A 57,166-nucleotide genomic window follows, 5' to 3' on the forward strand; every position below is an offset into this window, starting at 1 on the left:
CCCGCCGAACCGGGTGTTCCAGGCATCGCCGTAGTTGTCCTGCGGAAAGCTGCGCAATGTGGTGCGCTCGCCGGGCCGCATGCGTACGACGATCTCGGCGCGCTCGCCCGGTGAGAGCTGCAGCCGCCGGGTCTGCGCGGGGCGTTCCAGGAGTCCGCCGTCGGTCGCTATCTGGGCGTAGCGCCGGTTGTCGTCGAAGCCGAAGGAGTACACCCGGGCCGTCGAGGCGTTGAGCAGCCGCAGTCGCACCAGTTCGTCACGGACCTCCCGGTACGGATCGAGGGTGCCGTTGACCATGGTGCGGTCGCCGAGGAACCCGACGTTCCGCATGAAGCCGTGCCCGTGGTCGAACCGGGCGCCGTCGAACGTCACGTCCTGGACGATGACGGGCAGGTCGTCGACGCCGTACGTCTTCGGCAGCGGCAGGGCGGAGGACCGCTGGTCGTCGAGGAGGAACATCCCGGCGAGGCCGCGCTGGACGTGTGTCTCGGTCTTCCCGTGCGGGTGCGGGTGGTACCAGAGGGTGGCGGCGGGCTGATCGATCGTCCAGTGCGGGGTCCACGTGGCGCCCGGCGGCACCATCTGGTGGGGGCCGCCGTCCATCCGCGCGGGCAGGTGCATGCCGTGCCAGTGCACGGTCGACGGCTCGTCAAGCGTGTTGCGCACCCTGACCTCCACCTTGTCACCGCGTTCGGCGCGCAGTGTCGGGCCGAGGTGGTCGCCGTTGAAGCCCCAGGTGGTGGTCTTCCGGCCCGGCCGGAACTCCTTCTCGCCGGCGCGCATCGCGAGGTCGAAGACCTTGGTGCCGTCGGCCTTGACCCGGGTCGGTTCGGCGAGTGGGGGGACGGCGAGTTCGTTGGTGAACGAGGTCTCGCCGACCGTGCTGGTGTCGGCGCCGGTCCACAGCCATGCGAACCCCGCGCCGAGCAGGACGAGCAGCACGGTCGCGACCGTGCCGAGGGTGATCAGGACTCGCCTGAGGGTGCGGCGCCCCTTCCTCCCGCCGCGCGGCCCGGCCGCCTCTCCCCCCTGCTTCCCCGTCTTGCCCGGTTCGCTCGCCGTCCCCGTTTTCGCCATGCCCCGACGATCTCGGTCCAGGGGTGCCGCCAGCATCCGGGAGCCGCCCTGAACCGCCCCTGGCACGTCCCCTACGGGGGCCGGTCCAGGACCCCGTACGTGTCGACGGGTCCCGGGTGACGCCCGGTCCGCGAAGGCCGGTGGCGTGGCATGCTTTCCGGTGCGGGTGCCGCTCCGGCCCGTCGGCCGAATGGCCGTGCGGTGTCCGCCGGTTGGTCATACTGATGCGCGGGACGGCGGCGGAGGGGCTTGCACGGGATGGGGTTCGGCTCGGACCTGCCAGAGCGTATCGGCGGGTATACCGTGGAACGGAAGCTGGGCACCGGGGGCATGGGGACGGTCTACCTGGCCCGCTCCCGCGGCGGCCGTGCGGTGGCCGTCAAAGTGGCACACGCCGATCTGGCCGGTGACCGGCATTTCCGCGAACGGTTCCGTGCCGAGGTCGAGGCGGCCCGCAAGGTGGGTGGCTTCCACACCGCCCCGGTCGTGGACGCGGACCCGGACGCGGAAGCACCGTGGCTGGCCACGGCGTACATCCCGGGTCCCACCCTGTCCGCTCTGCTCGCGGACCGGGGGCCGATGGACGAGGGCCGGCTGCGGCTGCTGGGCGCCGCCCTGGCGGAGGCCCTCAAGGCCATCCACGCCTGCGGGCTCGTCCACCGTGACCTGAAGCCAGGGAACATCATCATGGCCGAGGACGGCCCACGGGTCCTCGACTTCGGCATCGCACGAGCTGTGGAGTCCACCCGGCTCACGTCCACCGGCGCCGCCTTCGGCACCCCCGGGTACCTGGCCCCCGAACAGGCGCAGGGCCGTGAAGTCAGCGGCGCTGCCGATGTGTTCGCTCTCGGCGCGGTACTCGTCGCGGCGGCCGGCGGCAGTGCCTTCGGCGACGGCGCTCCCATGGGGCTGATGTACCGGTCGGTGCACGAACCCGCGGACCTGTCCGCGGTGCCGCCCGGCCTGCAGCCCCTGATCGCCGCCTGCCTGTCCAAGGACCCGGCGCAGCGCCCCACCCTGGACCAGATCCTGAATCTGCTGCTGCCGGTCCCGGCCCCCCACGAGCCCACCCTGGCCGTCCCCGGGGAGGCGGGCCCGACCATGGCGCTGGGTTCCCGGGCCACGGCCGCGCCGGACGGCGGTGCGGACGGGTTCAGCAACGCACCCACCGCCGGCCCCGGGCTCGGGGGCAGCCGGCAAGCACCGGAGCGGAACCGCGACGACGGGCGACGCGGGCGGGTGCTCGCCATGGTGCTCACGGCCGTGGCTGCCGCGGGTGCGCTCATCGGGGGCGCGGTGTACTTCACCCAGCAGGGCGCGGGTACCGACACCCCTTCCGCCTCCTCGTCGACGTCTCCGTCGGCTTCGTCGGCTTCGTCGGCTTCGTCGGCTTCGTCGGCTTCGTCGGCCGCTTCGGAGCCCGAGCCCGGCCCCACCGGCAGTGCGGTCGCCCCGGAGCCGGGGGAAGAGGGCAAGGTCAAGGTCCAGGTCAGCGGCACGGACCGGCGGAGCTGGGTCTCGGCCAAGAACTCCGCGGGCCGCCTGCTCTTCGACGGACTGCTCGGGCAGGGCGAGAGCAAGACCTTCACGGACGAGGAGTCGGTCACCTTGGTACTCGGCGATGCGAGCGCCGTACAGCTCGTCGTCAACGGCAAACGGATCGGGAACGAGTTCGCGCCCGGGCAGGTGGAGCGGCTGACGTACACGAAGGACTCCTGAGGCCTGGCGGGCCGCAATCACGCGCCCCGCCGGAGAGTCCCCGCACGTCTTGGGAGTCCGACTGGGACCATGGCCGTGTGGAAGGGATTCCGGCCTCCGGCGGGGCCGAGCCCATGGCGGCACTGCAGGTGGGACCGACGCCCCGCACGGCGGTGGCATGGCTGCCGCCGCGGGAGCTCTGGCCGGCGATTCAGGACATCCGCTGGGAGCACGATCCGCAGGTGCGTCGCTGGCCACCGCATGTGAACCTGCTGTTCGGCTTCGTGCCGGAGGAGGAGTTCACGCGGGCCGTGCCGCTGCTGTCCGCCGTCGCGGCCCGCACCGCGGTGTTCACGGCGCGCCTGGCCGGTGTGCGGTACTTCCGGCACCGCCACTACGCGACGGTCTGGCTCGATCCGGCCGCGGCAGACCCGGCGCCCTGGGCCCGTCTCCACCGGGAGCTGCAACTGCGGTTCCCGCTCTGCCAGGGGCGCGGCGGCCGCTTCACCCCGCATCTGTCCCTCGGCCGCACCCAGAACCCGAAGCGCCTGGCGACCGAGTGCGCCGCCCGGCTCGGCACGCTGTCGGCACGGGTGGAGGAGGTGGTCCTGCTCTCCCGTCACGGCGAGGAGCCCATGCGGCCCCGCGCCGTGATCACCCTGGGCACGGGCGAGATCCGCCGGCCGTAGCCGCGGTGGGCGTGGTGCCGGCCCAAGGGTGAGCGTGAGGCCGTTTCCGCTCACTGTGCTCGCGGCGGCCGGGGTGGTGCAGCCCCGCTCAGCGAGCAGGGGCCTCACCTCGCCGATGGTGCGGGTGATGGCGGAGCGGTCCGCGTCGTACCAGCAGGCGAGCACGTCGTGTGTGGTCCCGTGCCAAAGGTGCCACGAGGGTGTCGGGAGGCGGTCGATGAAGACCGGCCGGCGCATGCCGTGCCTGCGGCATGCGCCGGCCGCCCCGTCAGGTGGCCGTCCAGCCGCCGTCCACGGCCATGGCGGTGCCGGTGACGAAGGAGGCGCGCCTGCTGCACAGCCAGGCGGCGGCCTGGGCCACCTCGTCCGGGGCGGCGATGCGTTTCTGCACGGAGCGGGAGACGAAGCTGTCCTTGAGGGACGGTGCCTTGGCCAGGACGTCGTCGATCAGCTCGGTGCGGGTGCTGCCGACGACGAGCGCGTTGACGCGGATGCCTTGTTCGCCGTACTCGTCGGCGGCGGCGCGGGTGAGGCCGATGACGGCGTGCTTGGCGGCGATGTAGGGGGCGGTGGCGCCGGTGGCGCGCAGGCCGGCGACGCTGGCGGTGTTGACGATGGAGCCGCCGGTCGCGGAGGCGAGCATGGCCGGGATCTGTGCCTTCAGGCAGTTCCACACTCCGCGCAGGTTGACGTCGAGGACCTGGGTGAAGACGGAGTCGTCGGTTTCGTGCAGGGCCGTTCCGGCGGTGGCCCAGCCGGCGTTGTTGAAGGCCGCGTCGAGGCCGCCGTAGGTCTGCGCGGCTTGTTCGACGGCCCGGTTGACGTCGTCCGGGTCGGTGACGTCGCCGGGTACGGCCAGGGCGCTGCCGCCGGCCGCGGTGATGTCGTCGGCGAGGGCGCGCAGGCGGTCGGCGCGGCGGGCCATGAGAACGAGGGCCGCTCCTTCCGCGGCGAACAGCCGGGCGGCGGCCTCGCCGATGCCGCTGGACGCTCCGGTGATCATGACGGTCGCGCCGCTGAGCAGCGGTGTTCCGGTTCCGTTCTGAGCTGCCACTGGCTTCGCTCCCCCTCTGTGTCGGGCCAGCAGGTGCAGGGTCGTGTGGGGCGCCGTCGCGGGCGCGGGTGCCTCAGCGGAAGCGGGGTGCGTGCCGGGCGGCCCAGTCGGTGAACGGTGCGGGCTCCCGGCCGAGGAGCTGCCGGATTCCGTCGGTCACGTGTTCCTTGGCGCCGGCCTGCTGTCGTCGGGCGCTCTCGGCGATGGCACGGGCGATGGGTTCGGGGTAGCGCCTGCGCCACAGCTCCCACGCCTGGTCGCACGTCAGTTCCCGGAATCGCAGGGGCCGGTGCAGCCGGCGGGCGAGGAGGTCGGTCTGCTCGCGTGCGGACAGCGCCTGGGGTCCGGTCAGGGCGTAGCTGCGGCCCGCGTGGCCGGGGGTCGTCAGGACGCGGGCGGCTGCCGCGGCGATGTCGTCGGGGTCGATGCAGGAGTTGCGTGAGGTGCCGTACACGGCGCTGACGACGCCTTCGGTGCGGACGGACGGGATCCAGTCGAGGGCCTTCGACATGAACGCCCGGGGCCGCAGCAGGGTCCAGGGCAGGCCGCTGTCGCGGACGAGTGCCTCGCACCGGCGCTGCCATCGGGTGATCAGGTCCTGGGCGCCGGGGTCGGTGACGGCGAGGGCGGAGAGCTTGACGACGTGGCGTACGCCTTGTTCCCGTGCGGTCCTCAGCAGCGTCTCGTCGTGGTCGGGGCGCAGGGGGTCGCTGGTGATGAGCAGGAGCGCGTCGGCGCCGGCGAGAGCGGGGCGCAGGGCGCGCCGGTCGGTGAAGTCGGCGCGTATCTTCTCGCCCGCGACGCCGCGGCGTTCGGCGGCTTCGGGGTCGCGGGTGACGGCCCGTACGTGGTGGTGGGGCGCGAGGCGGGCCGCGACGCGGCTGCCGATGGTGCCGGTGGCGCCGGTGACGGCGATCGTCAGTCTCGGTAACGGCGTGGCCGGTTCGGTCCGGTGGGGGGTGTGCCGGGTCATCAGGCCGCGCCTCGCCGGGGGTCGAGGTCGAGGCGGGCGGCGACGTCCGGGGTGGTGAGCCCGGGCAGGAGCAGCTGCCACATGCGGACGACGCGGTCGCCGAGGGTGTTGATCTTGCCGGTGAGGCGGGCGTGGTGCTGCATGCCGGTCATGGCACCCACCATGAACTCGGCGACCGCTCCCGTGCTGGCTCCGGGGGCGAGTTCACCCTCGTCGCGGGCCTCTTCCAGCCACTTGCGGAAGAGGACTTCCCATTCCTGGAAGGAGGTGTCCTCCTCGATGCCGTGGGCCTGCTGCTCGACGGCGAGCCGGACCGCGGCGCGCATCACCGGGTTGGCGTTGATCTCGTGGGCCCACACCAGGGTGAGGTCCACCAGTCGCTGGATGCCGACGGACTGGAGCTTGGGGACCATGACGTCGGGCTGGGCGAGGATGACGGCGCGGGCGAGTTCCTGCTTGCCGGCGAAGTGGAAGTAGACCGCGCCCAGGGTGACGCCCGACCGGGCGGCGATCTCCCGCATGCTGGCGCCCTTGTAGCCGAAGTCCTCGAAGGCCAGGGCCGCTCCGCGGAGGATGTCGTCGCGCGTCTTCAGGGCGCGTTGCTGCTTGGGTTCCGCAGGCATACGCCCTGCTCCCTCCCAGAGGAAAAACGAACACTCGTTATGTTAAGCGCGTGCGGAAGTGATCGTCAACCGCCTTGAGAACGGCTTGAATTCGGGCCTCGACAAGAAAAGAGAACACTCGTTATGTTGTTGCGCGGTTTCACCGAGCCACGAAGTAGGGCTCAGCCTCGTCCGCGTTCACGATCACTGGGGGGATTCATGCCTGTCGTCGAACAACCCGCGCTCGCCTCGGTGGAATCGGCTGTTCCCGCGCGTTATGTGCACAAGCGCGACGCAGCCGAGGTTCTCCTCACGGGATGGTCCGGGCTGCGTCCGGACTCCTTCATCGTGTCCGCGCGCTGGCCGCGGACCCATCGCTTCTATGCCGGCCAGGCCGGTCTGCACGATCCGATGCTCTTCGCCGAGAGCGTGCGGCAGTGCTTTCCGCTGCTGTCGCACACCGGGTTCGACGTCCCGTTCGACCACCACCTCGTCTGGCAGTACCTGAGCTTCGAGGTCGTCCCCACGGCGATGGCCGTCCAGGACGGTCCCGCCGTGCTCGACCTGTTCGTCACCTGCTCCGACATACGCCGCAGCCGGGGCCGGGTGGCCGCGCTGACCTTCCATGTGGTCGGCCTGCGCGACGGCGTGCACCTGGGGACGGCGCAGGCGCGCTTCTCCGTCCACCCGCCCTCCGTCTACCGGCGGCTGCGCGGCCCCCACGCCGACGCGCACCGGGCCGCGGTCACCGCCGGCCGGCCGCCCGCCCCGGTCCCGGCGGCCCTGGTGGGGCGTGCCGACGCCCGCGACGTGGTGCTCTCGCCGTCCGGCCGGGCCGGGCGGTGGACCCTGCGCAACGACACGGCCCACCCCGTTCTCTTCGACCACCCGGTGGACCACTCGCCCGGGATGCTGCTGCTGGAGGCCGCCCGGCAGGCCGCACACGCGGCGTGCGGGCCGCGGGGCGTGTATCCCGTCAGGTTCGAGTCGACGTTCCTCCAGTTCGCCGAGTTCGACACGCCGTGCCATGTCACGGCGCAGCCGCTGCCCACCGGTGACGCCTCGCGGCACCGCGTCGAGGTGCTGGCCTCGCAGGGCGGCCGGAACGTGTTCTCCAGTGTGGTGACCGCGCTGGCCGTGTGAGCCGGTGGCGCCTCACCCCCCGGGCCCAGGGCCTCAGCCCTCCCGGTCCCAGGACCGCTCCAGGGCCCGGTCCACGAGCAGGCCGGCGGCGCCGGTGTAGCCGCGCGGGTCGAGCAGCGCCGGCAGCGCGGCGACGAGATCCGGCCGGCCGGCGAGTTCCGGCGCGGACGCCAGCACCTCGGCCAGCGGCCTGCCCGACCGGCCGGCCTCGTCGGCGGCGCCGGACAGCAGGTCCTTGGCCCGTGCCCGGCCCAGGTGGGGGGCGAGGGCGGCGGCGATCCGCTCGGACAGCATCAGCCCGCCGGTCAGCTCGGCGTTGCGCCGCATCCGCTCGGGGGCGACCCGCAGCCCCTCGGCGAGTGCCGCCGCGGTGTGGGCGGCCCCGCCCACCAGGCGCAGGCACTCGCGCAGGGGCTGCCACTCGGCGTGCCAGGCACCGGCCGAGCGTTCGTCCTCCGCGGTCAGGCACTGGAACAGGGTCGACGCCAGCGCCGGGACCTGGAGGGCGACGCTGCGGATCAGGGTCGACAGCACCGGGTTGCGTTTGTGCGGCATGGCCGAGGAGCTGCCGCGGCCCGGCGCGGACGGCTCGGCGGCCTCCGCCACCTCCGTACGGGCGAGGCCCTGCACGTCGACGGCGAACTTGCCCAGGGCGCCCGCCGTGAAGGCGAGCACCGCGGCGGTGTCGGCGACCGGTGTGCGCAGGCTGTGCCAGGGCAGCACGGGTGCGGCCAGGCCGGTCTCCTCGGCGAAGGCCGCCGTCAGCCGGGCCGGGTGGTCGGGCACGGCCGCGGCGCCCTGGGGCGCGGCCTGTTCCAGGTAGCCGGCCAGGGTGCCGGCGGCGCCGCCCAGGGAGACCGGCAGGCCGCCGTCCAGGAGGCGGTCGACGCGGTCGACGGCGTCCAGGACGAGGTGGCGCCAGCCCGCCGCCTTCAGGCCGAAGGTGGTGGGCACGGCGTGCAGGGCGAGGGTGCGTCCGGCGAGGACCGTGTCGCGGTGCGCACGGGCCAGCGCGGCCAGGGCCTCGGCGGTCCGCCGCAGGTCGCTGCGGATCAGGCGCAGGGCGCGGGCGGTCACCAGCATGGTGGCGGTGTCCAGGATGTCCTGGCTGGTGGAGCCGCGGTGCACGTACTCGGCGGCGGCCGGGTCCTCGGCCGCGACCACGCGGGTCAGCTCCCGCACCAGGCACACCACGGGGTTGGCGGTCTCCCGGGCGGCCAGGGCCAGGACGCGCGGGTCGATGCCGCAGCCGGCCGCCGCCGCGGTGATGGCCCGGGCGGCGGCGGGGGGTACGGTGCCGAGCCGGGCCTGTGCCCTGGCGAGCGCGGCCTCCGCCTGGAGCATCGCGGCCAGCCAGGCCCGGTCGTCGACGGCCGGCTCCACGGGGGTGCCCGCCCGCGCCGGGGCGAGCAGCCCCGTGTCCGGGGCGGGCCCGGTGGCCTGGGACAAGGGGATCACCTCTCAGTGGGCGGGGCGGTGGCCGTTCAGGGGGTGAGGGCGTGGGGGAAGCGGAAGAAGCCGTGCGGGTCGTAGTGGCGCTTGACCTCGGTCAGGCGCGGCAGGTTCTGCCCGTAGTAGGCGCTCGCCCAGTCCGTCAGCTTCGGGTCGGGGTAGTTGACGTAGCTGCGGCCGTTGGAGTGCGGGTCGGTCGCGGCGAAGCAGCCGTCGACCCAGTCCTGCGCGGCGCCCTCCTCCTCCGGGGTGGGCGTGGCGGTGGTGAGGTCGATGCCGAACACCGAGGTGAACACGGCGTCGCGGTGGACGTAGGCGGTGGCGTCGGGGGCGACCTGGTTGGCGTTCTTGCCGAGGGCCATCAGGCTGACGTAGCGGTTCTGCCCGCTGCGGCGCCGGGCGTCGAACGCGGTCAGCAGGTCGTCGATGCCGCTCGCGGGCAGGGGGCGGCTGAACATGCGGCCGCGGTTCTTGGTGTAGGCGGTGCGCGGCAGGGCGGCGCCGGCGCCCGCGGTGTGGCACTGCTGGGTGGTCAGGTCCGCGCAGCCGAAGCGCTGCATCATCGCCTTGTCGTAGGGCAGTTCGTCGACCTGGCGGGTGGCCGGGGCGCTGCCGACCAGGGCGGCCAGTTCGCGCAGGGACGTCTCCAGCGTCTCCTTGGGGCCCAGGTAGGCGCCGGTGACGAGGGCGACGGGGGCGTTTCCCGCGGTGGCGTCCGGCAGGGACAGCACGGCGTCCGGGGCGAGTTCGGGGGCGCCGGCCTGGGCCCACTGCTGGTAGCCGGCCAGCATCTGCGGTGCCTTGTCCCAGGGCCAGGTGACGGTGAACGTGGTGGCGACCGGCACCCGGGTGGGGGCGAGGTCGAAGGCGGTGACGACGCCGAAGTTGCCGCCGCCTCCGCCGCGCAGCGCCCACAGCAGGTCGCTGTTCTCCTGGGCGGAGGCGGTGACGACGCGGCCGTCGGCGAGGACGACCTGGGCGGAGACGAGGCGGTCGCTGGCGGGCCCGTACTTGCGGTGCTGCCAGCCGTGCCCGCCGCCGGTGACGAACCCGCCGGGGCAGACGGTGGGGCAGAACCCGCCGGGGACGGCCAGGCCGTGGGGGGCCAGCGCGGTGACGATGTCGACCATCTGGGCCGCGGGCCCGACCCGTACGGTGGTGCCGCACACGCGGGTGCCGTTCAGCCGGGTGAGGTTGATGACGAGGCCCTCGGTGGTGGACCAGCCGGTGAAGCTGTGCCCGCCGCTGCGTATCGCGGTGTGCAGGCCGTGGTCCTGGGCGAACCGGATGCAGGTGCTGACGTCCTGGGCGCTCTCGCAGTAGGCGACGGCCTGCGGGCGCAGGTGGTCCCACTGGGCGGAGGCCAGCTGCCGGGCCTGGTCGTAGCCCGCCTCGTGGGGGAGCACCAGGTCTCCCCGGAGCCCTGCGCGCAGCTGCTCCCACCGTGTGGTGGTGCGGCGCGGCCGGGCCCACGCCGGCGGGGCGCCGGTCAGTACGGTGGAGGCGGCCAGGGTGAGGCCGGTGCCGGCTCCCAGGACGGCCCTTCTGGTGACCATGGTGTTCCTTCCGTGATGTCCCTGCTGCGGTCGTCTCACGCGCGTCGTCTCACGCGCTGCGGAGGGCGAGATAGGGCATTTGGTCGGCGGGGTAGCGGTCTCCGCGTGCCGCGCCGGGCGGTACGGCCGCCTCGACGGCGGCCAGGTCCTCGGGCCCGAGGGTGAGGTCGAGGGCGCCGAGTGCCTCGTGCAGGCGGTCCCTGCGGCGGGCGCCGACGAGGGGGACGATGTCGCTGCCCTGGGCGAGCGCCCAGGCGATGGCGGCCTGGGCGACGGTGGCGCCCCGGGACCGGGCGACGGCGCGCAGCGCGTCGACGAGGCCGAGGTTGTGGTCGGCGTCGGCGCCGGTGTAGCGGGGGGTCTTGCCGCGGACGTCGCCGGGGGCGAAGGTGCGGCCGCGTGGCCAGCTGTCGCTGATCAGGCCGCGGGCGAGGACGCCGTAGGCGGTGACGGCTATGCCCAGTTCCCGGCACAGGGGCAGGATCTCGCGCTCGATGCCGCGGTCCAGCACCGAGTACTCGATCTGGAGGTCCGCGACGGGGGCGACGGCGGCGGCCCGGCGGATGGTGTCGGGGTCGGCTTCGGAGAGCCCGATGTGGCGGACGTGTCCCGCGGTGACGGCTTCGGCGATGGCGCCGACGGTCTCCTCGATCGGCACCTGCGGATCGGTGCGCGCGATGCGGTAGACGTCGATGTGGTCGGTGCCCAGGCGCTGCAGCGAGTACGCCAGTGAGGTGTGGACGGCGGCGGGGCGGCCGTCGTAGCCGAGGAAGGTCCCGTCGGGGCGGCGCAGGGCGCCGAACTTCACGCTGAGCACGACGTCGTCGCGGCGGCGGTGGCGCAGGGCCTCGCGGACGAGGAGTTCGTTGTGGCCCATGCCGTAGAAGTCGCCGGTGTCCAGCAGGGTGATGCCGGCGTCCAGCGCGGCGTGCAGCGTGGCGAGGGACTCCTTCTCGTCCGCGGGTCCGTAGAGGGCGGACATGCCCATGCAGCCGAGGCCCAGGGCCGACACCTGGGGTCCGGTGGCACCGAGAACGCGGTTGAGCACGATGGCCTCCTTCGGGCGCGGCGGGGGGTGCGCCACATCGTGGCGCGCCCGCGGGACGTACCGCAATGAAGCGGCATTTATTACGGCAAGTCACCCAAGTCGCTTGGGGGCAGGCGGGGTTGCCGCCCCTGGCCGGGCGGCGGTTCAGTAGCGGACGGAGCGCAGGCGCGGCCCGTAGGGGGCGCGGTCCAGCCACCGTCCGGCGCGGTCCCAGCCCGGGGCGAGCAGGGCCGCCGCCCGCTGGGCCGTGCGCCGCAGCGGTCCGTCGGCGCTGAGGTGGGCGAGGGCCTGCCCGGCGGCGTGTGCGTTGGCGAGGGCGGCGGCGCGCCGGGTGTGCGCGTAGGCGGCCACGGCGGCCCGGCTGTGCGCGGCGACGGCGTCCGCGGCGGCGACGGCGTCGGCGATCCCGGAGTTCATGCCCCGTGCCCCGAAGGGCGGCAGCAGGTGGGCCGCTTCGCCGGCGAGCAGGACGCGGTGGTGCGGGTCGCTGAAGGCGGCGGCGACGCGCTGGTGGAAGCGGTAGGCGGAGGACCAGGTGATCTGGGCGCCGGAGGTGCCCGGCAGCAGGGCGGGCAGCCACCGTTCGGCGGTCGCGGCCCACTGGCCGGGGTCGTCGGCGGGCCGGCACTGCACGTCCACGCGCCAGCCGCCGCGGAACGGCACGAGCAGGACGTTGCGTCCGCCGGCTCCGGGATGGCCGTAGTGGAAGATCCGCTCCGCCGCGTCGTCGCCGGGGCCGCCCGCCACGTCCACGACGGCGAAGCCGGTGCCGGCCGTCGTACCGTCCAGGGGGATGCCGAGGCCGGCGCGGACCTGGGAGCGGGCGCCGTCGGCGGCGATCACGCAGGGCGTGCGCCAGTGCCGCCCCGCCGCGGTGACGAGTTCGACGCCGCCGGGCCCGCTGCGGATCTCGCGCACCGCGTCGCCCCAGTGGATCTCGGCGCCCGCCCGGGCGCAGGCCCGGCGCAGCAGGGCCTCGACGACGGTCTGCGGCAGGCTGGTGAAGCGTGCGCGGGCGGCCGGGCCCGGGTAGGTGCGGGCGTAGACCTCGCGTCCCCGCCACAGCGTGCGGCGGGTGCGCCACACCAGTCCTGCGCCGGCCACCTCGCCGCCCAGGCCGGGGCTGATGCGCTCCAGCAGGTCGAGGGTGGTCCGGTGCACGAAGATGGCTCTGCTGCCGGGGCGGCCCCGGTGCTCGGCGCCGGCCTCCAGCACGGTGACGCGGGCGCCGTGGTGCCGGGCGGCGAGGGCCGCGGCCAGGCCGACGGGGCCGGCCCCGACGACGGTGACCTCGGTCATGGCGTCGCCCTCGTGGCGGCGGGGCCCGGTGCCGGTCCCGGGGCGGTGCGCAGGTGTGCGGGCGCGATGTCGGGGTGGAAGAACTCCTCGACGTACCAGGGTGATTCGCCCGGGACCGCGAGGACGTAGCCGCGCCAGGCGGCGGGCCGGGACCGCGGTGGCCACGGGGAGCGGCCGACGCGCAGCAGCCGGCGCTCCTGGGGCAGGCGCAGGCCGGCGAGGGCCCGGCCGAGCGGGACCGTGGCGCTGGTGAGGATGCCGGCCATCTCCGGGCGGCGCGGCAGGGGGCCCATCACCAGGTTGCGGGAGACCACCCGGGCGCTGTCGTCGTGGAGTTCGGTGCGCCGCACGAGCCACGGCACGTCGGTGTCCAGGCCGAGCAGGGGCAGCACGGTGGCGGCCACGGCGTGGGAGCTCTGCACGTTCTGGCTCACCAGGCGGAGCGTCAGGCGGGTGGCCAGGTGCTGTTCCAGCAGGGCGGTGGTGGAGCCCTGGTGGGTGAGGAGCCTGCGGGTGAAGGGGTGGGTGAACCGCTCGGCCCGCAGCACGGCCGGGCGGGCACAGGGGTGGTCGCCGCGGTTTTGGGGCGGGTCCGGGCTCGGCACGGGCACCGCCCGGCCCGCCCGGGGGTGGGGGCGGGGCCGGGCCGGTGCCGCGGGGTGGGGGCGGGTCATGCCTTGGGCGTGTAGTGGCCGGGCACCATGCGGGTGGAGATCGCGATCCGGTTGTAGGCGTTGATCACGGTGATGGCCCAGATCAGCTGGGCGACCTCGGCTTCGCCGAACTCCTTGAGCGCGGCCCGGTAGACGTCGTCGCCGACATGGCCGTCGTGGACGAGGGTCACGGCCTCGGTCAGGGCGAGGGCGGCGCGTTCGCGTGCGGAGAAGAACGGGGTCTCCTCCCAGGCGTTGAGGGCGTACAGGCGCTGCTCGGTCTCGCCCGCGGCACGCGCGTCCAGGGTGTGCATGTCGATGCAGAAGGCGCACCCGTTGATCTGCGAGGCACGGATCTTGACCAGTTCCAGGAGGGAGTGCTCGAGCCCCGCCTGGAGGGCCGCCTCCTCGGCGGTGGCGTGCAGGCGTCCCATGGCGGAGTAGACCTTCGGGGTCAGCTCGGACAGCTTCAGGCGGGGGAAGGACTCGGTGGTCGTCATGGCTCGACGGTAGGAACGGCCGCGGCACCCGGGGAAGCGCGACTTCCCACTGTCGCAGGGCGTTCGCCGGGCCGGCCGGCGGAGGGTGCGGGGCCGAAGGCCGAGCAAAAAACTTTTCCGAAAAGCATCTCCGGAGGCCCGACTCCAGCCCGAATCCCCACTCCGGACGTCAACTTGCCTTAGTATCAGCGTCACTTGACACCCAAATAGCTTTTCCGAAAGCTATTTGCCATGACCGAACTCCTCTCCCCCGCACCCTGGGCCCCGGCCCCCGTGGACGCCGACGCCCACCTCCGCGACATCCTGCGCCGGCACTTCGACCCCGACACCGGCTCCCACTTCTGGCTCAGCAGGGCGCACACCCTCGGTTTCGACCCGCTCCGCGACATCCGCACCCTGGCGGACCTGCGCCGCTTCCCCGACCTCAGCGACGAGCTGCGCACCGTCCCGGTGGAGGACCTGATCCCCGCCGGACAGGCGGACCGGCCCTTCGAGGTGTTCGAGTCGGGCGGCACCGTCGGCGCCCCCAAGCGTGTCGTCGACAGCGTCTCGCGCACCCTCAACGTCGACTGGGTCAGCACCGTGCTGGACAGCCACGGCTTCCCCAGGAACGCCAACTGGCTGCACGTGGGCCCCGGCGGCCCGCACGTGGTCGGCCGCACCATCCGGCACCTGGCCCAGCAGCGCGGCGGGCTGTGCTTCACCGTCGACTTCGACCCGCGCTGGGTCAAGCGGCTGCTGGCCGCCGGCCGCACCGAGCCGGCCGCGGAGTACCGGGACCATCTGCTCGACCAGGTCGAGCAGATCGTGCGCTCCCAGGACATCAAGGTCCTGTTCATCACCCCGCCCGTGCTGGAGGCCCTGTGCGCCCGCCCGGAGCTGTACGAGCGGCTCGCCGTGGGCCTGGAGGCACTGATGTGGGCGGGCACCAGCATCAGCCCCGAGTCCCTGCGCCAGATCGAGGAGACGTTCTTCCCGCGGGCCAGGGTCGCCGCGATCTACGGCAACACCCTGATGGGCATCGCCCCGCAGCGTCCGCGGCAGGAGGGCGACACGCACGCCGCCGTCTTCCGCCCCTTCCACCCGCAGTCGGTGGTCGAGGTGGTCGACTCCGCGACCGGCGAGGCCGTGCCGTACGGCGAGCGCGGCCAGGTCCTGGTGCACCTGCTCAGCCGCGACATGTTCCTGCCCAACGTGCTGGAGCGGGACACCGCGGTCCGGGTCCGCCCGGCCGCCGGTGACACCGTCGACGGCCTCGCCGACATCGCCCCGCTGCCCTCCCAGGGCGGCACGCGGATCATCGAGGGGGTCTACTGATGGCCGCCGCCCACGGCAGCACGCGACCCGGCCCCGGCAGCACACGCCCCGCCCCCGGTGTCGCGCGTCTCGACCCCGGTGTCGCGCGTCTCGACCCCGTCATCGACGGCCAGGACGTGCCCAGCCGGGACACGGCCCGGCTGACCGGAGTGGACGGCGCCCCGCTGGCGGAGGTCGGGCTCGCACCCCGGCTGCTCGCGCAGGCGGCCGTCAACCGGATCCGCCGAAGCGCCGACGGCTCCGTGCCCGACGCCGGTGTCTTCGCCGCCGCCGGCGACCTGTTCGCCACCGCCACCCTCGACGGCGAGAGCCCGCAGGAGTACCGGCGGCGCGTCGCCCTGGCCACCGGCTCGGCCCACGGCACGATCGACCGGGCCGTAGCCGGCATCCGCGCCGCGCTGAACCAGACGGAACTCCTCAACTCCTCCGAGCTGCCCGCCCCGTTCGCCGCCGGCGGGTACGCCCGCCACTGGGTCCCGCGCGGCCGGGTCCTGGCGGCGGTCGTCCCCAACAACCACCCCGAGCCGAACGTCACCTGGGTCCGCGCGCTGTCCCTGGGCTACAGCGTGCTCGTACGGCCCGGCAGCAAGGACCCCTTCACCCCCCGCCGGCTGACGGCCGCCCTGCTCCGGGCGGGGCTCGCCCCGCACAGGATCGCCTTCCTGCCCGGCGGGCACGAGACGGGCGAACACCTCATCGACCAGGCCGACCTGGGCATCGTCTACGGCGGCCCGGACGCGGCCGCACGCTGGGCGGGCCGGCGGGACGTGCTGGTCCGCGGCCCCGGCCGCAGCAAGGCGCTGGTGGACGCGGCGGCCGCGGCCCGGCTCCCGGACCGGCTCGCCGACTGGATCGCCGACGACGGCGGGGTGCGCTGCAACAACATCTCCGCCGTCCTCACCAGCGGCCCGGTGGACGAACTCGCCGACGCCCTCGCCGAGCGGCTGGCCGCACTGCCCGTCCATCCGGTCACCTCCCCCGAGGCCGTCCTGCCCGCCACCGGACGGGACGACGCCGCCGCCCTGCGGGACCATCTCGCCACGCTGACCGCACAGGTCACCGATCACTCCGCCCGGCTGTACCCGGACGGGCCGCTGGCCGAGGCCGGGGACGGCAGCACGGTGCTGCGTCCGCTGGTCGTCGCCACCGACGACCCCTTCCACCCGCTGGTCGGCACCGAACTGCCGTTCCCGTTCGTGGTCGTCGCGCCCTGGCGCACCGAGCACGGCATCGCACCGCTGCGCGACTCCCTGGTGGTCAGCCTCAACGGACGCCACACCGACCTCGCCCAGCAGCTGCTGCGCGAGCCGAGCGTGCGCAAGGTGACCACCGGCCCCGTCCGGCCCTGGGCCTCCCGCCCCGAACTCCCCCACGACGGCAGCCTCGCCGGGTTCCTGCTGGAACCCAAGGCGCTGGTCGTCGCCACCTGACCGCCTCGACCCACCGGAGAATCCGCCATGCCGCTCACCGCCCCCGCGCCCGTGGCCGGGCCCGGCACCGCCGCGCCGCCGCACTGGCGCGGCCTGCCCGCCGCCCAGCAGCCGCCGTGGCCCGACCCGGCCGCGCTCGCCGCCGTACAGGAGGAACTGGCCCGGCTGCCCGCGCTGACCCACCCGGCCGACGTCCGGCAGGCCGGCATCGCGCTCGCCGACGTCTCCGCCGCCGGTGCCTTCCTGCTCCAGGCCGGCGACTGCGCCGAGCCCACCGGTGCCGAGGGCGTCGCGGCGCTCCAGGGCAAGCACCGGATCCTCGGCGACATGGCCGAGATCATCAGCGACCGGATCCAGCGGCCCACCGTGACCGTGGGCCGGATCGCCGGCCAGTACGCCAAGCCCCGCTCCCGGCCCGAGGAGACCGTCGGCGACCGCACGCTGCCCGTCTTCCGCGGCCCGGCGGTCAACGCGCCCGCCTTCGACCCGGCCGCCCGCGTCCCCGACCCGCGGCGCATGCTCGACGCCTACCGCAGTGCGCGGGCGGTGCTCGACGAACTCCACGTGATGGCCCACCGGTCGGCCGGGGCCGGCGCCGCGCCCCCGGCACGCTCCTTCGACGGCACGCTGCGCGCCGTACTGCCCGGCTACGGGCGCACCCGCCGCACCGAGCGGGGCACCTGGCGCCGCACCGGGCTGTGGACCAGCCACGAGGCGCTGCTGCTGGACTTCGAAGAGGCCTTCGTACGGCCCGATCCGCTCACCGGCGAGGCGTACCTGCTCTCCACGCACCTGCCGTGGGTCGGCGACCGCACCCGCCGGCCGGACGGCGCCCACATAGCGCTGCTCGCGCACATCGCCAACCCGGTCGCGGTCAAGGTCGGCCCCGACACCCGCCGCAGCGACCTGCTCCGCCTGTGCGCGGCCCTCGACCCGCACCGCCGCCCCGGCCGGCTGACGCTGATCGCCCGCATGGGCGCCCGGGCCGTCGACGAGGTCCTGCCGCCGCTGGTCAAGGCCGTCGCCGGCGCCGGACACCCCGTCGTATGGGCCAGTGACCCCATGCACGGCAACACCTTCACCGCCGCCACCGGTCACAAGACCCGGCACATGGACGACATCCTCGCCGAGACCACGGCGTTCTTCCGGATCCTGCACCGCGCCGGGCAGTGGCCGGGCGGCCTCCACCTGGAGGTGGCCGGTGACCGGGTCACCGAGTGCCTGGGCGCCGGCGGTCCCGGCAGCGAACTGGGGCTGCGCCGCGCCTACCGCACCCTGTGCGACCCCCGCCTCAACGACGACCAGGCACACCTGCTGGCCCGGACCGTGGCCGACCTGGCCGCCCGGGGCTGACCCGCCCGCCGCACCCTCCCCCGTCCGCCCAGCGCCCGACGGAGCCTTCGATGAAGACCCTGCTGATCGACAACTACGACTCCTACACCTACAACCTCTTCCAGCTGATAGCCGAGGTCAACGGCGAGGAACCGGTCGTCGTGACCAACGACGCGCCCGGCGTCGACGACCTCGACCTGAACGCCTTCGACAACGTGGTGATCTCGCCCGGCCCCGGGCACCCCGGCCGCGCCGAGGACTTCGGCGCCAGCGCGCGGATCATCCGGACCTCCCCCGTCCCCGTGCTCGGGGTCTGCCTCGGCCACCAGGGCATCGCCGCCGCGGAGGGCGCCGACGTCACCCGCGCCCCGGCGGCCCGCCACGGCCACCTCAGCCGCATCACCCACGACGGACAGGACCTGTTCGCCGGGCTGCCGCAGGAGTTCACCGCCGTGCGGTACCACTCCCTGGCCGTCGCCGAACCGCTGCCCGCCTCCCTGGAGGCCACGGCCTGGTCCGAGGACGGCGTGATCATGGGGGTGCGCCATCGGGAACGGCCGCTGTGGGGACTGCAGTTCCACCCGGAGTCGGTGGCCACGGAGCACGGCCACCGCCTGCTCGCCAACTTCCGCAACCTGACCTTGGCCCGCCGGACGGGCCGGCCCCGACCGCGCATCCCCGCGCAGCGCAGGCCCGCACCACAGCAGCCGGCCGGCGCCGGCCGCGGTGACCGCGCGGCCCGGCCCGGCCAGGACGCACGCTACCGGCTGCACCTGCGCATCCTGGAGAAGGAGATCGACACCGAGGCCGCCTTCTCCCGGCTGTACGCGTCGTCCACGGCCCCCGCCTTCTGGCTCGACAGCGCCCTGGTGGAGAGCGGCCGCTCCCGGTTCTCCTTCCTCGGCGACGCCTCCGGCCCGCTGGCGGAGACGGTGCGCTACCGCACCGGTGACGGCGCCGTGGAGGTGACCGGCCCCGGCACGGGCACCCGCCGCGTGCCCGGCACCGTCTTCGACTACCTCCAGTCCGAGCTGCGCCTGCGCACCACCGACGCGCCGGAGCTGCCCTTCGACTTCACGGGAGGCTATGTCGGCTACTTCGGCTACGAGCTCAAGGGCGACCTCGGCGCGCACAACAAGCACACCGCACCGACCCCGGACGCCGTGTGGCTGTTCGCGGACCGTTTCATCGCCGTCGACCACCAGGAGGGCACCACCTATCTGGCCGCGCTCAGCAGCACCGACCCCGCGGTCCCCGGCGCCGGCCCCGCCTCGGCCGAACAGGCCGTGCACTGGCTGGAGTCGACCGCGTCCGCCCTGCTCGCCCTGCCCGGCACCGGCCCGGCGGACGCGCCCGCACCGCACACGGCCGACGTCGAGCCGTGGCTCGTCCACGACGCCGAGCAGTACACCGCCCGTATCGCCGACATCCACCGCGAGCTGCGGGCCGGCGAGAGCTACGAGGTCTGCCTGACCACCGCGGCCTGGGTGCCCGCCCGGGAGAACGGCTACGACTTCTACCGCAGGCTGCGCCGGGTCAACCCGGCCCCCTATGCCTGCTACCTGCGGCTGGGGGACGTCGAGGTCGCCGGCTCCTCGCCCGAGCGGTTCCTGACCATCGACCGCTCCGGAACCGTCGAGACCAAGCCGATCAAGGGCACGGTCGCCCGCAGCGACGACCCCGACGAGGACCGGCGCCTGGCCGACTCCCTCGCCTCCAGCGCCAAGACCCGCGCCGAGAACCTGATGATCGTCGACCTGCTCCGCAACGACCTGGGCCGGGTCAGCAAGGTCGGCAGCGTCCATGTGCCCCGGCTGATGGCGGTCGAGAGCTACCGCACCGTCCACCAGCTGGTCTCCACCGTCCGCGGCACGCTCCGGGACGACGCCGACGCCCTCGACGCGGTCAGGGCCTGCTTCCCCGGCGGCTCCATGACCGGGGCCCCCAAGCGGCGCACGATGGAGATCATCGACGGCCTGGAGAGCGAGGCGCGCGGCATCTACTCCGGCTCGATCGGCTGGCTGTCCACCAACGGCACCGCCGATCTGAACATCGTCATCCGCACCGCCGTCCGCGTCGCGGACCAGTGGCGGGTGGGCGCCGGCGGTGCCGTCGTCCTCGACTCGGACGCCGGCGAGGAGTACCGGGAGATGCTCCTGAAGGCCGCCGCCCCGCTGCGCGCACTCAGCACCGACGACGCCCCCGTCACGGCCTGAGCCGTCCCCTTCGGACCGGCCCCGAGCGCAGAAGAGGAACCCTTCGATGAACATGGCCGCAGACCTGGCCCGACGGGCCGCCCGTGCCGGGTGGCGCGACCGGCCCGCCTACCACGAGGACGACCGCACCATCAGCCACGGCCGGCTCCACGACCTGGCGGCCGGTGCCGCCACCGTCCTGGCCGAGGCCGGCGCCGGACCGGGCACCCGGGTGCTGATCGCCCTGCCCGACTCGGTGGCCTGGGTCACCGCCTTCCTGGCCACGGCGCGCCTGGGCGGCGTCGCCGTCCTGGCCAACCCGGCGCTGACCGCCGCGGACCACGCGCACATGGTCCGCGACGCCCGCGTCGAGGTGGCCGTCACCGGACCCGAACTGGCCGGGAGGTTCCCCTCCCTGGCCCATCTGACCGGCGAGCAGCTCCTCGACCGGGCCGCGGCGGCGCCGCCCGCCCGCCCCGCCGAACGCGCTCCCGACGACGCCCTGTACATCCAGTACACCTCCGGCACGACCGGCACCCCCAAGGGCGTCGTGCACCGCCAGCGGGACCCGGAGCTGTACTACACCGGGGCCGGGGCCCAGGTCCTCGGCATCGGGCCCGACGCCGTCAACCTGTCGGTGTCCAAGCTGTTCTTCGCCTACGGATTCGGCAACTCGCTGGCCTTCCCGCTGTACTCGGGCGGCTGTGCCGTGCTGGTCGCCGGCCCCCCGCGCCCGGAGACGGTCGCCGGGCAGGTGGCCCGGCACGGCGTCACCCACCTGCACGCGGTGCCCTCCGCCTACGCGGCGCTGGCGGCCGCCACCGACCCGGCCGCCTTCGCCGGTGTGCGGGCGGCCGTCTCGGCGGGGGAACGCCTGGCCCCCGCCCTGGCCGCCCGGTTCGCCGAGCATCTCCAGGCACCGGTGTACGACCAGCTCGGATCCACCGAGACCGGCCACGCCTTCTGCACCGACGGCGTCACCGGTCACGTCCCCGGCACGGTCGGCCGGCCGGTGCCCGGTTTCGAGGTGCAGCTGCGCGACCGCGACGGCACGCCGGTGGCCGACGGCAGCGAGGGCGAGCTGTGGGTGCGCGGGCCGACCGTGATGCCGTACTACCTCAACCGTCCCGAGGAGACGGCCCGCACCCTCGTCGACGGCTGGCTCGCCACCCGGGACCGGGCCGTGCGCAACCCCGACGGCACCTACACGCACCGCGGACGCACCGACGACATGGAGATGGTCGGCGGCATCACCGTCGCCCCCACCGAGGTCGAGGAGGTCCTGGCGGCCCACCCCGAGGTCAGGGACGTGGCCGTGGCCTCCCTGCCCAACGCGGACGGCGCCACCAAGCTGCGCGCCTTCGTCGTCCCGCGCAGCCCCGGTGCCTCCGCGCAGGTCCTGGAGGCCGAACTGACGGCCCTGGCCCGCAGCCGTCTCGCCCCGTTCAAGGTGCCGCGCAGCGTGCAGCTCGTCGACTCCCTGCCGCGCACCGCCACCGGCAAGCTCCAGCGCTTCCTGATCCGCCGCCCCGCCGCCCGCTGACGACCCACCGCAGAAAGGCACCCCGACATGTCCAGGTTCACCCTCCCGGAAAAGGCCTTCTACCTCGGGCTGCTGTGGGAGAGGGCCGCCGCCCGGCACGGCGACGTCCCCGTCACCCTCGACCAGCCCCTGGCCACCCTGCCGGACGCCGGCACCGACCTGACGTACCGCCAGGTGGCGGATCTCGTCGACGATCTCGCGGCCCGGCTGTGGCAGGTCGGCATCCGCCCCACCGAACGCGTCGCCGTCCACAAGGACGACAACTTCGACATCGCCCTGCTGGCCTGCGCGGCCGCCCGTATCGGCGCCGTCCCCGTCGTCCTGTCGGCCGCGCTGAGCGCCGAGGTGGTCGCCAAACTCCTCGAACGCCTCGACGAGCCGTGGCTGATCAGCGACGCCCACAAGCTCGGCGGACCGCTCAAGGACCTCCCCCTCGCGCACCTCGTGCGCGAGACCGTCCTGGCGGGCACCGCGCCGCACGGCTCGCTGCGCCTGCTCGCGGACCTCACCGACGCGCCGCGCCGGCCCGCCGTACGGCTGCACCGCCGGCAGACCGCGCTGATCACGCACAGCTCGGGCACCACCGGCGTCAACAAGCTGATGGTCCACAACGCCCGGGCCCTGTTCCACCGGCTGCTGCCGCAGCAGCTCATCGCCTGGCCGGTGCGCGGCAAGGAGACGGTGGCGCTGTGCATGTCGTACGTGCACTCGCGCTTCTACCACTCGCTGGGCGTCTTCCTGAACTACGGCAACCCGCTCGTCGTCCTCACCGACCCCGACCCGGACGTGGTCGGGCCGATCTTCACCCGGACCCGGCCCGGCCTGGTCGAGACCCACCCCAACAACTTCATCCAGTGGGAGGACCTCGCCGACGCGCCCGGCGCGCCGCTGTCCAGCGTCCGCTACTACAGCAGCACCTTCGACGCGATCCACCCGCGCACCATCCAGCGGCTGCTCGCCGCCTCCCGGCGCCGCCGGCCGCTGCTGGTGCAGCTGTACGGGCAGAGCGAGACGGGCCCCATCTCCGGCGCCTGGTACACGCGCAAGAGCGCCGCGAAGAACGACGGGCGCGACGTCGGCTTCGTCCTGCCCGGCTTCATCAAGCTGCGCGTGGTCGACGAGAACGGCAGGCCGGTACGGCGGGGCAGGCCGGGCCATCTGGAACTGCGCGGCCGCGGCACGATCATGACGTATCTCGGTGAGGACGAGCGCTACCAGCGGCAACGGCACGACGGCTGGTGGCGGCTGGGCGACATGGGCTCCGTCAGCCGGGGCGGCCGGCTGCGCCTGCTGGACCGGGAGATCGACCAGATCGACACCATCGACAGCAACCTCGAACTCGAGGACGTGCTGATGTCCCGGCTGGACGAACTCCTCGAGGTGATCATCGTGCCCGGTGCCTCCGGGCAGCCCGTCCCGGTGGTGTGCACCCGCCGCGACGCACCGCTCGACCCGGAGCGCTGGCGGGCGGCCACCGCGGACCTGCCCTCCCTGGCCCCGCCGCTGCACTGGCCGTTCGGTGACGTCCCGCGCACGTCGACCTGGAAGGTCCGCCGGGTGGAGATCTCCCGGATGCTCCACGAGGGCGACGCGCCCCGCAACCTCAACTCCCCCGCCTGAAGCCACCGCAGAAGGACGTGTCATGACACACTCGCCGCACGGCACCCAGCCGCTCCCGGTCGTCGTGGCCGGCGCCGGGCCGGCCGGGCTCACCGCCGCCCTGGCCCTGCGCCACCACGGACTGCCCGTCACCGTGCTCGAAGCCGACGCCGAGGACCGCGTGCGCCCCGGCAGCCGGGCCCTGTTCGTGCACCGCGACTCCCTGGCGCTGCTCGGCACGATCAGCCCCGGACTCGACCGGACCCTCGCCGCCCACGGCGTGGTGTGGCACACCCGCCGCACCGTCTACCGCGACCGGGAGGTGTTCGCACGCACCTACCCCGAGGCGCCCGCGGGCACGGCGCCGCCGTTCACCAGCCTGCGGCAGGTGGAGACCGAGAAGCACCTGCTGCGCGCCTGCGAGCGGGCCGGGGTCCGCTTCGTCTGGGACGCGCCCGTCACCGGAGCCGAGTCCGGGCCGGACGGGGTGCGGCTGTTCACCGCCGACGGCACCGTGTACGACGCGCAGTACGTCATCGCGGCCGACGGCGCCCGCTCGACGCTGCGGCACGCGCTCGGCATCACCATGAGCGGCACCCGCTCGAAGGCCTTCCACGTGGTGGTGGACGTGGCGGAGGACCCGGCCGACCCGATGCCGCTGGAACGCGTCTTCACCTACGAGCATCCCGCTCTGGGCGGGCGCAGCGTGATGCGGGTGCCGTTCGCCGGCGGCTTCCAGCTCGATCTCCAGTGCAAGGACGGGGACGTCCCCGAGGAGTGGGCCACCGAGGAGGCCGCGCGCCGGTGGGTCGCCCAGGTGGTGCCCGCCGGCTACGCCGACCGGCTGCTGTGGGTGTCGCGGTACCACTTCCTCCAGGTCGTGGCGGACACGTTCACCGATCCGCAGCACCGGGTGCTGCTGGTCGGCGAGGCGGCCCACCTGTTCCCGCCGTTCGGGGCCCGCGGGATGAACAGCGGCATCGCCGACGCGGTGGCCGCCGCGGAGGCCGTCGCCACCGCCCTGTCCGGCGGCGAACGGGCCGCCGCCGTGGGCGCCTTCGCCTCGGCGCGGCGCGCGGCGGCCCAGTTCAACAGCCGCGCGGCCGGCACCGCCCTGGCCCATCTGCGGCCCCGGCACCGCCTGACCCGGGTGCGCCAGGCCGTGTCGGCCCGGATGGCGCCGCTCGTGCCGGCCTGGGGCGAGTGGCTGGAGCGAGCCCCCTACGGGCCGCGCTCGGCGCCCGCCGCGGCCACGGCCGGCAGGTACTGACCGTGCCGGCCGACGCCCCCGTCTGGCTGGCCTGGGAGTCCGGCGCGGGCCTGGTGCCCGGTACGCCGCCCGCGGCCGAGCTGCTCGTCGCCGACTCCTGGCTGGTGCAGGACGGAAGGTCCCGTTTCCTGCAGCGGCACCGGGCCCGGTTCACCGAGGCGTGCCGGGCCGCCGGGGCGCCCGGGGCGCTGGACCTGGACGGTTTCTGGCAGCGGGCCGTCGAGGCGCTGCCGCGCGAGGGAGAGTGGTTCCCCCGCGTCGAACTGCTCGGCGGCCGGCGGCCGTGCGCGGCGCTCAGGCTGCGCCCGGCTCCCGCCCGCACCTCGTCGGTGCGGCTGCGTTCCTGGCGGGGCCGCGACCCGCGCCGGATCCCGCACCGCAAGGGACCCGACCTCGATCTGCTGGCGCGGCTGCGGGCCGCGGCCGCGGAGCACGGCGCCGACGACCATCTGCTGCTCACCGGCGACGGCTGGGTGACCGAGACCACCTCGGCCAGCCTCGTGTGGTGGGAGGGCGCGGACCTGTGCCTGCCCGGCGAGGATCTGCCGGTGCTGCCCGGGGTGACCGCCGCCTGGCTGGCGGACCGCGCCCGCCGGCTGGGCGTGCGGGTGCACCGGCGCCGGGCCCGCCCGGCCGACCTGGACGGGCGGGAGACCTGGGTGGTCAACGCCCTGCACGGGATCCGGCCGGTGACCTCCTGGTCCGGCACCTCCCTGCGGCCCGGCCCCGCGCGGCGCGCCCCGTCCTGGCAGCGCGCCTGGCAGCGGGCCGCCCACCCGCTGCCGGGCATCCCGACCGCCGCCTGACCCCCGACGCCTTGCCCTCGCCTCCCCCGCCCCGTCCCGGGCGCGCCCGTCTGTCACTTTTCTTTCCGAGGAGAAACCCATGTCTGCCCGCCACCTCACTCTGGCCGTCGTCGGAGCCGGTCCCCGGGGACTGTCCGTTCTCGAGCGGACCGTCGCCAACGCCCGTGCGCACCCGGACCGTTCGGTGACCGTGCACGTGATCGACGCGTTCCCGCCCGGCGCGGGCGCGGTGTGGCGGACGGGCCAGTCCCGTCACCTGCTGATGAACACCGTGGCCTCGCAGGTCACCGTGTTCACGGACGGCTCCGTGCGGATGGCGGGGCCGCTGGTGCCCGGCCCGAGCCTGTACGAGTGGGCGCGGGCGCTGCCGTCCCGGCCCGGTGCACAGGACTTACCCGGCCATGTCCTGGCCGAGGCCCGTGACCTGGGCCCCGACTCGTATCCCACGCGCGCCTTCTACGGGCACTATCTGCGCTGGGCCTTCGGGCACATCACCGCGCACGCCCCCGCCCACGTCCGCGTGCACACGCACCGCACCCGCGCGGTGGCCCTCGACGACGCCGGACCGGACCGGGACGGCCCGCAGACCCTGCGGCTGGAGGACGGCACGGTGCTGACGGGCCTGGACGCGGTGGTCCTGGCCCAGGGGCACGTACCGGCGCGGCCCTCGCGCGGCGAGGCCGAACTGGCCGGGTGGGCCGGCCGTCACGGGCTGCGGTACGTCCCGCCGGGCAACCCCGCCGACCTGGACCTGTCGGGCATCGCCCCGGGCGAGACGGTTCTGCTGCGCGGTCTGGGGCTGAACTTCTTCGACCACATGGCCCTGTTCACCGTCGGCCGGGGCGGGACGTTCGTGCGGGAGGAGGGGGCAGGGCTGACGTACCGGCCCTCGGGGCTGGAGCCGTCGCTGGTCGCCGGGTCCCGTCGCGGTGTGCCGTACCAGGCCCGGGGCGAGAACGAGAAGGGCGCCCACGGCCGGTACGTGCCGCGGCTGCTGACGGCCGGCCGGATAGAGCGGCTGCGGCGCGCACCGGTCGGCTTCGCCGCGGGCCTGTGGCCGCTGATCGCCGCCGAGGTGGAGAGCGTGTACTACCGCACGCTGCTGCGCTCCCGCGGGCGCGGAGCGGTGGGCGACCTGCTGGCCGAGCGGTATCTGGCCGCGCCTTCGGCGCAGGCCCGGACGTCCCTGCTGGACGCCTGCCGGATCGCGCCGGAGGACCGCTGGGACTGGGAGCGGGTCGCCCGGCCCTGCAAGGGGACCGCGTTCACCGGCCAGGACGACTTCACCGCGTGGCTGCTGGACTATCTGGAGCGGGACGCGGCCGAGGCGCGGCGGGGCAATGTGAGCGGTCCGGTGAAGGCGGCCCTGGACGTGCTGCGCGATCTGCGCAACGAGATCCGGCAGGTCGTCGACCACGGTGGGCTGCGGGCCGCGTCGCACCGCGACGACCTCGACGGGTGGTACACGCCGCTCAACGCGTTCCTGTCGATCGGCCCGCCGGCCTCGCGCATCGAGGAGATGTCCGCGCTGATCCGGGCCGGGGTGCTGCGGGTGCTGGGCCCGGGGATGACGGTGCGCACCACCGAGGGTGACGGCGGGGCCGCGTTCACGGCGTTCTCCGCCGCGGTGCCCGGACCGGCGGTGCGGGCCGGGGTGCTGATCGAGGCGCGGCTGCCCGAGCCGGATGTGCGGCGGACCGCCGATCCGCTGCTCGGCCATCTGCTGACGACCGGTCAGGCCCGGCCGCACACCCTCGTCGACGGCGAGGAGCGGTACGAGACGGGCGGGCTGTCGGTGACGCCGCGCCCGTACCGGGTCGTGGACGCCGCGGGCCGCGCCCATCCGCGGCGCTTCGCCTACGGCGTGCCCACGGAGGCCGTGCACTGGGCGACGGCGGCGGGGATACGGCCGGGTGTGGACTCGGTGATCCTCGGCGACGCCGACGCCATCGCCCGCAGTCTGCTGGGGCTGCCGGAGCGGCCGGACGGGCCGGATGAGCCGGATGGGCCGGCGCAGTCCGCTTCGGCCCAGGTCGCCGTGGCGGCCGGGGGGCACGCGTAGCGCGTGGAACGCCACTTCGCCGTTGTCTAGACTGCGCTGCCGCGTAGAAAGGTTCCGATGGAGACGACATCCGCGTCACGGTGCACACCGGCCCACCTCGCGTCCCAGGCGGCGCGGCTCGCCGCCGCCATGGACGCCGTCACGGACGCCGAGGCCGCCCGGTGGGGTCTGACCCGCGCCGACTTCGAGGTGCTCGCCGCGCTGCGGGACGCCGGCGAGGAGCACGGGTACCGGCTCCGGCCGACGGAGCTGGCGGAACGGTGCCGGCTGTCCTCCGGCGGAACGAGCAACATCATCCGCAGGATGACCGAGTCCGGCTATGTGGTCCGGGAGGCCGATCTGCGGGACGGGCGCGGCTCGTGGGCCCAGCTGACGCAGGAGGGGCTGCGGGTCGAGGAGGAGGTGCGCGGCGCGGCGGACGCCGTCTACGAGCGGCTGCTGGGCCCGTTGCCGGGGGGTGTCGTCGAGGCGCTGTCCGGGCTGATCTCGCTGGTCGCCGCGTCCTTGGAGAGCGATGCCGGGGCGCAGGGGGAGGCGGCCGGGCCGGTCAGCGCGCCCCGGGGCCGGTCAGCTCGGCGATGACGTCGCGCACCCGCTCCGGGGTGGGCACCCCTTCGGCCCGCCAGCGGCCGATGAGCACGGTCGGGACGGTGTGGACGCGGTGGACGCGGCGGGCGTCGCGCTGCTCGCGGCGGTGGCGTTCGGCGTCCCGCGCGGAGGTGATGCGGGCCCGTACGCCGTCCGGGTCCAGGCCGGCCTCCCGGGCGACGGCCAGCACGACGGAGGGGTCGCCGATGTCGCGCTGTTCGCGGAAGTGGGCGGCGAACATGCGGTCGTTGTACTCCTCCGCCGCGCCGTGTTCCCGGGCGTAGCAATAGCCGCGCAGGGCGAGCGCGGTGCGCGGCAGCGGCAGCCGGTGCGGGGGGCCGACGGGGACGCCGAGCCGGCGGGCCATCGGCACCACGGAGTTCTCCCACACGCCCGAGGGGTGGTCGCCCTCCCCGGCCCGCGGGGTGCCCTCGGGATGCAGTTCCAGGGGGTGCCACAGGATGCGGGTCCCGGGGTCGGTGACCGCGTCGGCCAGTACCTTCCGGACCATCACCGAGAAGGGGCAGATGTAGTCGAACCAGACCTCGATCGTCAGGGGCATGGCGAAGCTCCGTCAGGTGGTGTGTTACGTCCGGCCGAGCATCCGGGCGAGGGCGCGCAGCGGCACGTGGCGCAGGGCGGGCCGGTGGCGGGCCTCGTACAGCGTCTCGTAGACCGCCTTGTGCAGGACGCAGGCGTACAGCAGCGGCCGCTGGTCGCGCGGGTCGGTGCCCGCTTGTGCGGCGTAGCCGCGGCAGAAGGCGTCCTGGGCGCGTGCGGACGGCGGCGGCTGCGCCGGGTCGCCGGCCGGGCCCGGGCGGACGGCGAGGTCGGCGGCGTAGTCGAAGGAGCGCAGCATGCCCGCCACGTCCCGCAGCGGCGAGTGCGGCACGGTGCGCTCCGGGATCGGCAGCGCGGGCTCTCCCTCGAAGTCGATGACGACCCAGCCGGCGTCGCCGCGCAGCAGCTGCCCGAGGTGCAGATCGCCGTGGATGCGCTGGGCGGTCGCGCCGCCGGGCAGGGCGGCGACGGCGTCGAAGGCGTCGGTGAGGTCGCCGGCGAGGGGGTCCAGTTCCGGTACGGCCGTGCGGGCCTCGGCGAGCTGCCGTCGCATCTCGGCCGCCAGCGCCGCCAGGCGGGGCGGGGTCAGCTCCACGGTGCCGAAGGCGTCGGCGAGGGCGGTGTGCACGCGGGCGACCGTGCGGCCCATGCGGTGGGCCTCGGTGAGCAGGTCGCCGGTGGCGCCCTGTTCGAGGGCCCGGGTGACCACGCTCCAGCCGTCGGGGGCGCCGGGCAGGAAACGCTGGATGACGGCGAGGGTGACGGGGGCGTCGCCGAGGCTGCCCTCCACGGCGCCGTACACGGGGGCCGCGCGCCCGCTGCCGTGCGCCAGCAGGGCGCGCTGCACCTCCAGGTCCGGGTTGACGCCGGGGTGCAGGCGCCGGAAGAACTTGACGAGGTAGCGGTCGTCCACGACCACGGAGGTGTTGCTCTGTTCGACGCCGAGGGGGCGGCAGTCGCCGACCGGGTGGGTGGCGAAGCGGGCGCTGTCGGGTGCGGGCTCGCTCGTGCCGGCGAGGTCGCCGCTGCGCTGCCGGCCGGCCACCAGCCGGAACAGGGCGCGCAGCAGTACCGGGTCGGCGACCGCCTCGTAGACGACGAGGTCGTCGAGTGCGGCGATGACGTGGCCGGCGGCCGCGTCCGGGACGGTGCCGGCGAGGGCGACGACGGTCTGGAAGTGGTCGGCGCCGCCGTCGGCGAACTCGGCGCGCAGGACGAGGACGAAGCCGCGCAGGTCCTGGCGGTTGTCGGGCAGCGGCACGGGGGCGCTGCGCACGAGGCGGACACCGGTGAGGGCGCGGCCCTTGCCGGCGTACCACCGCTGCCAGGGCAGCCAGGCGGCCAGGGCCCGCTCCAGGCGGTCCGTGGGCAGCGGCGGCGCGGCCTCGGTCGTCGGCGGGGTCATCGGCGCTCCTCGTCCGGGCAGACGCAGAACCAGTGGAAGCCGTGGCCGGGCAGGCTCAGCTGGTAGGGGCCGGGGCCGATCACCGGGTAGGCGGCGCCGCCGGTGATCTCCACCGGGGTGATGCCCCGGTAGCCGCGCAGGTCGAGGCTGACGGGCTGGGGGTGGCGCGAGAAGTTGTTGACGCACAGCACCTGGGAACGGCTGCCGTCCGGGCCCGTCCAGCGGCGTACGTAGGCGAGGACGGCCTGGTTGGAGGAGGGGATCTCCTCGTAGTCGCCGAGGCCGAAGGCCGGGTGGGCGCGGCGGGCCAGCAGCATGCGCCGCGTCCAGTGCAGCAGCGAGGCGTCGTGGGCGCGCTGCCGTTCGACGTTGATGGCCTGGTGGCCGTAGACCGGGTCCATGATGGTCGGCAGGGTGAGGCGGCCCGGGTCGCACGGGGAGAAGCCGGCGTTGCGGTCGGGGGTCCACTGCATCGGCGTCCGTACGGCGTCGCGGTCGCCGAGCCAGATGTTGTCGCCCATGCCGATCTCGTCGCCGTAGTAGAGGATCGGCGAGCCGGGGAGCGACAGGAGGAGGGCGGTGAACAGCTCGATCTGGTTGCGGTCGTTGTCCAGCAGCGGGGCGAGCCGGCGGCGGATGCCGATGTTGGCGCGCATGCGCGGGTCCTTGGCGTACTCCGCGTACATGTAGTCGCGCTCCTCGTCGGTGACCATCTCCAGGGTCAGCTCGTCGTGGTTGCGCAGGAAGATGCCCCACTGGCTGCTGGAGGGGATCTTCGGGGTCTTGGCGAGGATCTCCGAGACGGGGTAGCAGGACTCGCGGCGCACGGCCATGAACAGGCGCGGCATGAGCGGGAAGTGGAAGGCCATGTGGCACTCGTCGCCGCCCTTTTCGTAGTCGCCGAAGTAGTCGACGACGTCCTCGGGCCACTGGTTGGCCTCGGCGAGCAGGACGCGGCCGGGGTACTCGTCGTCGACCATGCGGCGTACGCGCCGCAGGAACGCGTGGGTCGCCGGGAGGTTCTCGCAGTCGGTGCCCTCGGCCGCGTACAGGTAGGGCACGGCGTCCAGGCGGAAGCCGTCCACGCCCAGGTCGAGCCAGAAGCGCAGCACGTCCAGCATCTCCTGCCGGACCGCGGGGTTGTCGTAGTTGAGGTCGGGCTGGTGGGAGAAGAAGCGGTGCCAGTAGTACTGGCCGCGCACCGGGTCGTAGGCCCAGTTGGAGGTCTCGGTGTCGACGAAGATGATGCGGGCGTCGGCGTACTGCTTGTCGTCGTCGGCCCACATGTAGTAGTCGCCGTAGGGGCCGTCCGGGTTCCTGCGCGACTCCTGGAACCACGGGTGCTGGTCGCTGGTGTGGTTCATGACCATGTCGATGATCACGCGCATGCCGCGTTCGTGGGCGGCGTCGAGCAGGGCGGTGAAGTCGTCGAGCGTGCCGAACTCCGGCAGCAGGCTGCGGTAGTCGGCGACGTCGTAGCCGCCGTCGCGCAGCGGGGAGGTGAAGAACGGCGGCAGCCACAGGCAGTCCACGCCCAGCCAGTGCAGGTAGTCGAGGCGGGAGGTGAGGCCCTTGAGGTCGCCGACGCCGTCGCCGTCGCTGTCCTGGAAGGAGCGGACCAGCACCTCGTAGAAGACGGCTCGCTTGTACCACTCGGTGTCCGGCGACGGCAGCGGGTGGCGGCCGGCGGTGGCGGGACGGGCCTTGGCGGGGGTGCTGGTCAACTGGTCCTCCAGGCGAAGATGCGGGCGGCGGCCCGTTCCGGGCCGAGCTTGACGGGGACCACCGGGCCGAGTTCGGCGACCTCCCCGGTGACCTCGTCCACGGCGGTGAAGGGCGTCCGCGGCCTGCCGAGCCGGTCCAGGTCGAGGGCGACGGTGCCCTCCTCGGTGTCCGAGGGGTTGAGGCTGACGACGCACAGCACGGCGTCGCCGGTGGCGGGGTCGGTCTTGCTGTAGGCGATGAGTGCGTCGTTGTCGACGGGGTGGAAGCACAGGGTGCGCAGTTGCTGGAGTGCCGGGTGGTCGCGTCGTATCCGGTTCAGCAGGGTGAGCCAGGGCTCCAGGGAGCGGCCCCGGGCGAGGGCGCCGTCGAAGTCGCGCGGGCGCAGCTGGTACTTCTCCGAGTCCAGGTACTCCTCGCTGCCCGGCCGCAGCGCCCGGTCCTCGTACAGCTCGTAGCCGGAGTACACCCCCCAGCTGGGCGAGAGGGTGGCCGCGAGGGCGGCGCGCAGCGCGAACATGCCGGGGCCGCCGCGCTGGAGGGCCACGGGCAGGATGTCGGGGGTGTTGACGAAGAGGTTGGGGCGCAGGAAGTCGGCGTCCGCGGCCAGTTCGGTGAGGTAGGAGGTCAGCTCCTGCTTGGTGGTGCGCCAGGTGAAGTAGGTGTAGGACTGGGCGAATCCGCGCCGGGCGAGGCCCTTGAGCACGGCCGGGCGGGTGAAGGCCTCGGCGAGGAAGAACACGTCGGGGTGGGTGCCGCGGACCGTGCGGATCAGCCACTCCCAGAAGTCCGGCGGCTTGGTGTGGGGGTTGTCGACCCGGAAGATGCGCACGCCGCGGTCGATCCAGAGGCGGACGATGCTCAGCACTTCCGCGTACAGGGTGCCGGGCGCGGTGTCGAAGTCGAGGGGGTAGATGTCCTCGTACTTCTTGGGCGGGTTCTCGGCGAAGGCGATGGTGCCGTCGGGGCGTGCGGTGAACCATTCGGGGTGTTCGGTGACCCACGGGTGGTCGGGGGCGCACTGGAGCGCCAGGTCCAGGGCCACCTCCAGGCCCAGGCTGCGGGCGGTCGCGGTGAAGCGGGTGAAGTCCTCGACGGTGCCGAGCAGCGGGTGGACGGCGTCGTGGCCGCCTTCGCGGGCGCCTACGGCCCACGGGGAGCCGACGTCGTCGGGGCCGGCGGTGAGGGTGTTGTTCGGGCCCTTGCGGTGGACGCGCCCGATGGGGTGGACGGGCGGCAGGTAGACGACGTCGAACCCCATCCGGGCGATCCGCGGCAGTTCCCGGGCCGCGGTGCGCAGCGTGCCGTGGAGGGGGGTGCCGTCGGCGGCGGTGCCTCCGGTGGAGCGCGGGAAGAACTCGTACCAGCTTCCGAACAGGGCCCTGTGGCGGTCCACGGACACCCGGCGAATCGTTCCTTCGGTGAGCAGGTCGCGGGGCGGGTCGGCGGTGACGAGACGGTGCACGGGCTCGGACAGGGCGGGGCCGACGCGCTGCGGCAGGGGCCGGGCGGCATCGCGCAGAGCCGCGACGGCCCGGTCGAGGACACCGCGCGCGTCCTGTCCGGGGGCGCCGGGCGCGTGCGCGTCCTGTCCGGGTGGTCGCACGCGCTCCAGCAGCCGGGCTCCCTCCTCCAGTTCGTTGGACAGGTCGGTCAGGCCCGCACCGAGCTTGGCCTGCAGGCCCGACCGCCACGTCGTCCACGGATCCGCCCAGGCCAGGATGCGGAAGCTGCTCTCTCCCGGGGACCTGGGCACGACGACGGCGTGCCAGCGGTCGCCGCCGGGCTCCTGCCGCTGCATCGGCACGGTGCTGGTGCGGCCGTCCGGCTCCCGCCATTCGACGGCGGCGCCGACGGCCCCGTGCCCTTCTCTCCATACGGTGGCGCTGATCACCAGGTGCTCGCCCACGGCCGCCTTGGCGGGATACCCGCCGTGGCCGACCACGGGTGACTCATCGTCGATTCCGAGACGACCGACCATTGTTCACTCCCAGTGGTCACAGCTGAGACTGACCGGTTCATGGTTGTTTCACGCGAAAGCAACGGGCAAGGAATGAGGCCCGACTTGGGCGAGTCGCGGAAATCGCGGAATGTTTTCCGCGGCCGTCGCCCCTGGTTCCCCAGCGGCGCATCACCGGCTTTTCCAGGCCCTGATGGAGCAGCCAGGAAAGCATCAGCGCGACCACGAACGAGAGCAGGATCACAAGGAATTCGGCTATCGGCCCGCGGCCGTCCGCGTCCAGGGCGCGGTGGACGTGGACCACGACCGGGCGGTGCACCAGGTAGAAGGCGAAGGAGAGTTCGCCGAGCCGCACGGCGGCCGGGTGCCCGGCCCGTCCGGTGCGTCCGCGCAGCCCGGCGTCGGCCACCGCGCCCACCACCAGGGCGAGGGGGACGACGGTCGCGGCGGCCAGGCCGTACAGATAGGGCAGGCAGGTGGCCAGGGCGCAGGCCAGGACGGCCAGGGCGGCGGCGGGCGCGGGGCCGGGCCCCCGCCAGCGGCCCTCGCGCACGATCCGGGCGAGCAGCATGCCGAGGACGAACTCCGGCAGCCGGGCGGCGGGCAGCACGTAGACGGCCCAGTAGTGCCACAGGCCGGGGGTGCCGTCGGGCATGGGCAGGGCCGGGCCGGCGGGCAGCAGCAGGGGCACGGCCGCGGGCAGGCAGACGGTGCTGCCGGCGGCGGCCCCGGCGGCGGCCCACAGGTGCCGGGGGCGGATCCTCGACAGGACGGACCACAGGGCGGGGAACAGCGCGTAGAACAGCACTTCGGCCGAGAGCGACCAGCTCACGGGGTTGCCGCTGACGAACACTTGCGGGCTGGGCACCCAGGCGTGCAGGAGCAGCAGGTTCACGGCGGCCGTGCCGGGGGCGGGCAGGTCACCGGCCGCGCCTGCCACGGCGAAGGCGGCCAGCGCCGTGGCGAGGTGACTCGGGTACACCTTGGCGGCACGGCGTCGCCAGAAGCGGCGCGCGGTGTCGCCGCAACGGGCCGAGAAGGCCAGGACGAAGCCGCTGAGGACGAAGAAGAAGGACACGCCGGCCCAGCCGGCCTTGGCGGGCAGCGCGGCCGGGCCCGGGCCGGGGGCCGGCACGGCCGCGAGCCAGGCGTGGAAGACGAACACGCCCAGGGCGGCCGCGAACCGCAGGCCGGTCAGCGCCGGCAGCCGGGCCGGCGCCCGGGCCTGCCGCGGCGGCCTGCGCGCCGGGGACCGGGGGGTGGGGCCGGACGGGGGCCTCATCGGTACGGCAGCCTCCTGGCTCAGGACATGTGCCGGACGGCACCGGGTCGCACCGCGGTCCGGGGGCCGGGACCGGGGCCGGGGACGGGGACGGGGACGTGATCGTCGCCGGCATCCGCAGCGCCCCGGGCACCGGGGCGATGCGGGCGGCGGCTCGGGGCTCGCCGCGCCGGCCGGCGACTCGGTGCCGGTGCGGGAGCCGAGCGGCGTCATGGGGCGCGGCCGGCGCGAGCAAATTACTCCGCGCCCTGTCGGAATTCACGCTTCCAGTTCTATTGGGCCAAGTTGGAGAAGTCTCCCGTCAACACCCTTGCCTCATTGCGGATATCCCTTGCCCAAGGCTTCACTCGACAACGTCTGCTGTTCCCGATCCCGGCCCCGTGCACCGCATTCGGAGGGCGGGGAACCCTTTTGACAGCGAGGAGACATCCGTGTCCAAACGCATCCTGGTGGTGCTTTCCGAATACGGCTATTGGGGGGAGGAACTGGTCGGTCCCCTGGAGGCCTTCGACGCCCGCGGATACCGCACGACGTTCATCACCCCCACCGGGAAGAGGGCGCACGCGCTGCCGCCGAGCCTGGACTCCGAGTACATCGACCCGCCGCTCGGGCGCTCGGTCACCACGCGTGACATGGCCCGCAGGGCGCGGGCGCTGGACGACTCCAGCCGCCTGGACAACCCGCTGAGCCTGGCCGAACTGCTCCCCGAGCGCCCCTACTTCAGCTCCCTGAACCACCTGCGGGAGCTGGAGGACTACCACCGCCGGCTGGCCACGGCCACCACCGAGCTGCTGTCCGGCTTCGACGCCCTGGTGATCGTGGGCGGCAGCGGTCCCATCGTCGACCTGGCCAACAACGAGCGGCTGCACGAGCTGGTCCTCGCCTTCGTCGCCGCCGACAAGCCGATCCTCGCCGAGTGCTACGGCGTCGCCGCGCTGGCCTTCGCCCGTGACTGGGAGACGCGCCGCAGCATCCTGTGGGGCAAGCACGTCACCGGGCACCCCAAGGAGTACGACTACAAGGACGGCACCGGGTTCCTCGGCGTCGAGTTCAACATGGGCCCGCCGCCGTACCCGCTGGAGTACATCCTGCGCGACGCCACGGGGCCCGACGGCGGCTTCCACGGCAACGTCGGCAAGGAGACCTCCGTCATCGTCGACCACCCCTTCGTCACGGCCCGGTCGACGCCCGACTCCGTTCCCTCGGGCGAACTGCTCGTCGAGGTGCTGGAGAACGGGCTGCGCCGGCACGGCTGGTAACCGCGCAGCGGGCAACGGCACGCGACCGTGAGGAGAACTGCATCCATGTCCGCCAGACCAGGCAAGGCCGCCCTGTTCGAGCAGTTCGCGGCCGACGGCATCACCCACATGTTCGGCAACCCGGGCACCGTCGAGCAGGGCTTTCTCGACCTCGTCGACCGCAGCGGCATGCAGTACGTGCTCGCCCTGCACGAGAGCGTCGCGGTCGGCATGGCCGACGGCTTCGCACGGGCGTCCCAGGGCCCCGCCGTCGTCCAGCTGCACAGCGGGGTCGGGCTGGGCAACGGCATCGGCATGCTCTACCAGGCCAAGCGGGGCGGGTCCCCGCTGGTGACCCTGGTCGGCGAGGCCGGTGTGCGCTACTCCGCGATGGACGCCCAGATGGCCGCCGACCTGGTGGCCATGGCGGAGCCGGTCACCAAGTACGCCACCCGCGTGGTGGACCCCTCCTCGGTGCTGCGCGAGCTGCGCCGTGCGGTGAAGATCGCCATGACGCCGCCGCGCGGTCCGGTGATGGTGGCGCTGCCCGCCGACGTCCTGGACCAGGTGACGACCGAGCCGGCGGTGCCCACGTCCGTGCCGTCCTTCCGGACCGCCCCGGCGCCAAAGGAGACCGCGCGCGCCGCCGAGCTGCTGCTGGAGGGCTCCAGCCCGTTGATCCTGATGGGTGACGGCGTCGCCGCCAGCGGCGCCCAGCGGGAGCTGACGGCCGTGGCCGAACGGCTGGGCGCCCCGGTGTGGGGGGTGAACTCCTCGGAGGTCAACTTCGATGCCACCCACCCGCTGTACCGGGGGCAGCTCGGGCACATGTTCGGCGACGACAGCGCCCGGGTGGTCCAGGACGCGGACGCCGTCCTGATCGTCGGGACGTATGTGTTCCCGGAGGTCTTCCCGCGGCTGGCCAGTCCGTTCCGCAAGGACGCGCGGCTGGTGCACATCGACGCGGACGCCTACGAGATCGCCAAGAACTTCCCCGTGGACCTGGGGCTCGCCGCCGATCCCCGGCTCACCCTGGAGGCGCTGGCGCAGGAGCTGGACCGCCGGGGAGCCGTCCCGGCGGCGACCGGGCCCGCCGTCCGCACCGGGCAGCGGCAGCCGGACACGCCGATGGACCACTTCGCCCGCGAGCTGGCCGCGCAGGCGGACACCGGGCGGCTCGCCGTGTTCGACGAGGCCCTCACCGCGTCCGGCGCGCTCCTGCGCCATCTGCCCCCGCGGATCCCCGGCACCTTCTTCCAGACCCGCGGCGGCTCCCTCGGCGTCGGCATCCCCGGCGCCCTGGGCGTGAAGCTGGCCCGGCCCGGCCTCGACGTCGTGGGCTTCACCGGCGACGGCGGCAGCATGTACACCATCCAGGCCCTGTGGACCGCGGCCCGGCACGGCATCGACGCGAAGTTCGTCATCTGCAACAACCGCCGCTACCGGCTGCTGGACCACAACATCGACCAGTACCGGCGGGAGCTGGGCATCCAGCCGCACGCCTACCCGGAGGCGTTCGACCTGACCCGGCCCGAGATCCGGTTCACCGAGCTGGCCGCCTCCCTCGGCGTCCCGGCCGTCCGGGTGGAGAAGCCGGAGCAGGCCGCCGGCGCGGTCCGCCGGCTCCTCGCCCACGACGGGCCGTTCCTGGTGGACCTGGTCACCGAGTAGCCACTTCCTCAGAAGGAGCATCAACATGTCCACGACCCAGGCCGCGCCGGTCCTCACCGAGGAAGCGGTACGCCAGTTCGTCACACGGTGGTACGAAGCGCTGGACCGCCACGACCCGGTCGACGAGGTGGAACGGTTCCTCGCCTCCGAGGGACTCGTCATGCACTTCCCCGAGGGGACCTCCGAGGGCCTCGACGGCTTCCGCTCCTGGTACGACGCCGTCACCCACCGGTTCTTCGACGAGACGCACACCGTGGCCTCCGTCGACACCGTGACGACCGGACCCGACAGCGCCGAGGTCAAGGTCGTCGTCAACTGGCAGACGTCGGTGTGGACCCCGCCGGCCGCGCGCAGCCAGTGGCTCGGCTTCGACGCCTACCAGACCTGGACCGTCGTGGTGGAGAACGGCACCCTCCGCATCCGCACGTACACCGTGGACGGCCTGAAGGCGATGCCCGGCTCCGCCGAGCTGTGACCCACCGGGTCGTCCCCGAAGCGGCGCGACCCGGTGAACGCGGCCCGCGGCAGGCATCCCCCGACTGCCGCGGGCCGCGCCCCGTCCTTCCGTCCTCGACCACCCATCCGACCACTGCCGCTGAGGACATCCCATGGCACCTGTCAAGCCCCTGAGCACCGGCCGCATCGCCGGGAAACGCATCGGCATCCTCGTGGAGAGCGACTACGTCGAAGAGGAGATCACCTACTACCAGCGCAGGTTCGCCGAGGAAGGCGCCGAGGTCCAGCTGCTGACGCGGCTGTGGGGCCAGGCGTCCCTGACCTTCACCGGTCACGAGCACCGGGCCACGCTGGAGGTCGACGGCGACCTGGAGGCGCTGGACTTCCACGACCTGCTCCAGTTCTCCGCGCTCATCGTGCCCTCCGGCATGGTCGCGGACCGTCTGCGCTACAGCGAGGACGTCAACCAGATATCGCCCGCCCTGGAACTGGTGCGCCGGGCCTTCAGGGTGCCCAACCTGGTCAAGGCGTTCTCCTGCCACGGTCTGCAACTGCTGTCGGCGGCACCGGAGCTGATCCGGGACCGGCCGGTGACCTGCCACAACAACCTCGCCGCCGATGTGCGCAACATGGGCGCGGTCTATCTCGACCAGGACGTGGTCGTCGACCGCGATCTGATCACCTCGCGCACCGTCGAGCACTGTCATCTGCTCGCGCGCACCGTCATCGAGCGGCTGGCCGTCCCCTACGAAGCCGCGGCCTGATGCGCCCGGCGCACCACGGTCCCCTCCCTGTCCCCGGCGCGACCCAGGAGCCGTCCCATGGCAGCTGACCTCGCCTTCTCGTTCTCCGACAGCACGGCCGGCTACATCACCGACCACCGGGCCGGCACCTTCCGCGTCAAGACGCTGGACGACCGGGAGGTGACCGTCCACCTCACCGAGACCACCACCGCGCAGCTGCTGCGCAACCTCGGCGAGCCCTACCAGGACGTCACCGGGCGCCTCGCGGAACTGCTCACGCCCGGCACCCTGGTGTTCTCCTACGGTCCGGTCTATCCGGACGAGGACGGCCTGTACTTCCAGGCCGACCGGCTGGTCGTGGTCGGCGAGGGGGACACCCCGCACCCCTACGAGGAGCCCGGCTGGTGGACCACCCAGCTGTCCCGGCTGGCCGCCTTCTACCGCAGGTCCCAGTTCGGCACCGGGCCGGTCGACTTCGCGCAGTACCGGACCCGTATCCACGGCAGCGGTCACAAGACCGACCAGCACGTGCAGGAGACGGACACCATCTCCCGGATGGTCTACGGCATGGCCAGCGCCTACATGCTCACCGGGAACGAGGACTTCCTGGAGGTCGCCGAGCGCGGCTCGCACTACCTCCACGACCACATGCGCTTCCGCGACGAGGCCGAGCAGGTCGTGTACTGGTACCACGGCATCGACGTGTCCGGGACCCGCGAACGCAAGCTGTTCGCCTCGGAGTTCGGCGACGACTACCGGGCCATCCCGGCGTACGAGCAGATCTACGCGCTGGTGGGCCTGACGCAGACCTACCGGGTCACCGGCGACCCGGTGGTGAAGCAGGACATCGAGGACACCGTCCGGCTGTTCCAGAAGTTCTTCCACGACCCCCGGCTGGGCGGGTACTACTCGCACATCGACCCGGTCACCCTCAGCCCGCACCACGACAGCCTGGGCCCCAACCACTCCCGGAAGAACTGGAACTCGGTCGGCGACCACGCCCCGGCCTACCTGATCAACCTGTACCTCGCCACGGGCGAGGACCGCTACCTGCGCATGCTCGAGCACACCTTCGACATGATCGTCACCTACATGCCGGACCGGGAGAGCCCCTTCGTCAACGAGCGCTTCTACGCGGACTGGACGCCCGACCACTCCTGGGGCTGGCAGCAGAACCGGGCGGTGGTGGGCCACAACCTGAAGATCGCGTGGAACCTGATGCGGATGAACGCCGCCCGGCCCAAGCGCGAATACGCGGAGCTGGCCCGGCACATCGCCCGCACCATGCCGCGCTACGGCCGCGACCCGCAGCGCGGCGGCTGGTACGACCTGCTCCAGCGCGAGGCCGAGAACGGCCGGCACGCGTTCGTCTGGCACGACCGCAAGACCTGGTGGCAGCAGGAGCAGGCGATCCTGGCCTATCTCATCCTGGCCGGGCACACGGGCGACGACACCTTTCTGCGGCACGCCCACGAGGCGTCCGCGTTCTACAACGCCTTCTTCCTGGACCACGACGAGGGCGCCGTGCACTTCACGGTCCTCGCCCAGGGCCTTCCGTTCCTGATGGGCGACGAGCGGCTCAAGGGCAGCCACGCCATGGCCATGTACCACAAGGCCGAGCTGTGCTACCTCGCCGAGGTCTACACCCGTCTGCTGGTGCGGGGCGAGCCGGTCACCCTGTGGTTCCGGCCCGGCGCCGACGCCGACTTCCCGCAGCGGCTGCTGCGGGTGGCCCCCGACATCCTGCCGCCCGGCCGGGTGGTGCTGGACCAGGTGCGCGTCGACGGCGCCTACTGGGACGACTACGACGCCGAGGCCATGGCCGTGCGGCTGCCCGAGTCGGCCGGCCGGCTCACCGTCCAGGTGCGGCTGCGACCGGTGGAGCGGCGGTGAGCACGCCGACGCTGCAGGCCCCCTCCCCCGCGGGGACCGTACGGCGCACAGGGCGCGGCCTGCGGGTGCTGCCCGGAGACGCCCGGCGGCCCGGTGCGACGGTGACCGGCGACGGGGTGGTCTTCACCGTGTACTCCTCCACCGCGCGCCGGATGCACCTGGTGCTGTTCGACGCCGGCACCGGGGCGGAGCTGGCCACGCTGCCCTTCCCGGACGAGTACCGCACCGGCCATGCCTTCACCATGACCGTGGCCGGTGCGGACCCGGACACCGTCCACTACGGCTTCCGTGCCGAGCCGGACGGCGCCGGGCCGGTGGGGCCGGTGCTGCTCGACCCGTACGCCAAGGCGCTGGCCGGCGGGGAGGAATGGGGCCGGCGCCCCGACTACCGGTGCCGGATCGTGGACGACGCCTTCGACTGGCAGGGGGTGACCAGGCCGCGGATCGCGCCGCAGGACCTGGTCGTCTACGAGCTGCACGTGCGCGGCTTCACCCGCGGCCGCGCCTGCGGTGTCCGCTTCCCCGGGACGTACGACGGGGTGCGCGAGAAGATCCCCTACCTGCGTGACCTCGGCGTCAACTGCGTCGAGCTGATGCCCGTCTTCGAGTTCGACGAGACCGACAACCCGTTCACCGACCCGGCGAGCGGGGCGCCCCTGCGCAACTACTGGGGCTACAACCCGGTCGCCTGGTTCGCCCCGAAGGCCGCCTACGCGGCGGATCCCTGGGGCGCAGGGCCGGTGCGGGAGCTGAAGACCCTGGTGCGCGAACTGCACCGGGCCGGCATCCAGGTGGTGCTGGACGTGGTCCTCAACCACACCGCCGAGGGCGACCACCGCGGGCCCGTGCTGAGCCTGCGCGGGCTGGACGACGGCGCCTACTACCTGCACGGCCCCGACGGCTCGTACCGCAACCTGACCCGCACCGGGAACACCGTCAACGCCAACCATCCGCTCACCCGGGCCCTGATCCTGGACTGCCTGCGGTACTGGGCGACGCAGTACCGCGTCGACGGCTTCCGCTTCGACATGGCCCCGATCCTCGCCCGCGGCCAGGACGGCTCACCGCTGGAGCGGCCTCCGCTGCTGGAGGCGATCGCCGCCGATCCGGTGCTCGCCGGCTGCCATCTGATCGCCGAGCCGTTCGACGCCGACGGTCTCGATCTGCTCGGCACGTTCCCGCGCCACGGCCGCTGGATGGAGTGGAACGCGCGTTTCCAGTACGCGGTGCGGCGCTTCCTGGCCGGGCACACCACCGACGCCGCGGAACCGGCCCTGCGGCTGCGCGGGTCGCCGGACGTGTACGCGGGCCACGGCACGGGGGCCTCCGTCAACTTCGTCGCCAGCCACGACGGTTTTCCGCTGGCCGACTGGACCGCGTACGAACAGCGGCACAACGAGGCCAACGGGGAGGGCGGCGGCGACGGCCCGCACGACAACGCCTCCTGGAACGCCGGGCACGAGGGCCCCACCGACGACCCCGGGGTGCTGCGGCTGCGGGCCCGCCAGGTGCGCAACGCGCTGCTGCTGGTGGCGGTGTCCCACGGGGTGCCGATGCTCGCCGCGGGCGACGAGTCGGGCCGCAGCCAGCACGGCAACAACAACGCCTACTGCCAGGACAACGAGACCAGCTGGCTCGACTGGGCCGCCGGCGACGCCGCCCTGCTCGCGTTCACCCGGGCCGTCCTCGCCTTCCGGCGGGCCCACCCGGTGCTGCGCCGTCGCGACCATCCCCCGGCCGAGGCGCCGGACGGCGGCCTGCCGCCGTACAGCCTGCACGGGGAGCGTCCCTGGCAGCCCGGCGCGGACGGGCTCCTCGCGGTGCTGATGCACCGCCCGGGGCAGGCGGCGGAGCCGGGCGACACCGTCTTCGTGGCGGCGAACAACCGCCCGTGGGAGCGCCGCGTCGAGCCGCCCCCGCCCCCCGGGGGAACCGAGTGGCGCCTGTTCGCCGACACCGGCGCGCCGCCCGGCCATGACATCCACCCCACCGAGGGCACGGGCCATGTGCCGGTGCCCGGTCCACTGACCCTCGCAGACCACTCCGTCACCGTGCTGGTGGCGCATCCGATGGGAAGGAACGAGCGATGAGTTTCGAGGCGTACCTGGGCTTCACCGACTCCACGGCCACCGTCTACCTGTCCGGCGACCTCACCGACAAGCGGGTCCCGGCGCTGCGCTCCCTGGTGGAGCACGCGGTGCAGCGGCCCTTGAGCCGGCTGGTCTTGCGGATGACCGACCTGGAGTCCATATCCGCCGGCGGGGTGCGCTGCCTGGCCTTCGCCCAGCAGCAGCTGCCGCAGGGGGCGGACATCGTCGTGGACGGGGCCGGACCGCAGATCCGGCAGATGCTGCGCTCGGGCGGGTTCGACCAGGCCGTGACGCTGCTCGCGGAGACGCCGGTCTTCGACGATCAGATCGCTGCCTGATCCCGCCCGCGCCCCACGCGTTGGCGCACCGAACTGAGGAGTCTGACGTTATGAAGGCTGTCGTGATGGCCGGGGGCGAGGGCACGCGGCTGCGGCCGCTCACGCTGCACCTGCCCAAACCACTGCTCCCGGTGGCCGACCAGCCCATCATGGAACACGTGCTGCGCCTGCTGAAGCGGCACGGCCTGACCGACACCGTGGTGACGGTCCAGTACCTGTCCGCGCTGGTCCGGGACCGCTTCGGGGACGGCGGGCAGCTGGGCATGTCGCTGAGCTACGCCGAGGAGGAGCACCCGCTCGGCACGGCCGGCAGTGTGAAGAACGCCGAGGAGCAGCTCGCCGGGGAGCCCTTCGTGGTGATCTCGGGCGACGCGCTGACGGACATCGACCTGACCGCGCTGATCGGCTTCCACCGGCAGCGGGGTGCGCTCGTCACGGTCTGCCTGAGCCGGGTGCCCGACCCGCGAGAGTTCGGCATCACGATCCTCGGCGCGGACGGCAGGGTGGAGCGGTTCCTGGAGAAGCCGGCCTGGGGCCAGGTCTTCTCGGACACCGTCAACACCGGCATCTACGTCATGGAGCCGGAGGTGCTCGACTACGTCGACGCGGACGTGCCCGTGGACTGGTCCGGTGACGTCTTCCCGCGCCTGCTCGCCGAGGGCCGCCCGGTGTACGGGTACGTCGCCGAGGGCTACTGGGAGGACGTGGGCACGCACGCCGCCTATGTGCAGGCGCAGGCCGATGTGCTCACCGGCCGGGTCGCGGCCGAACTCGACGCGGTCGAGGCGGCACCGGGCGTGTGGGTCGCGAAGACCGCGCAGGTCGACATGGACGCCGTCCTCGAAGGGCCCCTGTACGTCGGGGAACACGCCCGCATCGAGGCCGGGGCCCGGGTGGGCGGCCACACGGTGGTCGGCGCGCACACCGTGGTGGACCGGGGCGCCTGGCTGGAGCGGGCCGTCGTCCACCCGCACGCCTATGTCGGCCCCGGGGCGCAGGTGCGCGGCGGTGTCGTCGGGGCCAACTCCACGCTGGAGCCCTGCGCACGGGTGGGTGAGGGTGCCGTCCTGGGCGCCGGCTGCCTGCTGCGGGAGGAGTCGTCCGTCGCCGACGGCGCCCTGGTCTATCCGGGCAAGACGGTGGAGGCGCGGGCGCACGTCGACCAGTGCCTGATCTGGGCTCCGCGCGCCACCGCCTCCCTGTTCGGGCCGCGCGGCGTCTCCGGCCGGGTGGCCACCGAGCTGACCCTGGACCTGGTGGTGCGTCTGACGAGCGCGTACGCGGGGATCCTGCCGTGCGGCGCGGACGTGGCCGTCGCCCGGGACCACTCCCCCGGTGCGCAGCTGATCGCACCGGTCGTCATCAGCGCGCTGCGGGCGGCCGGGGTCGACGTCCGTGATCTGGGGCAGGTTCCGGTGCCCCTGGCCCGGGGGCGGGCGGCGGCCGGGGACGGCGGTGTGGTCGTCACCACGACGCCGGGCGTGCCCGACTCGGTGGACATCGCCCTCCTCGACGGGCAGGGCCTGGACCTGCCGCAGTCCGTACAGCGCAAGATCGACCGGGCGGTGGCGCTGCGGGAGTTCCGCCGTGCCCCCGCGGACCGTCCGGGCCGTCTGGAGACGGTGCCCGCCGCCTGGGAGGCGTACGCGGACCGGCTCCTGGCCGCCACGGACAGCGGCGCGGAGCCCGGCCGGCGGCTGAAGGTCGTGGTGGACGCCGCCGGGGGCAGTACGGCGCTGGTGCTGCCCGCGGTGCTCGGCCGGCTCGGGGTCGAGGCGCTCACCGTCAACGGCGGGCTCGATCCGCAGCGCCGTACGGAGACGGCCGACGAGCGGGCGGCGGCCCTGCACCGGCTGGGTTTCCTCGTCTCGCGGGCCCGGGCCGCGTTCGGGGTGCGTTTCGACGCCACCGGGGAGCGCCTGTCCCTGGTCGACGAGCGGGGGCGGGTGGTGGACGGCGACCGGGCGCTGCTGCTGATGCTGCACCTGGTGACGGCGGAGGCGGGCGGCGGCCGGGTGGCGCTGCCCACGACGGGGAGCCGGGCGGCCGAGCAGGTCGCCTCGCGGCACACGGCCCGCGTGCTGTGGACCGCCACGGCCCCGGACGCGCTCGCCCGTGCGGTCGGTGAGGCGGGCGTGGTGTTCGCCGGGGACGGCGAGGGTTCCTTCATCCTGCCGCGGCTGTCGCCGTATCCGGACGCGGTGGCGGCCTTCGTGGAGCTGAGCCGGCTGCTGGCGCGCACCGCGGGGACGCTGAGCGAGCTGGTCGCCCGGCTGCCGCGGACGTTCGTGCGGCGGCGTGAGCTGCCGGCCGACTGGCAGGACAAGGGCCGGATCATGCGCGCGGTGGCCGAGGCGGTCGGCGACCGTGCGGTGGACACCGTCGACGGGATCCGGGTGGTGGAGAGCGACAGCCGGTGGGTGCTGGTGCTGCCGGACTCCTCGGCGCCGTCGGTCCATCTGTGGGCGGAGGGACCGGACCCGGCGAGCGTGGACCGGCTGCTCGACGAGTGGTCCGCGGTGGTCGGCCGCCCGGCGGTCGCCTGACCGCGGGACGGTACGGCCCGCCTGTGCGTGAGCCCCGCCGGTCGCGTCCGGCGGGGCTCACGCATGCGGTCCGCGGGTCCGGATGCCCGCTCAGGGGCGGGTGGGGGTGCCGGTCCAGCCCGTGCGGAGCAGGAACTCGGTGATGGCCTGGGCGAGGCGGGGCAGGGTCGCCCCGGTCAGCAGATGGCCCGCGGCCAGCTCGGCGAACCGGGCGCCGGCGATGCCCTCGTGCAGCATCCGGTGGTGGCTGGGCAGGATGAAGGTGTCCTCGGCCGTGCTGACGACGAGCGTGGGTGCCGTCACCCGCGGCAGGTCCGAGCGCACGTCCGTCTGTGCGAGCAGGCCGATCTGGTCGGTCAGCCCCGGCTCCTGGACGGTGCCCGAGGACACGGCGTCGGTCAGGTCCTGCGGGGACAGCTCGGCCAGCTCCTCCTCGCGGTAGCCGGCGATCAGTCCCCACTTGGCCAGGAACCGCGGATGCTCCGTCAGGTCCCGCCACAGTTCCGCGATCAGCCGGATCCGCGGGTCGGCGTAGGCCACTCCGGCCACCAGCACCAGGGCGGCGACGCGGTCGGGGTGGCGGGCGGCGGTGCGGACCGCCACGGAGGCGCCGAGCGAGTACCCGGCCAGGGCGAAGCGGGTGTGGCCGTGGGCTTCGGCGGCGGCCACGACGTCGTCGGCGAGCAGGTCGAGGGTGAGGGGTTCGGTTGCGCGCGGGGTGCTGCCGGAGCCGGGCAGGTCGGGCGCGAGGACGGTGTGGTGCCGTCCCAGGGGTTCGAGAATGCCGCCCCAGGTTCCGGTGGCGCTGCCGCCGGTTCCGTGGAGGAGGACGAGGGCGGGACCGTTGCCCTGCACGGTGCAGGCCAGGGGGGCGGCGGGAGTGGGCGCGGACATGGGCCGATGCCTTTCATGGTGACGGCCCGGCCGGGGGCCGGGCCGGGGCGGTGAGGCGGGTGCCTCAGGGGACGGTGGTGTCCCGGTGCGGCGCGGTGGCCGCGCCGGGTATGTGCGGGCCGTCGGCGGGCGCACCGGGCGGGCCGGCGTGGGCCGGGGCGGCCGCCGGTGCGGCGGGGCGCGGGGCGGGCCGGGTGGGGGGTGTGCGGCGCGGGGTGCCGAACCGGCGCATGACGGGCCGTTCGAAGGCGGCGAAGACCAGCCAGGACAGCAGCAGGGTGAGGCAGGCGCCGAGGACCAGCAGACCGATGGCGGCGGGTGTGCTCCAGGACTCGTCGGCGCCGAGCAGGCGGTGCCCGTGGATCTGGACGAGGCGGTGCAGCAGGTAGAAGGCGAAGGATACTTCGCCGAGCCACACCATCGTGCGGCTGCGGAACGGGGAGGCGGTGCCGCGGATGTCGGCGACGGCGGCGGCCGTGATCAGCCAGGCGAACGGGATGACGCAGACGGCGACCATGCTGTAGGCCATGGGGACTTCGAGGGCGAGGGCGTAGCCCGCCACGACGGCGGCGCCGGCGGGCAGCAGTCCGGTGTGCGGCCACAGTCCGTTGCGGACGATCTCCGCCATCAGGATGCCCAGGACGAAGTCCAGGGCCCGCACGGGCGGGAAGGCGAAGACAAACCAGTAGTGGTGCTCGGGGATCGCCAGCCACGCCATGTCGGTGCGGGAGGTGAAGAGCGTCTGGGCCAGCAGCGGCATCGCCAGGATCGCGGCGACGACGCCCGCCGCGTACCACCACAGGCGGCGGGGCCGGATGAGGCGGACGGCGGTCAGCAGGAAGGGGAAGGCCAGGTAGAAGGCCGCTTCCGCGGACAGGGACCAGGCGACCGGGTTGACGCTCAGTATCACGTCGCTGTCGGGGATCCAGGCCTGTATCAGCAGCAGGTTCGGCAGCGCGCCGGTGAGCGGGCCGCCGGTCGCGGCCAGCAGGACGAGGGCGGCGGCGAACGTCAGCAGGTGGTTGGGGTACACCTTGAACAGGCGGCGCCGCCAGAAGCCGCGCGCGGTGTCCTTGTCCCGTGCGGACCAGGTGAGCAGGAATCCGCTGAGGACGAAGAAGAAGGACACGCCCATCCAGCCGGCCTTGCTGAAGGCGGTGGCGAAGGCCTCGCCCGCGTCGGGGTCGGCGAAGAGGTTCTCGTACGAGGCGTGGAAGCAGAACACGAGCAGCGCGGCGAAGAAGCGCATGCCTGTCAGTGAGGGAAGTCGTCTGGAGGACGGGGGAGCCGCCGTCGGCATGGGGAACTCCAGGGCAGAGTCGACGGCACGCCGACGGCGGCCGGTTCGGATGGTGGGACCGGGATGGGTGCCGCCTCCCGGGGGGCGGTGCTTGCCGCCCGGCCGCCGTGGGCCGGGCGGGAGCGGTCATGCGGGGTGCTGCTCCGCCCGGGTCAGGCGCGGCACGAGGGCCAGGGCGAGCAGGGCGAGGACGGTGTTGCCGGCCAGGGCCCAGGTGAAGGCGTCGGCGTAGGAGGTGACGTCCGAGGCGGAGCCGAGCACCGAGAAGAAGACGAGGCCGATGCCGGTGATGCCGAGCGACATGCCGACCTGGCCGGCGGTCTCCAGGACCCCGGAGGCCGACCCGGCGTCGTTCTCGGGTACGCCGCTCAGGACCGTCCCGAACAGCGGGCTGACGCCGAGGCCCTCGCCGAAGCCGATGACGGCCAGGGCGGGGATCATCATCGTGCCGGTGATGTCGGGCCCGCCCGCCCACAGGGTGGCGAGCAGCGCGATCGTGCCGAGCGCGTTGATCGCGTATCCGAGGGTCAGGACGTGGGCGCCGAGCCGGGGGGCCATGCGGGGGGCGACCAGTGAGGCGACCACGAAGGTCACGGCCAGCGGGGTGAAGGTCAGGCCGGCTTCCAGCGCCGAGTAGTCCAGTCCGAACTGGAGGTGCATGGCGAGCACGAAGAACAGGCCCGCGTTGCCCGCGAAGAACGCGACGGCCAGGATGTTGCCGCCGGTGAAGGTGGGGCGCTTGAACAGGGCGGGCGGGGTCAGCGGGAAGCCGCCGCGGGCGCCGAGGCGGCGCTGCCAGCCGATGAACGCCGCGAACGCCGGCACGCTCAGGACCAGCATGATCCAGGTCCAGGCGGGCCAGCCCGTCGCATGACCCTCGGTCAGCGGCACGGACAGCAGCAGCAGCGCCGCGGACAGCAGCAGGGTGCCCCGCAGGTCCAGCCGGGTGCCGGAGCCGCCGCTGCGCACGGAGGGCAGGGTGGCCAGCGCCCCGGCGATCACCAGGGCGCCGAAGGGGACGTTCACCAGGAAGATCGGCCGCCAGGACAGGCCCCACAGGTCGGCCTGGATGAGGATGCCGCCGAGCAGCTGGCCCGCGATGGACGCGCCGCCGATGGTCGCCCCGAACACCGCGAACGCCCGCGTCCGCATCCGTCCGGTGAACGCCGTCTGGAGGATGGACAGCACCTGCGGGTAGAACAGGGCGGCGCCGACGGCCTGCACGACGCGGAAGGCGATCAGCGTGCCCGGCGTCGGAGCCAGCCCGCACGCCAGCGAGGCGGCGGTGAACACCACCACGCCGAGCAGGAACAGCGGCCGGTATCCCCGGATGTCGCCCAGGCGGCCACCGGTGATCAGCAGCAGTCCGTACACCAGCACGTACCCGGAGATGACCAGCTCGACCTGGGCGAAGCTCGCGCCCATGTCGGTGCGGATCGAGGGGGCGGCGACATTGACGATGAACGAGTCCATCAGCGCCATGAAGGTCGCCGTCATCACCACGAGCAGCAGCCAGCCGCTGTTGGCACGCTGCGCGGTGTCGTCTTCGGGGACGGGGGTGTCGGGGCGTACGTCCTCTTCCTGCGGCTCGTTCACTGTCGCTGGGGTCACACGGGTATCGGCCACGAAAGTGCTCCTCGCGGATTCGTCGGCAACTGTGCGCCTCACGATCGGGAACCGGGCCGTGGCCGGGCAACGGGAACTTCCCATAGCCGTCACGGGAGGGGAGGGAGCGCGCCCGGCGCTCAGGCGGCGGACGGGAACGCCTCTTCGCCGGAGGCCGGGCGCGGCGCCCGTCCGTCGGCCGCGAGGGGGGACACCTGCGTCCCGGCCGGGGTGGAGGAGGGCGCCTGCTCGTCGGCCGCCGCCCGGTCGAGGGCCTCGGCGAGCTGCTCGCGGGTGGGCACGCCGTCCAGCCGCCAGGAGCCGATCCTGACCACGGGCACCATCGTGATGCCCTGCTCGGTGCGGGCCGCCGCGTCGGCGCGCCGGTGCCGCAGCAGGTACTGCGGCGACATGATGGCCGCCCGGTAGGCCTGCGCGTCCAGGCCCGCCCGGGCGGCCAGCCGGGTGAGCACGACGGGGTCGGAGATGTCCTGCCACTGGTCGAAGTAGGCGCGGAACACCTCGTCGCTGTAGGTTCCGCCGGCTCCCTCGTCGAGCGCGTACTGGTAGCCCACCAGGGCCAGGCGGGCGCGGCGCAGGGGTGCGCCGGGCGGGCCGGACAGGCGGACGCCGCGTTCCCGGGCCAGCGGACGCACCGACGCCTCCCACACGCCGCGGGGGTACTCCCCCGCCTCCTCGACGCAGTCGGGGTTCACCTCGAAGGGGTGGTAGGTCACCACCGCCTCGTGCCCCGCCAGCACTTCGGCGACGACGTGCCGGGTGATCACGCTGTAGGGGCAGATGTAGTCGAACCAGACGTCCATGGCCACGGCCATCGTCTCCCGCCTTCCGCTCAGGGGGTCACGGACTGTTCGCCCGGCCCGGGGGCCGGGCGGCGCCGTCCGGCTGCCACCGGGCGGCGATGCCGGGCAGGGCCAGCTCCCAGATCCGGGCCAGTTGCTCGTCGGCGGTGCCGGCGGCACCGGCACCGCCCGGCCAGGCCGAGCGCGCCCATACGTACCACTCGGTGCCGGCGACCAGATGGGCCACGAGCTGGGCGACGACCTCCCGGTCGGCGTCGGGGCGCAGCTCTCCGGCGTCGGCGGCCCGGTGCAGCAGCCGGCACACCGTCGGGCGCCATGCGCGCAGCCAGCTGTCGGCCGAGCCGGGCAGTTCGCGGGCGAGCCGCGCGGCGGCGCGGACCAGGGGATCCTTCTCCAGGAGCCGGGCCAGGCACAGCGTCGCCTCGACCACGCCCTGCAGGGCGCTCTCGTGTTGCGGGAGCACCTGCGTCACGGCCGCGCCGGCCGCGTTGCAGCCCTGCTCCTGGACCGCCTGCGCCAGGCGCCCCTTGGTCGGGAAGTGGAAGGTCAGGGCCCCCATGGAGATGCCCGCCAGGGCGCAGATCCGGGCGAAGGACGTGCCTTCGTAGCCGTTCTCGGCGAACTCGGTGGCGGCGGCCTGGAGCAGTAGCCTGCGGGTCCGTGCGGCGCGTTCCTGCGTCACCGCGCACTCCCTCCGTGTCCGCGCGGGCGAGCGGGTCGCTGTGTCAACCTCGTTCCTCCGGTGGGGCCTGCGTCGCCTGCCGGCACCGGGGGGCTCGGCGGCTGGTCCGGTACTGGGGAGCCACAGCATGCGCCGCTGATCAGCCGGGCAGCAAGGCCGACTTGGACAAGACGCAGCGGGTTGCTCAGGCGGTGGCCGCGCGGCGGCGGATGTTCGTCGGCCCCGACTTCCGGAAGTCGGCGCCCGGTCCTCGCCAAGAAGCAAAACAAAGCAATCGTTCGTTATTCTTTTGCGGACAGCGCTCTCAGCAGCAGAAGCAGAGGAAGAGGGCACACCACATGACCGCGCACGACTCGCCATCCACACCGGAGTCGGGACCTGCCAGGTCCATCTCCTCCTTCACCCATGAGTTGTTCGGGCATCTGCCGCGGGCGGACCAGCGCAGATGGGCGCAGGCCTATCTCCAGGGCCTGCTCACCACGGGCGGCAAGAAGTCGGTGCGCCGGCTGGCGGCCTCGGTGTCGGCCTCCCCCACGGCCTTCCAGTCGCTGCAGCAGTTCATCAACGCCAGCCCCTGGGACTGGGCGCCCGCCCGGCAGGAACTGATGCGCTGGGTCGAGGAGCGCGCCGTACCGCGCGCATGGCTCATCGGACTCGCCGTCATGCCCAAACGGGGAGACCGTTCGGTCGGTGTGCACCGGCGGTTCGTGCACGCCGCGGGCCGGACCATCAACTGCCAGGTGGGGATCGGCGGCTTCCTCTCCACGGCGAGCGGGGACTTCCCGGTCGACTGGCAGCTGCTGTTACCCGGCCAGTGGTGCCAGGACGAGGACCTGCGGCAGCGCACCCGCATCCCGGACGGGGCCAGACGCCGGCACGCCTGGGCCTACGTCCTGGACCTGGTGCAGTCGGTGGCGGCGCGCACCGCCCACGCCGCGGTCCCGGTCGTCGCCGACATGACCGAGCTGAGCGAGGCGGGAGCGCTGGTGAACGGGCTCGGCAGGGCGGGCCACGGATTCGTCCTCGCGGTGCCCGGGAGCCTGCGGGTCGTTCCGGCCACGAAGCTGCCCACGGCCCTGGGGCGGGCGGGGCAGGAGGCGCAGCGTCCGCTCACCGCCCAGCGGTTCCTGCACCTGGTGGGCTGGCAGCACCCGCACATCGCCCCCGCGGGCACGTCCGGCGGCGGGCACCACGTGCGCATCCACTCCGCCGTGGCCCGGCTCCCGACGCCCGACCGGCACGACCAGTCCTACCGCCTGTTCACCGAGGGGCGGCCCGGCAAGCAGACCCCCGGCAGGATCTGGATCACCAACCTGATGAACCTGCGCGTGGACGAACTGCTCGCGCTCACCCGGCTGGAGACCAGGACGGCGGCGACCCTGCGGACGCTGGCCGAGGACTTCGGCCTGCTCGACTTCGAAGGGCGTTCCTTCCCCGGCTGGCACCACCACATGACACTCGTCTCCGCCGCCTACGCCTACCGCCTCCTCGCCGAGACCGACGGGGATCCGTACGGGACACTCCTGGGGGAACGTATCGCCTGACGCAGAATGTCGAGCCGGTCGGGCAGGCCGGGCGGGCCGGGCAGGCCGAGGAGGGACCGGTCGGTGCAGGAAGGCCGCCCACGGACCGCGCGGTCCGCGCGGTCCGTGGGCGTATCGGTGGCGATCACCCGTAGAGCGAGCGGGCTCCCGGGCTGTTGCCCTTGAAGCGCCGGCCCGCGGCGATCTCCTCTCCGACCACCGACCAGACGGTGTCGTCGTCCTGGAAGGGGAGCGGGTCGATGCTGCCGGTCTCCTGGCGGATGCGCTCGACCTCGCGCTCCAGGCGCTCGCAGCCGGCGTCCTCGTCGCCGTCGTCGTCGCTGAAGGTGAACTCCTCGAGCAGGCGCTGGAACCGGAGGGTGACCCGGACGAGGGAGGAGACGTCCGTGTGGAGTTCCTGCGCGGTCTCCTCGTCGGCGTCGAAGGCGTGGACCTTGCCGGAACCGGGGTCGAGGGCGAGGTGGGCGTTGAGCAGCCAGCCGATGACGGGCCATTCGCCCGCGTCCTCCGCGTCGACGACGTCCCGGACGAGGGGCAGCCGGCCGGTGTCCTGGTCGGGCTCACGCAGCCGGAGCGTCCCGGTGGGGACACCGACGGTCTGCAGGATGCGGGCGCCCTCGGTGTCCATGGCCGAGGGCGGGAAGGCGGTGGCGGGCAGGGTCGCGAGCCGGTCCTCGCCGAAGATGCCGGCCAGTTGACCGCGGGTGACGTCGAAAAGCACTTCCGGAACTCCGAACTCGGTGACGGCACGGACGCCGTGGGACTCCTGACGCACGGTATCGCCACCGACGTCCCGTCAGCTTGTCGTCCCCCACGGCACCTTGATGTCGGTGTCGTGTGCGGCGACGGTGGTCAGCACGATGCGGAGGCCCTCTGCCGCGGTGTCCACCGCCATGGACGGTACGCCGTAGGCCGAGACCGCGGGCATCTCGGGGGTGTGGGGGACGTGGATGAAGCCTCCGCGCCGCTGCTTGTCCTCGGTCGCGAGCAGGTGCATCAGCCCGTAGAAGACGTGGTTGCAGACGAAGGTGCCGGCGGTCAGGGAGATCTCGGAATAGATCCCGGCCTGCTGGACGGCGGCGGCGCAGCGCTTGATGGGGAGGGTGGAGAAGTACGCGGCGGGCCCGTCGGGGACGATCGGCTCGTCGACGGGCTGTTGGCCGTCGTTGTCGAGTCCGGGGCTGTCGTCGACGTTGATGGCGACGCGCTCGATCGAGATGCCGCGCCGGGGGGACAGGCCCAGACACACCACGAATTGGGGGTCGGTTTCCAGCACGGCGCTGCGCAGCGCCGGGATCGACTTGGTGAAGACGCAGGGGAGCTGGACCGCGGTGACCTCCAGCCCTGCCGGGGGCTTGTCCTGCAGCAGTTGGGCTGCGGCCCAGGAGGGGTTGTAGGTGTCCTGCTGGAACGGCTCGAATCCGGTGACGAGTACGCGGGTCATGGGGAATGGGTTCCTTCCTGGAGTGTTCTGCCCCTTCTTTTCCTGCCTGTCCCCGCCCCCATCACCCCCACCGCCCCTACTCGATGTAGACGCTCGCTCCGTTCTGGGTGGTCCGCCCGCCGGGCAGGACCCATCCTTCGGGCGCGCCCCAGCAGCCGGCGTTCGGGTAGATGTAGGCCGTCCGGTCGGTGTTGTTGACGACGGTCACCATGAAGCCGTTGGCCGGGTAGCAGCCGTGCGGGTTGGTGTGTGCCTGGCCGTTCACGATCAGCACTCCGGTGGCTGCGGCGGCGGACGGAGCCTGGGGCGCGAGAGCGAGAGCCCCGACTGAGGCCAGGACGCCGAGTGCGGCAGTGATGCGTCGCATGCGTGAAGTTCCTTTGCTTCGGACGAGGGGTTCGCGCATTGAGCATGAATTGCGCAGTTGACGTTTCGCACCGTAGCGGCGCTCACCCCGTAATGTCCGCCGCCTTTCCCTGCGATCGCCCGGGCGGCCGAGCGCATACGGGATCGAACGGGAGGGAAAATACGCGACGGCGCACTGGCAGAGCACGGAGTAAAAAAGGAGTGCGTGAGAACCACCGGCGCTCTGAACGGAATTACCGGTACGCCGGCGCAGCACCGCCGAGCGGATTGCCTTGCGTGGCCCGAGTCGGAACGCTTCGGCGGCAGCGAGCGGCCCCTGCCCTCCTGCGGGCAGGGGCCGCTCGTCGCCGTCGAGGCGGACGGGGAACCGCACGGGGGGCGGGCCGCCGGGTCACAGGTTGTCGATGGACCACCAGACCTTGTCGACGCTGCTGTTCGGTTCGAGGACGACGACTTCGCCCAGGGCGTTGCCGTAGTACGGGGTCATGACCTGGCGTGCGGAACGGCTGTAGATCTTGTACGCGCCGTCGGAGAGCCGCTGGATCAGCTCCCACTGGTACTCCAGACCGGTTCCGCAGGTCCCCTCGGTCACGCGCGGCTTGTTCGCCCAGGGAGCGCCGGGCTTGAGGCACATGCCGGTCTTGGTGTTGCGGATGATGTAGACGAAGCCGGAGACGCGCTCGAACTCCCACTCGTCGGCTCCGAAGGTCGCACCACGGTCGTAGACGTAGTGCACCCACCCCTCCTGGAAGCCGTCGCCCCAGTTGTGCGGCAAGAGACTGCCGCCGGTCTTGATGTTGACGATGTGGGCGTGCAGGCCCTGCGCGTTGGCGGTGGTGGTGGCGGTTACGGCTCCGCCGAGCAGCGCGCCGATCATTCCGAAGACGACCAGGAGTCTGGTCAGGATGCGATGCATGTGCTTCCCTCTCTGCGGTGAAGCGGAATCCGGGTGAACCAGTCGGCTGCGCGCAAAGCTGGTGACTTGGCCATTGAAGGTAGCAATGGAGTAACGATTCACCATTTCTCTGGATGCGCTGTCATGCCATCAGGTGATTAGCCCGCTTCAAACCGTTTTCGGGAAGCGAATGGAAGGCCGGCACCGAACCGGTTGGATTCCCGGGCGACTTCGAGCGCCGGTTCAATCCTCGTTGCACATGCGAGCCCCCGAGGCCTCGAACTTCACTCCCCCGGCTGCGGGGCGGGCGCAGCCCAGGCCGGCACCTTCTCGATCCGGCCGGGGCGATGCCGCACCTACCTCGACAGCAGATACCGTATTACGGAAAATCAATGTCGACATACGGAAGAATCGGCTGAGGGGGCGGGACGTGCGACGGTCGGTGCGAGCCCGATGGTGGTGGTGTCCGGCACACGTTGCGGGCTTCTGCGCACAGGTGCTGCGCGGCCTGGGCCAAGTGGTGTTCCTGGCGAATCCGTGGACGGGAGCCGTCTTCGGTCTGGCCCTGTGCACGGTCGACTGGCGGTACGCCGCGTACGCGGTGGGGGGCGCCGCCCTGGGCACCCGTACCGCCCGCGGGCTCGGCGTGCCCCGCGACCGGCTGGAGGCGGGGCTCGAGGGCTTCAACTCCGCGCTGCTCGCCCTCTGCCTCGCCGTCCTCCTCGGCCCGGACCGGCCGGCCACGGCACTGCTCGCCGCCGCGGGCTGCGTCGTGGTCACCGTCGGCACGGCGGCGGCGGTCCGTGTGCTGCACGTCTGGAACCTGCCGCCGCTGACCCTGCCGTACTGCCTCCTGGCGGTTGCGGTGACCGTCGCCGCGCCGGCCTTCCGGCGGATCTGGCCGTACGGCGACAGCCTCGCCGCGCTGCCCGGCGCGGCCTCCGGGCCGGCCGCCCTGCACCCGGACGACCTGGCGCGGGCGTTCTTCCACAACGTGTCCCAGCTCTTCTTCCTGGAACGGTGGCACGTGGGGGCGCTGCTGCTCGCGGCCGTCTTCCTGGCGAGCCGGACGGCGGGGCTGATCGCCTGCGCCGGCAGCGTGACGGGCATCGTGACCGCCTGGGCGCTCGGGGCGCCGGCCGAGCGGATCGCCGACGGCACCCTGGGCTACAACGGGGTGCTGGTCGCACTGGCGCTGTGCGGGGTGTTCCTGCCGGCGGCGCCGGCCACGCTGCTGTACGGCCTGCTCGGCGCGGCGACCGCGACGGCCCTGACCCCGGCCGTCGCGGCGCTGCTCGCCCCGTCCGGCGGACACGCCTTCACCTGGCCGTTCGTGCTGACGACGCTCGGCTTCCTGGCCGCCGCCCGCTCCTTCCCGCGGCTGACCGCCCCGGACCGCGCCCCGGACCCCGGCCCGGACCCCGATCCGGCCGTCGCCCGTGTCGGCGAGTGCGAGGCCCCCGGCGGAGACGGCGGCCTGCCCGGTGCCGCCGGTGCTGCCGCCTGAGAGAGTCCCTGCCGGGCGGGCCGCCGCCGAGCGCCGAAGTCCGTGAATCTTCGGCCTGTTTCAGGCTTCGGGGCGTCCGTTGGTCCGGCCGCGTTCGAAGCGGGCGAGCTGCTCGGCGGCGCCGCGGGGCAGGTCGGCGACCGCCGCCTCCGGCAATGACGTGATCACGGTGCGCAGCCGCGCGCCCAGGTCTGGCAGCAGGGACCAGGCGGAGGCAGGGGCGTTGACGGCGGCGAGCAGCAGGTCGCCCTCGTAGAAGCAGGCGTCGAGCAGCGGCTCCTCGAGCAGCAAGCGCACGGCGAGCGGAAGGACGT

General features: G+C 73.6%; 48 protein-coding genes (2 of these 48 running past the window's edge). 23 read left to right on the top strand and 25 right to left on the bottom strand.

Annotation, left to right across the window (positions count from 1 at the left end; genetic code table 11):
- Positions 1-1,077 carry the 5' portion of a multicopper oxidase family protein gene (locus H0H10_RS14800; protein ID WP_188181385.1) on the bottom strand. The gene continues 531 nt to the left of window position 1, outside the view, so the window shows 1,077 of its 1,608 coding nt (coding positions 1-1,077); its start codon is at positions 1,075-1,077; the stop codon falls past the left edge of the window.
- 303 nt (positions 1,078-1,380) lie between these two features.
- Between H0H10_RS14800 and H0H10_RS14805 the strand changes: the two genes are divergently transcribed.
- Entirely contained in the window at positions 1,381-2,796 is a 1,416-nt protein-coding gene (locus H0H10_RS14805) for a RodZ domain-containing protein (protein ID WP_309141800.1), read from the top strand.
- A 77-nt stretch (positions 2,797-2,873) separates the two neighbouring features.
- Positions 2,874-3,464, top strand: coding sequence for a 2'-5' RNA ligase family protein (locus H0H10_RS14810; protein WP_188181387.1), 591 nt, complete (start codon positions 2,874-2,876; stop codon positions 3,462-3,464).
- 268 nt (positions 3,465-3,732) lie between these two features.
- Here the strand turns inward: H0H10_RS14810 and H0H10_RS14815 are convergent, their stop codons facing one another.
- From H0H10_RS14815 to H0H10_RS14825, 3 genes are all read right to left on the bottom strand, one after another.
- Positions 3,733-4,467: an SDR family NAD(P)-dependent oxidoreductase gene (locus H0H10_RS14815; RefSeq protein WP_188181490.1), complete on the bottom strand. Its 735-nt coding sequence runs from the start codon at positions 4,465-4,467 to the stop codon at positions 3,733-3,735.
- A gap of 124 nt (positions 4,468-4,591) precedes the next feature.
- Positions 4,592-5,491 carry an NAD(P)H-binding protein gene (locus tag H0H10_RS14820; RefSeq protein ID WP_188181388.1) on the bottom strand — a complete coding sequence of 300 codons (900 nt, stop codon included), beginning with the start codon at positions 5,489-5,491 and terminating at the stop codon, positions 4,592-4,594.
- Complete coding sequence (locus tag H0H10_RS14825; protein WP_188181389.1) at positions 5,491-6,114, bottom strand: ScbR family autoregulator-binding transcription factor; 624 nt, start codon at positions 6,112-6,114, stop codon at positions 5,491-5,493. Before H0H10_RS14825 ends, H0H10_RS14820 begins: the two co-directional genes overlap by 1 nt.
- A 198-nt stretch (positions 6,115-6,312) precedes the next feature.
- On the opposite strand from H0H10_RS14825, the gene H0H10_RS14830 reads away from it, so the two are divergent.
- Positions 6,313-7,236: a ScbA/BarX family gamma-butyrolactone biosynthesis protein gene (locus H0H10_RS14830; RefSeq protein WP_188181390.1), complete on the top strand. Its 924-nt coding sequence runs from the start codon at positions 6,313-6,315 to the stop codon at positions 7,234-7,236.
- Between the two features lie 33 nt (positions 7,237-7,269).
- Here H0H10_RS14830 and H0H10_RS14835 read toward each other — a convergent pair whose 3' ends face one another.
- From H0H10_RS14835 to H0H10_RS14860, 6 genes are all read right to left on the bottom strand, one after another.
- Positions 7,270-8,685 (bottom strand): nitrosuccinate lyase, encoded by a 1,416-nt coding sequence (locus tag H0H10_RS14835; protein WP_188181391.1) that lies wholly within the window; start codon positions 8,683-8,685, stop codon positions 7,270-7,272.
- A gap of 35 nt (positions 8,686-8,720) precedes the next feature.
- Entirely contained in the window at positions 8,721-10,244 is a 1,524-nt protein-coding gene (locus tag H0H10_RS14840) for an FAD-binding oxidoreductase (RefSeq protein WP_188181392.1), read from the bottom strand.
- Between the two features lie 49 nt (positions 10,245-10,293).
- A complete protein-coding gene (locus H0H10_RS14845; protein WP_188181393.1) occupies positions 10,294-11,292 on the bottom strand; it encodes an aldo/keto reductase in 999 nt (332 codons plus the stop codon).
- A 144-nt stretch (positions 11,293-11,436) separates the two neighbouring features.
- Positions 11,437-12,591, bottom strand: a complete 1,155-nt coding sequence (locus H0H10_RS14850) for an FAD-dependent monooxygenase (protein ID WP_188181394.1) — start codon at positions 12,589-12,591, stop codon at positions 11,437-11,439.
- Positions 12,588-13,265, bottom strand: coding sequence for a hypothetical protein (locus H0H10_RS14855; RefSeq protein WP_188181395.1), 678 nt, complete (start codon positions 13,263-13,265; stop codon positions 12,588-12,590). The genes H0H10_RS14850 and H0H10_RS14855 overlap by 4 nt, the downstream gene beginning before the upstream one ends.
- Positions 13,262-13,744 carry a carboxymuconolactone decarboxylase family protein gene (locus tag H0H10_RS14860; RefSeq protein ID WP_188181396.1) on the bottom strand — a complete coding sequence of 161 codons (483 nt, stop codon included), beginning with the start codon at positions 13,742-13,744 and terminating at the stop codon, positions 13,262-13,264. Before H0H10_RS14860 ends, H0H10_RS14855 begins: the two co-directional genes overlap by 4 nt.
- 231 nt (positions 13,745-13,975) lie before the next feature.
- Between H0H10_RS14860 and H0H10_RS14865 the strand changes: the two genes are divergently transcribed.
- The 10 genes from H0H10_RS14865 to H0H10_RS14910 all read left to right on the top strand — a co-directional run bounded on the left by H0H10_RS14865 (position 13,976) and on the right by H0H10_RS14910 (position 27,880).
- The gene (locus H0H10_RS14865) at positions 13,976-15,061 is read left to right on the top strand and encodes an AMP-binding protein (RefSeq protein ID WP_188181397.1); all 1,086 of its coding nucleotides are present in this window, start codon (positions 13,976-13,978) and stop codon (positions 15,059-15,061) included.
- Positions 15,061-16,491 carry an aldehyde dehydrogenase family protein gene (locus H0H10_RS14870; protein ID WP_188181398.1) on the top strand — a complete coding sequence of 477 codons (1,431 nt, stop codon included), beginning with the start codon at positions 15,061-15,063 and terminating at the stop codon, positions 16,489-16,491. Before H0H10_RS14865 ends, H0H10_RS14870 begins: the two co-directional genes overlap by 1 nt.
- A gap of 27 nt (positions 16,492-16,518) precedes the next feature.
- Entirely contained in the window at positions 16,519-17,844 is a 1,326-nt protein-coding gene (locus H0H10_RS14875) for a 3-deoxy-7-phosphoheptulonate synthase (RefSeq protein WP_188181399.1), read from the top strand.
- 50 nt (positions 17,845-17,894) lie between these two features.
- The gene (pabB, locus tag H0H10_RS14880; protein WP_188181400.1) at positions 17,895-20,039 is read left to right on the top strand and encodes an aminodeoxychorismate synthase component I; all 2,145 of its coding nucleotides are present in this window, start codon (positions 17,895-17,897) and stop codon (positions 20,037-20,039) included.
- A 46-nt stretch (positions 20,040-20,085) separates the two neighbouring features.
- Entirely contained in the window at positions 20,086-21,561 is a 1,476-nt protein-coding gene (locus tag H0H10_RS14885) for an AMP-binding protein (RefSeq protein WP_188181401.1), read from the top strand.
- Positions 21,562-21,588: 27 nt separating this feature from the next.
- Entirely contained in the window at positions 21,589-23,181 is a 1,593-nt protein-coding gene (locus H0H10_RS14890; protein ID WP_188181402.1) for a class I adenylate-forming enzyme family protein, read from the top strand.
- A 22-nt stretch (positions 23,182-23,203) separates the two neighbouring features.
- Positions 23,204-24,430 (top strand): FAD-dependent oxidoreductase, encoded by a 1,227-nt coding sequence (locus H0H10_RS14895; RefSeq protein WP_188181403.1) that lies wholly within the window; start codon positions 23,204-23,206, stop codon positions 24,428-24,430.
- 2 nt (positions 24,431-24,432) lie between these two features.
- The gene (locus H0H10_RS14900) at positions 24,433-25,236 is read left to right on the top strand and encodes an aminotransferase class IV (protein WP_188181404.1); all 804 of its coding nucleotides are present in this window, start codon (positions 24,433-24,435) and stop codon (positions 25,234-25,236) included.
- 79 nt (positions 25,237-25,315) lie between these two features.
- A complete protein-coding gene (locus H0H10_RS14905; protein WP_188181405.1) occupies positions 25,316-27,298 on the top strand; it encodes an FAD/NAD(P)-binding protein in 1,983 nt (660 codons plus the stop codon).
- Positions 27,299-27,355: 57 nt separating this feature from the next.
- Positions 27,356-27,880: a MarR family winged helix-turn-helix transcriptional regulator gene (locus tag H0H10_RS14910; RefSeq protein ID WP_188181406.1), complete on the top strand. Its 525-nt coding sequence runs from the start codon at positions 27,356-27,358 to the stop codon at positions 27,878-27,880.
- On the opposite strand, the gene H0H10_RS14915 is transcribed toward H0H10_RS14910, so the two are convergent.
- The 5 genes from H0H10_RS14915 to H0H10_RS14935 are packed head-to-tail and all read right to left on the bottom strand — an operon-like array spanning position 27,846 to position 34,816.
- Positions 27,846-28,448 carry a DsbA family oxidoreductase gene (locus H0H10_RS14915; RefSeq protein WP_188181407.1) on the bottom strand — a complete coding sequence of 201 codons (603 nt, stop codon included), beginning with the start codon at positions 28,446-28,448 and terminating at the stop codon, positions 27,846-27,848. The two genes, H0H10_RS14910 and H0H10_RS14915, sit on opposite strands and share 35 nt — an antisense overlap.
- Positions 28,449-28,472: 24 nt before the next feature.
- Complete coding sequence (locus tag H0H10_RS14920; protein ID WP_188181408.1) at positions 28,473-29,852, bottom strand: maltokinase N-terminal cap-like domain-containing protein; 1,380 nt, start codon at positions 29,850-29,852, stop codon at positions 28,473-28,475.
- A complete protein-coding gene (treS, locus tag H0H10_RS14925; RefSeq protein ID WP_188181491.1) occupies positions 29,849-31,525 on the bottom strand; it encodes a maltose alpha-D-glucosyltransferase in 1,677 nt (558 codons plus the stop codon). Before treS ends, H0H10_RS14920 begins: the two co-directional genes overlap by 4 nt.
- Before the next feature lie 47 nt (positions 31,526-31,572).
- On the bottom strand, positions 31,573-33,555 hold the full coding sequence (locus H0H10_RS14930) for an alpha-1,4-glucan--maltose-1-phosphate maltosyltransferase (protein ID WP_188181409.1): 1,983 nt from the start codon (positions 33,553-33,555) through the stop codon (positions 31,573-31,575).
- A 37-nt stretch (positions 33,556-33,592) separates the two neighbouring features.
- Positions 33,593-34,816: an acyltransferase family protein gene (locus H0H10_RS14935; RefSeq protein WP_188181410.1), complete on the bottom strand. Its 1,224-nt coding sequence runs from the start codon at positions 34,814-34,816 to the stop codon at positions 33,593-33,595.
- Between the two features lie 431 nt (positions 34,817-35,247).
- On the opposite strand from H0H10_RS14935, the gene H0H10_RS14940 reads away from it, so the two are divergent.
- From H0H10_RS14940 to H0H10_RS14975, 8 genes are all read left to right on the top strand, one after another.
- A complete protein-coding gene (locus H0H10_RS14940) occupies positions 35,248-36,075 on the top strand; it encodes a type 1 glutamine amidotransferase domain-containing protein (RefSeq protein WP_188181411.1) in 828 nt (275 codons plus the stop codon).
- 45 nt (positions 36,076-36,120) lie between these two features.
- A complete protein-coding gene (locus tag H0H10_RS14945) occupies positions 36,121-37,725 on the top strand; it encodes a thiamine pyrophosphate-binding protein (RefSeq protein WP_188181412.1) in 1,605 nt (534 codons plus the stop codon).
- Between the two features lie 25 nt (positions 37,726-37,750).
- Complete coding sequence (locus tag H0H10_RS14950) at positions 37,751-38,200, top strand: nuclear transport factor 2 family protein (protein WP_188181413.1); 450 nt, start codon at positions 37,751-37,753, stop codon at positions 38,198-38,200.
- A 133-nt stretch (positions 38,201-38,333) separates the two neighbouring features.
- Complete coding sequence (locus H0H10_RS14955; RefSeq protein ID WP_188181414.1) at positions 38,334-38,945, top strand: DJ-1/PfpI family protein; 612 nt, start codon at positions 38,334-38,336, stop codon at positions 38,943-38,945.
- Between the two features lie 57 nt (positions 38,946-39,002).
- Positions 39,003-40,817 carry an AGE family epimerase/isomerase gene (locus tag H0H10_RS14960; RefSeq protein ID WP_188181415.1) on the top strand — a complete coding sequence of 605 codons (1,815 nt, stop codon included), beginning with the start codon at positions 39,003-39,005 and terminating at the stop codon, positions 40,815-40,817.
- Positions 40,814-42,907, top strand: coding sequence for a glycogen debranching protein (locus H0H10_RS14965; RefSeq protein WP_309141802.1), 2,094 nt, complete (start codon positions 40,814-40,816; stop codon positions 42,905-42,907). The genes H0H10_RS14960 and H0H10_RS14965 overlap by 4 nt, the downstream gene beginning before the upstream one ends.
- On the top strand, positions 42,904-43,245 hold the full coding sequence (locus H0H10_RS14970; RefSeq protein ID WP_188181416.1) for an STAS domain-containing protein: 342 nt from the start codon (positions 42,904-42,906) through the stop codon (positions 43,243-43,245). The genes H0H10_RS14965 and H0H10_RS14970 overlap by 4 nt, the downstream gene beginning before the upstream one ends.
- Before the next feature lie 50 nt (positions 43,246-43,295).
- Positions 43,296-45,791, top strand: coding sequence for a sugar phosphate nucleotidyltransferase (locus H0H10_RS14975; protein ID WP_188181417.1), 2,496 nt, complete (start codon positions 43,296-43,298; stop codon positions 45,789-45,791).
- 90 nt (positions 45,792-45,881) lie between these two features.
- Here H0H10_RS14975 and H0H10_RS14980 read toward each other — a convergent pair whose 3' ends face one another.
- From H0H10_RS14980 to H0H10_RS40975, 5 genes are all read right to left on the bottom strand, one after another.
- Complete coding sequence (locus H0H10_RS14980) at positions 45,882-46,685, bottom strand: alpha/beta fold hydrolase (protein WP_188181418.1); 804 nt, start codon at positions 46,683-46,685, stop codon at positions 45,882-45,884.
- 64 nt (positions 46,686-46,749) lie between these two features.
- Positions 46,750-47,934: an acyltransferase family protein gene (locus H0H10_RS14985; protein ID WP_262506260.1), complete on the bottom strand. Its 1,185-nt coding sequence runs from the start codon at positions 47,932-47,934 to the stop codon at positions 46,750-46,752.
- A gap of 177 nt (positions 47,935-48,111) precedes the next feature.
- Positions 48,112-49,596, bottom strand: coding sequence for an MFS transporter (locus H0H10_RS14990; protein ID WP_309141803.1), 1,485 nt, complete (start codon positions 49,594-49,596; stop codon positions 48,112-48,114).
- Positions 49,597-49,730: 134 nt separating this feature from the next.
- Positions 49,731-50,426 (bottom strand): DsbA family oxidoreductase, encoded by a 696-nt coding sequence (locus H0H10_RS14995; RefSeq protein WP_188181420.1) that lies wholly within the window; start codon positions 50,424-50,426, stop codon positions 49,731-49,733.
- A gap of 25 nt (positions 50,427-50,451) precedes the next feature.
- Positions 50,452-51,096, bottom strand: a complete 645-nt coding sequence (locus H0H10_RS40975) for a ScbR family autoregulator-binding transcription factor (RefSeq protein ID WP_309141804.1) — start codon at positions 51,094-51,096, stop codon at positions 50,452-50,454.
- Positions 51,097-51,434: 338 nt separating this feature from the next.
- On the opposite strand from H0H10_RS40975, the gene H0H10_RS15005 reads away from it, so the two are divergent.
- The gene (locus H0H10_RS15005) at positions 51,435-52,640 is read left to right on the top strand and encodes an IS701 family transposase (protein WP_188181422.1); all 1,206 of its coding nucleotides are present in this window, start codon (positions 51,435-51,437) and stop codon (positions 52,638-52,640) included.
- Between the two features lie 124 nt (positions 52,641-52,764).
- On the opposite strand, the gene H0H10_RS15010 is transcribed toward H0H10_RS15005, so the two are convergent.
- The 4 genes from H0H10_RS15010 to H0H10_RS15025 all read right to left on the bottom strand — a co-directional run bounded on the left by H0H10_RS15010 (position 52,765) and on the right by H0H10_RS15025 (position 55,366).
- Positions 52,765-53,361: an SUKH-4 family immunity protein gene (locus H0H10_RS15010; protein WP_188181493.1), complete on the bottom strand. Its 597-nt coding sequence runs from the start codon at positions 53,359-53,361 to the stop codon at positions 52,765-52,767.
- Between the two features lie 75 nt (positions 53,362-53,436).
- Entirely contained in the window at positions 53,437-54,084 is a 648-nt protein-coding gene (pcp, locus tag H0H10_RS15015; protein WP_188181423.1) for a pyroglutamyl-peptidase I, read from the bottom strand.
- Positions 54,085-54,160: 76 nt separating this feature from the next.
- Positions 54,161-54,451 (bottom strand): hypothetical protein, encoded by a 291-nt coding sequence (locus H0H10_RS15020; protein ID WP_188181424.1) that lies wholly within the window; start codon positions 54,449-54,451, stop codon positions 54,161-54,163.
- Between the two features lie 390 nt (positions 54,452-54,841).
- Positions 54,842-55,366 carry an RICIN domain-containing protein gene (locus H0H10_RS15025; RefSeq protein ID WP_188181425.1) on the bottom strand — a complete coding sequence of 175 codons (525 nt, stop codon included), beginning with the start codon at positions 55,364-55,366 and terminating at the stop codon, positions 54,842-54,844.
- A gap of 496 nt (positions 55,367-55,862) precedes the next feature.
- Here H0H10_RS15025 and H0H10_RS15030 point away from each other — a divergent pair, with 496 nt between their 5' ends.
- Entirely contained in the window at positions 55,863-56,852 is a 990-nt protein-coding gene (locus H0H10_RS15030) for an urea transporter (protein WP_373566840.1), read from the top strand.
- Between the two features lie 60 nt (positions 56,853-56,912).
- On the opposite strand, the gene H0H10_RS15035 is transcribed toward H0H10_RS15030, so the two are convergent.
- Positions 56,913-57,166 carry the 3' portion of a contact-dependent growth inhibition system immunity protein gene (locus tag H0H10_RS15035; RefSeq protein WP_188181426.1) on the bottom strand. It continues 181 nt past the right edge of the window, so only the last 254 of its 435 coding nucleotides appear in the window; the start codon falls outside the window, past its right edge — the gene reads right to left on this strand; the stop codon is at positions 56,913-56,915.

It is taken from the genome of Streptomyces griseicoloratus, assembly GCF_014534645.1.
Taxonomy (GTDB): Bacteria; Actinomycetota; Actinomycetes; order Streptomycetales; family Streptomycetaceae; genus Streptomyces; species Streptomyces griseicoloratus.

Excerpts from the sequence above, each read along its gene's own strand:
- H0H10_RS14905 (WP_188181405.1), top strand. The coding sequence starts at position 25,316 with ATGTCTGCCCGCCACCTCACTCTGGCCGTCGTCGGAGCCGGTCCCCGG.
- H0H10_RS14970 (WP_188181416.1), top strand. The coding sequence starts at position 42,904 with ATGAGTTTCGAGGCGTACCTGGGCTTCACCGACTCCACGGCCACCGTC.
- H0H10_RS14825 (WP_188181389.1), bottom strand. The coding sequence starts at position 6,114 with ATGCCTGCGGAACCCAAGCAGCAACGCGCCCTGAAGACGCGCGACGAC.
- H0H10_RS15005 (WP_188181422.1), top strand. The coding sequence starts at position 51,435 with ATGACCGCGCACGACTCGCCATCCACACCGGAGTCGGGACCTGCCAGG.
- H0H10_RS14860 (WP_188181396.1), bottom strand. The coding sequence starts at position 13,744 with ATGACGACCACCGAGTCCTTCCCCCGCCTGAAGCTGTCCGAGCTGACC.
- H0H10_RS14950 (WP_188181413.1), top strand. The coding sequence starts at position 37,751 with ATGTCCACGACCCAGGCCGCGCCGGTCCTCACCGAGGAAGCGGTACGC.
- H0H10_RS14935 (WP_188181410.1), bottom strand. The coding sequence starts at position 34,816 with ATGAGGCCCCCGTCCGGCCCCACCCCCCGGTCCCCGGCGCGCAGGCCG.
- H0H10_RS14820 (WP_188181388.1), bottom strand. The coding sequence starts at position 5,491 with ATGACCCGGCACACCCCCCACCGGACCGAACCGGCCACGCCGTTACCG.
- H0H10_RS14895 (WP_188181403.1), top strand. The coding sequence starts at position 23,204 with ATGACACACTCGCCGCACGGCACCCAGCCGCTCCCGGTCGTCGTGGCC.
- H0H10_RS14975 (WP_188181417.1), top strand. The coding sequence starts at position 43,296 with ATGAAGGCTGTCGTGATGGCCGGGGGCGAGGGCACGCGGCTGCGGCCG.
- H0H10_RS14830 (WP_188181390.1), top strand. The coding sequence starts at position 6,313 with ATGCCTGTCGTCGAACAACCCGCGCTCGCCTCGGTGGAATCGGCTGTT.
- H0H10_RS14910 (WP_188181406.1), top strand. The coding sequence starts at position 27,356 with ATGGAGACGACATCCGCGTCACGGTGCACACCGGCCCACCTCGCGTCC.
- H0H10_RS15025 (WP_188181425.1), bottom strand. The coding sequence starts at position 55,366 with ATGCATCGCATCCTGACCAGACTCCTGGTCGTCTTCGGAATGATCGGC.
- H0H10_RS14855 (WP_188181395.1), bottom strand. The coding sequence starts at position 13,265 with ATGACCCGCCCCCACCCCGCGGCACCGGCCCGGCCCCGCCCCCACCCC.
- H0H10_RS14815 (WP_188181490.1), bottom strand. The coding sequence starts at position 4,467 with ATGATCACCGGAGCGTCCAGCGGCATCGGCGAGGCCGCCGCCCGGCTG.
- H0H10_RS14915 (WP_188181407.1), bottom strand. The coding sequence starts at position 28,448 with ATGCCCCTGACGATCGAGGTCTGGTTCGACTACATCTGCCCCTTCTCG.
- H0H10_RS14945 (WP_188181412.1), top strand. The coding sequence starts at position 36,121 with ATGTCCGCCAGACCAGGCAAGGCCGCCCTGTTCGAGCAGTTCGCGGCC.
- H0H10_RS15020 (WP_188181424.1), bottom strand. The coding sequence starts at position 54,451 with ATGCGACGCATCACTGCCGCACTCGGCGTCCTGGCCTCAGTCGGGGCT.
- H0H10_RS14890 (WP_188181402.1), top strand. The coding sequence starts at position 21,589 with ATGTCCAGGTTCACCCTCCCGGAAAAGGCCTTCTACCTCGGGCTGCTG.
- pcp (WP_188181423.1), bottom strand. The coding sequence starts at position 54,084 with ATGACCCGCGTACTCGTCACCGGATTCGAGCCGTTCCAGCAGGACACC.
- pabB (WP_188181400.1), top strand. The coding sequence starts at position 17,895 with ATGAAGACCCTGCTGATCGACAACTACGACTCCTACACCTACAACCTC.
- H0H10_RS14850 (WP_188181394.1), bottom strand. The coding sequence starts at position 12,591 with ATGACCGAGGTCACCGTCGTCGGGGCCGGCCCCGTCGGCCTGGCCGCG.
- H0H10_RS14980 (WP_188181418.1), bottom strand. The coding sequence starts at position 46,685 with ATGTCCGCGCCCACTCCCGCCGCCCCCCTGGCCTGCACCGTGCAGGGC.
- H0H10_RS14995 (WP_188181420.1), bottom strand. The coding sequence starts at position 50,426 with ATGGCCGTGGCCATGGACGTCTGGTTCGACTACATCTGCCCCTACAGC.
- H0H10_RS14930 (WP_188181409.1), bottom strand. The coding sequence starts at position 33,555 with ATGGTCGGTCGTCTCGGAATCGACGATGAGTCACCCGTGGTCGGCCAC.
- H0H10_RS14960 (WP_188181415.1), top strand. The coding sequence starts at position 39,003 with ATGGCAGCTGACCTCGCCTTCTCGTTCTCCGACAGCACGGCCGGCTAC.
- H0H10_RS14985 (WP_262506260.1), bottom strand. The coding sequence starts at position 47,934 with ATGCGCTTCTTCGCCGCGCTGCTCGTGTTCTGCTTCCACGCCTCGTAC.
- H0H10_RS14885 (WP_188181401.1), top strand. The coding sequence starts at position 20,086 with ATGAACATGGCCGCAGACCTGGCCCGACGGGCCGCCCGTGCCGGGTGG.
- H0H10_RS14840 (WP_188181392.1), bottom strand. The coding sequence starts at position 10,244 with ATGGTCACCAGAAGGGCCGTCCTGGGAGCCGGCACCGGCCTCACCCTG.
- H0H10_RS14955 (WP_188181414.1), top strand. The coding sequence starts at position 38,334 with ATGGCACCTGTCAAGCCCCTGAGCACCGGCCGCATCGCCGGGAAACGC.
- H0H10_RS14865 (WP_188181397.1), top strand. The coding sequence starts at position 13,976 with ATGACCGAACTCCTCTCCCCCGCACCCTGGGCCCCGGCCCCCGTGGAC.
- H0H10_RS14870 (WP_188181398.1), top strand. The coding sequence starts at position 15,061 with ATGGCCGCCGCCCACGGCAGCACGCGACCCGGCCCCGGCAGCACACGC.
- H0H10_RS14920 (WP_188181408.1), bottom strand. The coding sequence starts at position 29,852 with ATGACCCCGCCGACGACCGAGGCCGCGCCGCCGCTGCCCACGGACCGC.
- H0H10_RS14875 (WP_188181399.1), top strand. The coding sequence starts at position 16,519 with ATGCCGCTCACCGCCCCCGCGCCCGTGGCCGGGCCCGGCACCGCCGCG.